We start from the raw sequence: 57,671 nt of genomic DNA on the forward strand, positions 1-57,671 counted from the left end.
GCAAAAATGGAGCAAGAGGGCTTTGCCCGTAGCTCTATCAACCCGTTCCTGTTCCCGGGTGAAGGGGAGTAGTCTCCATTTTAGCCCGGTAGGCTATTTTGCCGCCGGGCTAACTAATGCGAGAGCGCAGGGATAACATGTTGAGGATCATTAGCAATTGCACGCAGCAGTGCTTGAGCCGGTCCTGTGGGTGAGCGTCTGCCTTGTTCCCAATTGCGTAAGGTATCGACGCTGACAGAGATTAAATTTGCAAATTTACTCTGTGACAATCCGGACGCCTGACGGATTTCTTTAATTTTCATCGCATCAATTTGAAACGTCCGCGACGGATCTCGTCTGCCCTCGGCAATTTCATTCATTTGGGCCATGCTTTGGGTTAACCGCTCAAACAGCGCCTTGTCCATTTACCACCTCTCAATAATCTTTTTCAGTACGGCTTTCTCAGTTGCCGACAGATCATCTTTGATTCCTTTGCGGTAGATAAGCAGTAACCTAATTTCAAACTCACGCGTACGATGAAAATAGATGACCCGGACTCCACCACGCTTTCCCTTACCCCCAGCAAGCCAACGAATCTTTCGTAAGCCTCCTGTATTCTGGATCAGATCGCCATAATCAGGTTGCATAGCCAGGAATACCTGAAGTTTACGGTATTCATCGTCATCCAGTAACAATTTGACGTCTTCAGTGAAAATTTCCGTTTCAATGAACAGCATAAAATATACGCCATTGGCTTATAGTAACAAACTCCCAATGTACGTCAATGACGTACCCTCTCCCTTATTACGCTATTAAGATAAAGTGAAAAAATCCACGCTTACCATGAGCGACATGTAGCCTTTGCGAGCCGCTTTCCAGAATCGACTTCCCATGCAAATCCTCTGTTTTCTTCCGCCATAATCCAGGTTATAACACTGTATATCCATACAGAAAAAAGGCATTTACATGGCGCTGGAAAAGGGTATAGATAAACTGGTTCAGGATTTTATTGCCGCAGGAAGGCCCGCTTCGAGTAGCCAGAGTATTGATGACCGGAGAGCGGGATATCTCGCCAGTACGGTGCTCGCCGGGGAGACAGAAACGCGCATAACGGTTGAAAAACTTGAACGTGAAGGTATGACTTTCCAGGTCTACTCACCACGTAACGCGGCCAAATTACTGCCCACCGTTATTTATTATCACGGTGGCTGTTTTATCAGCGGCGGGTTTGAGACACATGACAATCAGCTCCGCCAGCTGGCGTATTACGGTAACTGTCGCGTGATTGCCATAAAATACAGGCTGGCGCCAGAACATACCTTTCCGGCAGCACATGATGATGCGGAAAAAGGGGCAAATCTGGTACGGAAGTATGCAGATACGTTTGGAGTGGATACAAGCCGGATCACCCTCTGCGGAGACAGTGCAGGAGGCCATCTGGCGCTGGTGACGTCACTACGGCTCAAGAAGGCAGGAGTCTGGCTACCCGCACAGTTGATTCTTATCTATCCCATGCTTGATGCGACCGCCAGGTCCGAGAGCTACACCCGCAATGGCCTCGATTATGTCATCACTCGCGATACGCTGCTGAGCGGCTTTGAAATGTATCTGGCTGATACCGAAAAGCTTCATCCTGAAGCCAGCCCGCTATGGCGAGATGATTTGAACGGTCTACCGCCTGTACACATTATTACTGCCGAATTTGATCCGCTATGCGATGAGGGAGAAATACTCTATCAGTATCTGACAGAACAAGGCGTGGAGTGTACGGCTCAGCGCTGGCTGGGCGTGATCCACGGCTTCTTTCAGCTTGGCGGTATCAGCCTGTCAGCACGGGATGTCATACGAGATATCGCACGGCGAATTCATCCAGCCCGGCAATAAACCGGGCTGGACGAGATTACTCTTCCTCGTTCCCACCCTCTTCATACGCGCCAAACGGCTTCGCAGGGAGAACGATGTAGGTACCTTCAAATACCGCGCCCGATGTGTCGTCACCAAAAAGCTCAACCTGCATCTGCACGCGGGCTTTGCGGCCACGCGCCAGGCGGTCAAGGTCGCCACCGAGCGAACCCAGATCGGCAACGGCACTTGGCTTACCGCTTATCGGTGCGCTGTAGCGAATGTGGGCATCGGCAAGAATGATGGTGCCACCAAGATGGCGCTCGCGCAGCATCAGCCAGATAAGCCCCCAGCCAGTGAGCGTGGCCAGTGAGAAAAGACTGCCTGCAAACAGCGTGTGGTGTGGGTTTTGATTGCCGATTTCCGGCATCGTGGTAATGAATTTTTGCCCCGTATACTGCTGGATACGGACACCCATTTTTTCACTCAGCGGGATGTGCTGATACCAGGCCTGTTGTAGCTGTCCGCACCAGTCTGCGCGATGCAAAATATCATCCAGCGTGGCAACGGGTTTAATCATCAGGAAATGGCGAACCGGAGTAGTTTGTGGTGTCGTGATTTCACCCTGGTTAACAAAACCCAGCTTGGCGAAAAACTCCACGGCATCTTCACGGGCGCTACAGGTCACGCGCTTTACGCCTTCCTGCCGGGCGACGGACTCCAGCGTCATCGCCATCAGCGTGCCCAGACCTTTGTCCTGTACTGAAGGATGCACTGCCATAAAACGAATGGAGGCTTCATTATCGGCGTTAATGTACAAACGCCCAACGGCGACGAGGTTACCCTCTTCATCCACCACCATCTGGTGATGCGCCATTGCATCCCAGGCGTCACGTTCAGAGCCCTGAGGCTGATGTAATGGCTTACGCAGCATTTCCCAGCGGAAATGGTAGTAAACGTCTAACTCTTCTTCTGTTTGCGGTACTCGAAGGTGATACATAGCTGTACTCTCTCTTGTTACCCGCGGCCACGCCGCCAGCTGGCTCATACCTGGAGCCAGAAAGTGACGGGGCCATCGTTCACCAGCGAAACCTGCATATCCGCAGCGAATCGTCCGGTTTGCGTATTCATTTCCTGTTGGCGACAACGCTCAACAAAATACTCATAAAGCGCTTCTGCACGGTCCGGTGCTGCTCCTCTGGAGAACCCCGGGCGCATTCCGCGCTCGGTGTCCGCAGCAAGCGTAAATTGCGACACCACCAGCACGCTGCCTCCCGCCTGCTGGACGTTGAGGTTCATCTTCCCTTCTGCATCGCTAAAGATGCGGTAGCCCAGCACACGCTCACACAAGCGGTTGGCTTTTTGTTCGTCATCTTCCTTTTCGACACCTAACAACACTAAAAGTCCTGGGCCAATTTCACCCGTCACCTCTCCCTCCACGGTGACGCTGGCACGGGTTACGCGCTGTATCAATGCAATCATGGTTGGTCTGCTTCTTGTTGTTTTTCAGCTTCTGCTGTTTTTCTGAGTTCGCGATATATTCCGAGAGTGACAGTTATTTCGGCGCCAAGCAAGACGATACACCAGGTCCAGTACACCCAGACAAACAAAATGGGGATCACCGCCAGCACACCGTAGATCAGCTGATAAGACGGGAACATGGTGATATAAAGGGCAAATCCTTTTTTCCCCAGTTCAAAAAGTACTGCCGCCACCAGCGCGCCTAACACAGCATCGCGATTGGGTACGCGTGTGGTCGGGACCACGCTGTACAGCAGCCAGAACGAGAGCCAGGACAACACTAGCGGGAAAAGGCGCAACACATTGTCGATAACGCCATTTAGCTCACTGGCCCAGCGCAACGAGAGCAGATAAGAGCTTATCGCCAGGCTCGCCCCCGCCAGCAGCGGCCCAAGTGTCAAAATCATCCAGTAAACGGCAAAAGAGTACACTCTGGGTCGAATCCGCTTACTGCGCCAGATAGTGTTCAGCGCACTATCAATGGCATACATCAGCAGTAACGCCGTCACGATCAGCCCACAGGCCCCAACGGCGGTCATCTTGTTGGAATTAGCAACAAACTGCTCGATGTAATTCTGAATCACATCCCCGGTGGCCGGAATAAAGTTAGCAAAAATGAAATGACGCAGCTGCAGGCTCACATCTGCAAACATCGGGAATGCAGAAAAAAGGGCAAAAACAACCGCCACCAGCGGCACTAACGAGAGCAACGACACATAGGCAAGATTGCCCGCCAGTGTCGTCATGTTGTCCTCATCAATGCGATGCCAGAGAAGTTTCAGCCACGACCTGAGCGGGCGGGTATGGTGAGCGGCTTTTTGATGAACGTTTTTTAGCATAACTGCTTCGCGAAATAGTTGGGTATCGTCTCTTTTCCGGTCACCAGAATTGACGTGATACCTAACTGGTTAGCTCCCTCTATATTATCGGCGTTGTCGTCAAAAAAGACCGCATCCGCCGCTGAGTACCCTTCTGCCTGCAATACAGCCTGATAAATTCGCGCCTCAGGTTTGCGCATTCCCATCTCCTGGGAAAGATAGACGTGATCCGCTGCGGCATTTACCTCAGGGTATTCATCTGGCCAGAATGTCGTGTGCAGACGGTTGGTATTTGACAGGACCACCACACGGTGCCCTTGTTTGCGAAGTTTGTTCATGATGTCGGTGACTTCCGGGCGGATCGCCACAAAAACAGCCTGCCAGCCGTGAGCAAACTGCTCGTAACTTAATGACAGGTCCATTTCGTGACAAAAGCGCTCGGCAAACTCTTCATCACTGATTTCACCGCGCTCATGCTGATGGAAAGTCTCACTCATCGCGAAGCTCTGTTTTAATGTTGCCAGCGGAACGCGGCTAAAGTCGCTCCATGCGCCCAGCACCCGATTAAAATCGATATCGACGATTACATTTCCTAAGTCAAAGATATAAAGCATGTTTATCTCCTTTTCGCCGTGGAAAAGTAACTGTAGCGGGAAAGATAAGCTTTGGCTATGAACTGCGACATAACGCAGAAAAAGAAAAACCCCGCCACAAAGGACGGGGTTTTGCAGACTAAAAGAAGCGTAAATTAGTCTTCTTTAGGACCGCGCATCGCACGTTTACGATCGTTCTCGGTCAGGTGACGTTTACGGATACGAATTGACTGTGGAGTCACTTCTACCAGTTCGTCATCATCGATGAATTCCAGAGCTTGCTCCAGGGTCATCTTGACTGGTGGAACCAGAACCGTTGCTTCGTCAGTACCGGACGCACGCATGTTGGTCAGTTTCTTACCGGTCAGGCAGTTTACAGTCAGGTCGTTAGAACGACTGTGAATACCGATGATCTGGCCTTCGTAAACTTCAGCACCGTGACCCAGGAACAGCTTACCGCGGTCCTGAAGGCTGAACAGTGCGAACGCAACCGCTTTACCCTGACCGTTGGAGATCAGAACGCCGTTGTTACGCTGGCCCACGTCGCCTGGACGAACGTCGTCGTAGTGGCTGAAGGTGGAGTACAGCAGACCAGTACCAGAAGTCATAGTCATGAACTCTGAACGGAAGCCGATCAGACCACGGCTTGGGATCACGTAGTCGAGACGTACGCGGCCTTTGCCATCTGGATTCATGTTTTTCAGGTCGCCTTTACGCTCACCCAGAGCCTGCATGACAGAACCCTGGTGCTGCTCTTCAACGTCCAGCGTTACGTTTTCGAACGGCTCTTGTTTACGGCCGTCGATTTCGCGGAAGATAACTTTCGGACGGGAAACCGCCATTTCGAAACCTTCACGACGCATGTTTTCGATCAGAACAGACAGGTGCAGCTCACCACGACCGGAAACGCGGAATGCGTCTGCATCCGGAGTTTCTTCAACGCGCAGCGCAACGTTGTGCACCAGCTCTTTGTTCAGGCGGTCAAGGATCTGACGAGAGGTAACGAACTTACCTTCTTTACCACAGAACGGAGAGGTGTTGACGTTGAAGAACATGGAAACGGTTGGTTCATCAACAGACAGGGCTGGCAGCGCTTCAACCGCCTGCGGATCGCAGATGGTGTCAGAGATGTTCAGTTCACCCAGACCGGTGATGGCGATGATGTCGCCCGCTTCAGCGATGTCGCTCTCGATACGCTCAAGACCCAGGTGAGTCAGTACTTTACCGACTTTACCGTTACGGGTTTTGCCTTCGCTATCGATGATAGTAACCTGCTGGTTAGGCTTAACTTTACCGCGCTTGATACGACCAATACCGATTACGCCAACATAGTTGTTGTAGTCGAGCTGAGAGATCTGCATCTGCAGGGTGCCGTCGAGATCAACGCTTGGTGCAGGAACACGGTCAACAATCGCCTGGTACAGCGGGGTCATGTCTTCAGCCATGTCTTCGTGGTCCAGACCGGCGATACCGTTCAGCGCAGAAGCGTAAACGATAGGGAAGTCCAGCTGCTCGTCGGTCGCGTCGAGGTTTACGAACAGGTCGAATACCTGGTCAACAACCCAGTCAGGACGCGCGCCAGGACGGTCAACTTTGTTAATTACAACGATTGGCTTCAGACCGTGGGCAAATGCCTTTTTGGTCACGAAGCGCGTCTGCGGCATTGGGCCATCCATTGCGTCAACGACCAGCAGAACGGAGTCTACCATGGACATTACACGTTCAACTTCACCACCGAAGTCGGCGTGCCCTGGGGTATCAACGATGTTGATACGGTAGTCATTCCATTTAATCGCGGTGTTTTTCGCGAGGATGGTAATCCCACGCTCTTTCTCCAAATCGTTGGAGTCCATCACGCGTTCTTGGGTTTCGGCACGAGCATCAAACGTACCGGATTGCTGCAGCAGCTTATCAACCAGGGTAGTTTTACCATGGTCAACGTGCGCGATGATGGCGATGTTACGCAAATTTTCGATCACAACTTTGCCTCAGGCATTTAGAAATAGCGCGTTATTGTACACGGATTAATCGCACTACAAAACAGGATCACAAACATCCCCCGCAAACAAGTATTGCAGAGATGCTTTGTGATCGCTTTCACGGAGCGGTAAAAGGGCTCTTTAACGTAAATTGCACCAATATAGTGCTCAATGTTCACATTGAAGCACTATACTGGTGCAACAAATCCATTGTGGTGCAGCCCTTTTGCACTATGGTGCGCATGATAACGCCTTTTTGGGGTGTTTTAAAAGTTGGCACAGATTTCGCTTTATAAAAAATACATGGCAACAGCCAGTACAAACAGAAATTGAAGACCTCGTTACCACGACGACAATGACCAATCTGGAGAGTTAAGTATGTCCGCTGAACACGTTTTGACGATGCTGAACGAACATGAAGTGAAGTTTGTTGATCTGCGCTTCACCGATACCAAAGGTAAAGAACAGCACGTCACTATTCCTGCTCATCAGGTGAACGCCGAATTCTTTGAAGAAGGCAAAATGTTTGACGGCTCCTCCATTGGTGGCTGGAAAGGCATTAACGAATCCGACATGGTTCTGATGCCGGACGCGACTACTGCGCTCATTGACCCGTTCTTCGAAGAGCCAACTCTGATCATCCGTTGCGATATCCTCGAGCCAGGTACACTGCAAGGTTACGACCGTGACCCACGCTCCATCGCTAAGCGCGCAGAAGAGTACCTGCGTTCTACCGGCATCGCAGACACCGTTCTGTTCGGGCCAGAGCCAGAGTTCTTCCTGTTCGACGACATCCGTTTTGGTGCTTCAATTTCTGGTTCCCACGTTGCTATCGATGATATCGAAGGCGCATGGAACTCCTCCACCAAATACGAAGGTGGTAACAAAGGTCACCGTCCAGGCGTGAAAGGCGGTTACTTCCCGGTTCCTCCGGTCGATTCTTCACAGGACATCCGTTCTACCATGTGTCTGATCATGGAAGAGATGGGACTGGTTGTTGAAGCGCATCACCACGAAGTGGCGACCGCTGGCCAGAACGAAATCGCTACCCGCTTCAACACCATGACCAAAAAAGCGGATGAGATTCAGATCTACAAATACGTTGTGCACAACGTTGCGCACCGTTTCGGTAAAACTGCGACCTTCATGCCAAAACCAATGTTTGGCGACAACGGTTCCGGTATGCACTGCCACATGTCTCTGTCCAAGAACGGTACTAACCTGTTCTCTGGCGACAAATATGCGGGTCTGTCTGAGCAGGCGCTGCACTACATCGGTGGTGTTATCAAACACGCTAAAGCGATCAACGCCCTGGCGAACCCAACCACCAACTCCTACAAGCGTCTGGTCCCAGGCTATGAAGCTCCAGTAATGCTGGCTTACTCTGCCCGTAACCGTTCTGCTTCTATCCGTATCCCGGTGGTTGCTTCTCCAAAAGCGCGTCGTATCGAAGTTCGCTTCCCGGACCCGGCAGCTAACCCATACCTGTGCTTCGCAGCTCTGCTGATGGCTGGTCTTGACGGTATCAAGAACAAGATCCACCCAGGCGAAGCAATGGACAAAAACCTGTATGACCTGCCGCCAGAAGAAGCGAAAGAGATCCCACAGGTTGCCGGTTCTCTGGAAGAAGCACTGCAAGCGCTGGACGCTGACCGCGAGTTCCTGACTGCGGGTGGTGTGTTCACTGACGAAGCTATCGATGCATACATCGCGCTGCGTATCGAAGAGAACGACCGTGTGCGTATGACTCCGCACCCAGTTGAATTCGAACTGTACTACAGCGTTTAAGTTTTAACGGGTTTCGCGCGACCTTTACGCGCGATCCCGAAAGCTGTTTTTTTGTTGCCGTGGAAACTTTCAGCCCATCTTCGGATGGGCTTTTTTCTCCACCAACAACCTGATCTCACGCGCTTTTTACGCCGAAAAAGCTATACTGCACTAAATTAGTGCAAACAACTCCAGGAGACTGCTGAATGGCAACTGGCACGCTGCCCGATGCTGGGCAGATCCTCAATTCTTTAATTAACAGTATCTTGTTGGTCGACGATGAGCTGGCCGTGCATTACGCCAACCCGGCGGCGCAGCAACTGCTTGCCCAGAGCGCACGCAAACTGTTTGGTACACCGCTCCCGGAATTGTTGAGCTACTTTTCGCTGAATATTGGCCTGATGCAGGAAAGTTTGCAGGCCGGTCAGGGGTTCACCGATAACGAAGTGACTCTGGTGATAGACGGGCGTTCCCATATTCTTTCGCTGACGGCACAGCGCCTTCCTGAGGGGCTTATTCTGCTCGAGATGGCGCCGATGGATAATCAGCGTCGCCTTAGCCAGGAACAACTCCAACATGCCCAGCAGATCGCTGCCCGGGATTTGGTACGTGGCCTGGCCCATGAAATCAAAAACCCGCTGGGTGGTTTGCGCGGCGCAGCACAGCTGTTGACCAAAGCACTCCCCGACCCTGCGCTTGCCGAGTACACCAACGTCATCATTGAGCAGGCAGACCGTCTGCGCAATCTGGTCGACAGACTGCTTGGGCCGCAGCAACCGGGAATGCACGTTTCAGAAAGCATTCATAAAGTGGCCGAGCGGGTGGTGAAACTCGTGTCGATGGAGCTTCCGGAAAACGTCACGCTGGTGCGCGATTACGATCCAAGCCTGCCAGAACTGGCGCACGATCCTGACCAGATTGAACAGGTTCTTCTGAATATCGTGCGTAATGCCCTTCAGGCGCTGGGACCTGATGGCGGAGAAATTATTCTGCGTACCCGCACCGCTTTCCAGTTAACGCTGCATGGCGTGCGCTACCGACTGGCGGCGAGAATCGACGTTGAGGATAACGGGCCTGGCATCCCATCGCATCTTCAGGACACCTTGTTCTACCCGATGGTGAGCGGCCGCGAAGGCGGTACAGGGCTGGGGTTATCCATTGCCCGCAATTTGATTGATCAACACTCTGGCAAAATTGAATTTACCAGTTGGCCGGGTCATACCGAGTTTTCGGTTTACCTGCCAATTAAAAAATAAAGGTGACGTGTATGCAACGAGGGATAGTCTGGGTAGTCGATGACGATAGCTCCATCCGTTGGGTGCTTGAACGCGCACTCACGGGAGCGGGATTAAGCTGCACGACGTTTGAGAGCGGCAGCGACGTGCTTGATGCACTCACCACCAAAACCCCGGATGTTTTGCTGTCAGATATTCGGATGCCGGGTATGGACGGGCTGGCGCTCTTAAAACAGATCAAACAACGCCACCCAATGCTTCCGGTCATCATAATGACTGCCCACTCCGATCTGGATGCCGCCGTCAGTGCGTACCAGCAAGGGGCATTCGATTATCTGCCAAAACCCTTTGATATCGACGAAGCGGTCGCCCTGGTTGAGCGTGCCATCAGCCACTACCAGGAGCAGCAACAGCCCCGCAATGCGCCCGTTTTTGGCCCAACGACGGACATCATTGGCGAAGCGCCTGCCATGCAGGACGTGTTTCGCATTATCGGTCGTTTGTCCCGCTCTTCCATTAGCGTATTGATTAACGGTGAATCAGGAACCGGTAAAGAGCTGGTTGCCCATGCGTTACACCGGCATAGCCCGCGGGCGAAAGCGCCGTTTATCGCCCTGAACATGGCGGCGATCCCGAAGGATTTGATTGAGTCGGAACTGTTCGGCCATGAAAAAGGGGCCTTTACCGGCGCGAACACGATTCGCCAGGGGCGCTTTGAACAGGCCGACGGCGGGACACTTTTCCTGGATGAAATCGGCGATATGCCGCTGGATGTTCAGACCCGCCTGCTTCGCGTGCTGGCTGACGGGCAGTTCTATCGCGTGGGGGGTTATGCTCCCGTAAAAGTAGACGTGCGCATTATTGCCGCCACGCACCAGAACCTGGAGCAGCGCGTTCAGGAAGGCAAATTCCGTGAAGACTTGTTCCATCGTCTGAACGTGATCCGCGTTCACCTGCCGCCGCTGCGCGAGCGTCGCGAGGATATTCCTCGTCTGGCGCGCCACTTCCTGCAGGTTGCTGCACGTGAGCTGGGCGTGGAGGCAAAACTGCTCCACCCGGAAACCGATGCCGCCCTCACCCGCCTGGCCTGGCCTGGCAACGTGCGTCAGCTTGAAAATACCTGTCGCTGGTTGACGGTCATGGCCGCCGGCCAGGAAGTGCTGATTCAGGATTTACCGGGCGAGCTGTTCGAAGCCACCGCCCCGGAAAGCAGCACCGGACACGCACTGCCAGACAGCTGGGCGACACTTCTGGCGCAATGGGCGGACCGCGCGCTGCGTTCCGGTCATCAAAACTTGCTTTCAGAGGCTCAGCCAGAGATGGAGCGCACGCTGTTAACCACTGCGCTTCGTCATACTCAGGGCCATAAACAGGAAGCGGCTCGATTACTGGGATGGGGACGCAATACCCTGACACGTAAGCTGAAAGAGCTGGGAATGGAGTGATTTTTACCGCTGTGTAAAGATGACGAATTGAGCGCAAATTGCCGTTATTTTGCGCTTTACTGTTCCGATGAGTTTTGTATGATCGTGCCCGGAAATTGGGGGGACCATCATGCTGGAATCATTAGTGAATTTGCTCTCGAGCGGAGCAGCCGAAAGCCACACGCCGCAAACCGCCGTTGCTGCGGTATTGTGTGCGGCGCTGGTTGGGCTGTTTAGCTAGCGGGTTTGAACGTAAAAGCCGGGTGGCGGCTTCGCCTTACCCGGCCTATACAACCCTGCCGTTTAAATCACCCGGGAGAACTGCTGCAGACGCGCTTTCTGGCGCAAGTACGCATCGAAGCACATGCAGATATTACGAATCAGCAAACGTCCTTTCGGCGTAACCTCAATCGCACTCTCCGAAATATCCACCAGCCCATCTTTCGCCAGCGGAGCAAGCAGCTTCAGGTCTTCCGCAAAGTAATCTCTGAACTGCAGATCCCATTGCGCTTCCACCTCGCTGAAATCGAGGCGGAAATTACAGATAAGCGCCTTAATCACATCGCGGCGAATACAGTCATCACGGGTTAACGCGATACCGCGCCACAGGGCATTTCCGGTTTCATCGACTTGCTGATAGTACTGTTTTAACTCTTTCTGGTTCTGCGCGTAGCAGTCGCCAATCATGCTGATGGCTGAAACGCCCATCCCCAGTAAATCGGTATCGCCCTGAGTGGTGTAGCCCTGGAAGTTGCGGTGCAACACGCCTTCACGCTGGGCAATCGCCAGCTCATCGTCCGGGCGAGCAAAGTGATCCATACCAATAAACTGATAACCGGTATCGGTCAGCGAAGTGATGGTTTCCTGCAAAATATCCAGCTTCTGTTGGGCGGAAGGCAGATCCGCATCCTTGATTTTGCGCTGCGCGGCGAACAACGTCGGCAGGTGCGCATAGTTAAAGACACTGAGGCGGTCGGGATTGAGCTCGGCCACACGCTTCAGCGTAAAGGCGAAGCTCTCTGGCGTTTGTTTTGGCAGGCCGTAAATCAGGTCAATATTAGTCGACGTAAAGCCGATATCACGCGCATGGTTCAGCAAGGCAAAGATGAAGTCTTCATCCTGCTCACGGTTCACCAGACGCTGTACTTCTTTGTTGAAATCCTGCACGCCCATACTCAGGCGGTTGAAACCTTCAGCGCGTAAGTGATCCAGTACATCCAGCTCAATTTCACGCGGATCGACTTCGATCGAGATTTCAGCGTCATCATTAAAATTGAAGTTGCCGCGCAGCAACTTCATCAGTCGGCTAATTTGCGCTTTGTTGAGATAGGTTGGCGTACCGCCGCCCCAGTGCAGCTGGCTGACGTGGCGTCCGGCAAAGAGAGGCGCACGATGCAGGATTTCTTGTTCGAGCGCATCCAGATATTGATCGGCCTTGTGCTGCTGGCGGGTAACTATTTTATTGCAGCCACAGAAGTAGCAGAGCTTATGGCAGAACGGAATATGGACGTAGAGCGAAAGCGGGCGCTCAGGATAGCGCGCAACAGCCTGAAGAAATTCAGGTTCGCCGAAGGTATCGGTAAACTCCAGCGCGGTTGGGTATGACGTATAACGTGGCCCGGAATAGTTATATTTCTGGATTAGGGCCAAATCCCAGTCGATAGATGGTACAGACATGCTCACTCCTTCCGTTGGTGTCGCGTTCGTATACGGCGGCCCGTTCTGGCCCCGTTGCGGGCCATCATTCGGGTGCGCAGCCACTTCTGTCGCCGCGACAACCGCCGTAGTTTAACGAATAACCACACCAGATAACATATAACCGGAAGGGTTATAAGCAGGACTATCGTACCTGCCGGGTGCAAATGTTAGTTTCCACCCTTCAGAAGACGCATCATATCTTCCTGCTTCTCTTCTTCTTCTTCGTCATCTTCATCGTCGTAAGACAGACCAAGTTTCTGCATCAGCTCATCGATACGATCCAGTTTGGCATCAACCCACGATTGCTCTTCAGCGGTTAAGGCTTCTCCCTCTTCAAGACGTTCCAGCAGCGCGTCCAGGCGCTCATCGTTCTCCAGCAAATCCAGCTCAGCCTGCGGTGAAAGCATAGGTTTCTCGCTCTTTGGTTTGTGCTGCTTAGTGACCGGGGTGTCTGTCACGCCCAGTTGAATGGGAGTTTTACTGCCGATACGCGGATCTTTCTGCTGCGTGTTTTTCGCAGAAGAAGACGATGCACCGCTACCGCTCGCACGGCTGCCCGCAGCGTGACCACGATGCTTTTTATCGCGTTTGCGATCGCGCGCTTCCTGGTTCAGTTCTTCGCGCGTTTTACGGCGTGCTTTTGCAGGACGTTTAGCGCCTGCTGCGGAGGTCGGTTTTTTCATGGTGTATTGTCTTTAAGCCGTTTTCATCAGTATAGAATTGCGGCGAAATCTAGCAGAAAGCAAGCAAAGAAAAAAGGCGACAGAGCAATCTGTCGCCTTTTTTCCTGACTCACAACCCTTAACGGGTCAGACATTCCATGTTTGCCAACAACAAACCCTGTTTTATCCTTTGGCTGATACCGTCCGTGTACGGTTCCCTTTCCTGTTTTAAACGCCTCCAGGCGCTCGTCATCCTGACAATCCTGAGTCTTCGCCTCCTGGCGCTCCTGACCCTTATCCTTAAGTCGTTATCCTGTTGGCATCCTCGCCTTGCCGCACACTTTACCTTGTTCTATTAAACTAACAAGCAACAGAAAGGTACAAAAGTGGATTTTAAGAAAATTACCCATATTTAACTTTATGATTTTAAATAGTTTGTGTTTTTTAACACCTGCGATTTCTCTGAGATCTCCCATAGCATCTATGGCGGATTTCCTACACCTGCTGCGGTTATGGCCTACAGGGTTATCACGATGAGAAAAGCCTTTTGCCCGCATTCAGGTATAATCCCCCACAGATTACGATTTTTGGAGACGACCACGTGACTACCTGGAACTACCAACAGACGCATTTTGTCACCAGTGCGCCTGATATTCGCCACTTGCCTTCTGATACAGGGATTGAAGTGGCATTTGCTGGCCGCTCCAATGCGGGGAAATCCAGCGCCCTGAATGCGCTGACCAATCAGAAAAGCCTGGCGCGTACGTCAAAAACGCCTGGCCGTACTCAGTTGATTAACCTGTTTGAAGTGGCAGACGGCAAACGTCTGGTCGACTTGCCAGGCTATGGTTACGCGCAAGTGCCGGAAGAGATGAAGATCAAATGGCAACGCGCGCTGGGTGAATACCTCGAAAAACGCCAGTGCCTGAAAGGTCTTGTGGTTCTGATGGATATTCGCCATCCACTGAAAGACCTCGATCAGCAAATGATCGACTGGGCAGTGGCGAGTGATATTGCGGTACTCGTCCTGTTGACGAAAGCCGACAAACTGGCGAGCGGGGCACGTAAAGCGCAGGTGAACATGGTTCGCGAAGCGGTGCTGGCGTTTAATGGCGATGTGCAGGTTGAGCCATTCTCCTCGCTGAAAAAGCAGGGTGTCGACAAACTGCGTCAGAAGCTTGATAGCTGGTTCAACGAGCTGGAGCCCGCGACAGAAGCGGAAGAAGAGTAATAAAGCGCGCGGCAATGTCCGCGCTTTTTTTTGCCCATAATTTTCTTTGGCGCAATAAAAAACGCCCCAGTCATTACTGACTGGGGCGGCTAAAATATTCAGCCAAATCCGATTACGTGAAGTAAAAGGTCTGAAAGATAGAACATCTTACCTCTGTACCCTACGTCGTTAACTCTACTCTTTTTTTATCGATCGAAAAAGCACTTTTCGTAGTTTTTTTTCATTCTTTACATAGGGAATTCTAATGATCATCACAAAACGCACCTGGTTATGTTGCTAAGTTACATAAAAGGCACGTTATTCGCCTGACCCTTAGTGAGCTTGATCCCAGTTTTCCCCACTCCCCACTTCCACCAGCAATGGCACATCCAGTTTCATGCTGCTTTCCATCAGTTCGTGGATCTTTTTCGAGACTGCGGCAAGGTCATCTTTATGCACTTCGAACACCAGTTCATCGTGCACCTGCATGATCATACGCACACGCGGTTTCTCATGTTCCAGCCAGGCATCAACAGCAATCATTGCCCGTTTAATGATGTCAGCCGCTGTACCTTGCATCGGGGCGTTGATCGCTGCACGCTCTGCGCCGGCACGGCGGGCTGCATTGCTGGATTTTATATCAGGCAGATAAAGACGACGGCCTTCCAGCGTTTCAACGTAGCCTTTCTCTTTCGCCTGGGCGCGGGTACGCTCCATATAGTCCAGCACACCCGGGTAACGCTCGAAGTAGAGATCCATATACTTCTGCGACTCTTTACGCGGAATGTTGAGCTGACGTGAAAGCCCGAATGCGCTCATGCCATAAATCAGACCGAAGTTGATCGCTTTTGCACTACGGCGCTGCTCGTTGGTCACGCTTTCCAGCGGCAGGCCAAACACCTCTGCGGCGGTAGCGCGGTGAATATCCTTCCCTTCGGCAAACGCGGTCAGCAAACCTTTGTCACGCGACAGATGCGCCATAATACGCAGTTCAATTTGCGAGTAGTCCGCAGAGACAATCAGGTAATCATCCGGGGCGATAAACGCCTGGCGAATACGACGCCCCTCTTCATTACGAACTGGGATGTTTTGCAGGTTTGGATCGGTCGATGACAGTCGCCCGGTTGCAGCAACCGCCTGATGATAAGAGGTATGCACACGCCCCGTTTTCGGGTTAATCATCAACGGCAGCTTATCGGTGTAGGTCGATTTAAGCTTCGCCAGACCGCGATACTCGAGGATAACTTTTGGCAGTGGATAATCCAGCGCCAGCTCTTCCAGCACCTCTTCAGAGGTCGATGGTGCGCCGCCTGGGGTTTTCTTCAATGGCTTGATGCCCTGTTTTTCAAACAGGATCGTTTGCAGCTGTTTAGGCGATGACAGGTTAAACGCCTCACCGGCCAGCTCATGCGCTTTTTGCTCAAGCTCGGTCAGACGTTGCGCCAGCTCACCCGAGTGGTTATGCAGCACCGTTGGGTCAATTTTCACGCCGTTGCGTTCAATACGGGACAACACCGGCACCAGCGGCATTTCGATATGCTGGAATACGTTCAGCGGGCCTTCGTTCTTCTGGAGCTTTGGCCACATCTTCAGATGCAGTTGCAGCGTTACGTCGGCATCTTCTGCCGCATAGCGACCCGCCTCTTCCAGCGCAATCTGGTTGAAGGTCAGCTGGTTTTTACCCTTCCCGGCAATCTCTTCAAAGGTAATGGTTTTGTGCTTCAGCCAGCGATCGGACAAGGAGTCCATATCATGACGGCCTGCAACGCTATCCAGAATGTAGGATTCCAGCATGGTGTCGAAGGCGATACCGCGCAACTCGATACCGTAGTTTTGCAGGATGCCACGGTCATATTTGAGGTTTTGTCCCACCTTAAGGACTTTGTCGTCTTCAAGGAGAGGTTTGAGCAATTCCAGCACACGCTCGCGAGGAATTTGATCCGGCGCGTCCAGGTAGTCATGCGCCACAGGGACATATGCCGCCAGACCCGGCTCCGTTGCAAACGAGAGACCAACCATATTGGCCGAGATGTTGTCGAGGCTGTCCGTCTCAGTATCGAACGCGAAGACCGGTGCCTTCTTCAGCTTTTCAATCCACGCAATTAACTGTGCTTCTTCAAGCAGGGTTTCATAGTGTTCAGAAGACAGGGCGCTCACCTGCTCTTCTTCCACTTCAACCTCAACCTCGATGGTTTCTTTTGGTTTAGCCGCAGGTTTAGCACCCTTCGCCTGCATCCATTTACCTGCTTCTACATCTGTCGTCCAGCGTTTGAATTCGTATTTTTTAAACAGACTGAGCAGATCGTCCGCTGACGGTTGCTGCACTTCAAGTTGCTCGCAACCCAGCTCCAGCTCAACGTCCGTTTTGATGGTTGCCAGTTTATAAGAGAGGTAAGCCAGATCTTTATTTTGCTCAAGCTTAGCTGCCATCGTCTTCGCGCCGCGGAATGTCAGGCTCGCGATTTTATCTGATTCGCCGTAAAGCGTGTCCAGCCCGCCAAGCCCTTGTAACAACGCCTGAGCCGTCTTTTCACCCACACCCGGTACGCCCGGAATGTTATCGGAGGAGTCGCCCATTAAGGCGAGGAAATCGATGATCAACTCTGGCGGCACACCGTATTTGGAGACAACTTCTTCTGGCCCCAGAATGGTGTTCGTCATGGTGTTAATCAGGGTGATGCCTGGAGTCACCAGCTGCGCCATATCTTTATCGCCGGTACTGATAAGCACAGGACGGCCCAGTTTTTCGGCTTCACGCGCCAGCGTGCCGATAACGTCATCAGCCTCTACCCCGGACACCGCCAGCAGCGGCAGACCCATCGCTTTCACCATTGTGTGCAGCGGCTCTATCTGTGCGCGCAGATCGTCAGGCATTGGCGGACGATGAGACTTGTAGTTTTCGAATAATTCATCACGGAAGGTTTTGCCCTTCGCATCAAAAACAACGGCCGCATGGGTCGGTTGATACTGAAGGATCAGGCTGCGCAGCATGTTTAACACGCCATACATCGCGCCGGTAGGCTCTCCTGCGCTATTGGTCAGAGGAGGAAACGCATGATACGCCCGATACAGGTAAGAAGAGCCGTCGACGAGAATAAGAGGGTTTTCTGGGATCTGAACCATAATGTCCGTGCCTTTAATCAATTTATGGGTAAAGGATGCCACAGAAGGATGAAAACATCAGTTTTTAGCGCCGATTACAGAAAAAGATTTTGCGATCGTGAGGATCGCTCGCAAATTTCAATCTGTGGATAAGTTTGTGTATATTTTTGCTTCATATGAATAACAGCCATAAAAATTATATACAGCATTCTATTTTTATATTTAATATCAGTTAGTTGATTATTGATCCGGGATCTCTTTCGTCAACTGATGACAATTTACTCCATGTGGATATAAGCCTTGCTATTCCCACCATCATAGTGGAATCGTCTGCTGTTGAGTAAAAGCCTCAGGCTCGCGGTATGAAAGCGCCATTATTCTGTCTGTTTTCTGGTAAAATCAGCGCCCAGCGCCGGAAACCGGCCGCACCTTACAGCTAACTATCTGAAAAAGCTCATTATGTTGAGATTACTCGCTGCGATAACATTACTGTTAAGCATCATTTTAACTATTCTGGTTACCATCGCCTGTTCTGTGCCGATTATTGTCGCCGGAATAATTAAACTGCTGTTGCCTGTTCCCGCAGTCTGGCGAGCGGTTTCTGCATTTTGTAATGTCATGATGTACTGCTGGTGCGAAGGTTTGGCCATACTGCTCTACCTGAACCCGCGTCTGAAGTGGGATGTCGAAGGCCTGGACAGACTGAACAAAAAGAACTGGTATTTGCTGATCTGCAATCACCATAGCTGGGCAGATATCGTGGTTTTATGCGTGTTGTTCCGCAAACATATCCCGATGAACAAATACTTCCTGAAACAGCAGCTAGCCTGGGTGCCTTTTATTGGTCTGGCCTGCTGGGCGCTGGATATGCCGTTTATGAAGCGCTATTCGCGCAGCTATCTGATCCGTCATCCTGAACGCCGCGGTAAAGATGTCGAAACCACGCGTCGCTCATGCGAAAAGTTTCGGGCACATCCGACGACCATCGTTAACTTTGTTGAAGGCTCGCGTTTTACAGAAGATAAACGCCAGCAAACGCGATCACCTTATCAGAACTTATTACCACCGAAGGCCGCAGGTATTGCGATGGCGCTTAACGTATTAGGGGAACAGTTCGATAAGCTGCTTAACGTCACCTTATGCTACCCGGAAAACGATAAGACGCCATTCTACGATATGCTCAGCGGCAAGCTGACGCGAATCGTTGTGCGAGTCGATCTGGTGCCTGTGGATGCAGAGCTGCATGGTGATTACGTTAACGATAAGAATTTCAAACGTCGTTTCCAGCTTTGGCTCAATACACTCTGGAAAGATAAAGACGAGCAGATAAACAACATAAAATCTTCATACAAAAACGCCGGTCAGTGACCGGCGTTTTTTTTCTTACTTCTTCTCAACCAGGTATTTCACGGTATCTGCATACTGTTGTACGAAGATATCCATGCTGCTGGTATCCATGCCCTGCATGTTCAGCTGGTATTTGCCGTTAACATACATCGCCGGAACACCCTGCAATTGCAGGTCGGCTGCGGCTTTCTCTTGCTGAGCAACCAGTGATTTCACCACGAAGCTGTTCCAGGCTGCGTCATAATCTTCGCCCTTCACACCCGCATCAACGAATACCTTACGGATATCGGCAGTGGTTTGCACAGTCTGGGTTTTCTGTACGGCTTCAAACATTGGGGAGGAGATCTTGTCTTCCACACCCAGAGCAATGGCAACTGCCCACGCCTGAGTCAGGTCTTTGCCCAGTGGGCCCAGGAACTCAACGTGGTACTTGGTCATTTTGGTGCCTTCTGGCAGCTTTTTCTTCACGTTGTCGGAAACATGCAGCACCTGCTCGAACTCGTAGCAGTGTGGGCAATAGAACGAGAAGAACTCCAGAACCTGTGGCTCACCCGCTACTGGCTTCTCGAGTGTGATGAACTGCTTGCCGTCGGTAAACTGAGCAGCAGAAGCGCTAAATGCCAGAATCATACCTGCCAGCGCCAGCCAAATTTTTTTCATGATCAACTTTCTCCTGGGTGTGTCCAATTAATACATCGGCGTTAATTGCAGAGGGGGTTCCTGAAGAACCTTAACCTGCTCGGTAAATGTGGATATCTGGTTGCGCCAGTAATCCTCCCCGGTAAGCCACGGGAAATTTCGGGGAAATGCGGGGTCATCCCAACGCCTGATTAACCATGCGAGATAATAAACAAAACGCATCGCACGTAAAGGTTCAATCAGGGCAATTTCGTCTGAATTAAAGGGGCTAAACTCTTCATAAGCTTCAATGATGGTTTCAAGCTGCATACGCTGCTCGGCTTTGTCTCCATTGAGCAGCATCCACAGATCCTGAACGGCAGGCCCCATTCGGGCATCGTCCAGGTCAACAAACAGTGGGCCATCACGCCAGAGAATATTACCGGCATGGCAATCCCCATGCAGACGAAGCACTGGAATATCGTCGCGCCAGCATGACGTCACCGCATCGATAAGTTTATCCGTCGCAACGAGAAAATTATCTTTCAGCATTACCGGAATAAGCGCTGACGATTCGAATACCTGACGTGGCTCCAGAAGATATTCCTGAATGCTCATTGTCGGGCGCGCAATAAACGGTTTTTTACGGCCAGTCTGATGGATTCGCCCAAGATAACGCGCCACCCATTCCATTTGATCGATATTATCGGCTTCGAACTGGCGGCCGCCCAGGCTGGGAAATACAGCAAAGTAGAAGCCCTGGTGGGTGAGCAATGTCTGGTTATTGAATTTCAGCGGTGCGGCAACAGGGACATCGTCCTCCAGCAGATCGTGGGCAAACTGATGTTCTTCCTGAATTTGTTCCGCGGACCAGCGCTCAGGACGATAGAATTTAACGACAAAACGCTGCCGATCCTCATCCTGAAATTGATAGACGCGGTTTTCGTAGCTATTTAAGGGAGTTAACCCGGAATCCACCCGAATACCCTGCTCAAAGAGGGCATCCATAATGGTGTCCGGGTGCAATGTCTGGAAAGTAAAAGCCTGGTCGTTCATCCGATCATCCGGAAATTATACGAATGATTCAGGATATCATCTTGTGGCGATTTCGGAGTCGCCGCTTACAAGCTTTTACTCTTTAATTACGCCACGTGCGCGCAGTAATGCGGTTTTAAAATCTTCCTCATAATCTTTCTGAATACCCGGAATAACAGCATCTTTTGCGGAGTCGCGCATTTTAAGGTGATAGATCAGGATGTCATCAGAAAGGTCCGTCAATTCACCGTCATAACCTGACTCTTTCGCCAGTTTCTGCAAAAATTGCATCAGATTCAGCTCTGGCTCTTTTTGCCAGGCCGGCTGGAGGAGTTCAATAACTTCATTCAGACGTTTACATTTCATGGTGGTGCTCCTTTCATTTAGAAAGACACGTTAGCAGGGTCAATCCCACAATAAAAGAGGCGATATTCGTGAATCGACATCAGGAAATTACCGGAGTCGTTCTGGCAGGTGGAAGAGCAACGCGCATGGAGGGGAAAGATAAGGGGCTTGAGGCGCTAAATGGAAAGCCCTTATGGAAACATGTCGCCGATACCCTGTCAGACCAGGTGGCATCAATCGCCATTAGCGCTAACCGCAATATTGATATTTATCAGCGCAGTGGGTTTACCGTCTATCAGGATAACCTTGCGGATTACCCGGGCCCTTTGGCGGGAATGCTCTCGGTGATGCAGCAATCCCAGGGGGAGTGGTTTCTCTTTTGCTCGTGCGATACGCCTTTTATTCCGTCTTGCCTGGTTGAGCGTCTGGCGCGACAACGAGGTGAATCCCCCGTTGTCTGGGTGCATGATGGTGAACGGGATCACCCGACAATTGCATTAATTAACAAAAAGTTAGTCCCTGATTTGCAAACATATCTTGCTGCAGGAGAACGGCGGGTGATGGTATTTATGCGCCAGTCTGGCGGGCATTCCGTTGATTTTAGCGATCTAAAGTCGGCGTTTATTAATGTGAACACAACGGAAGATCTTCAGATGATGCAGGTGAAAGAATGACACCGGTTTTAGCCATTTCAGCCTGGAGTGGAACAGGTAAAACCACGCTCCTGAAAAAACTGATACCCGCTCTTTGCGGCAAAGGGATCCGCCCGGGGTTAATCAAACATACTCATCACAATATGGACGTCGATAAACCCGGCAAAGACAGCTACGAACTTCGCAAAGCAGGTGCTGCGCAGACGATGGTGGCCAGTAGCCAGCGCTGGGCACTAATGACAGAAACGCCTGATGAAGCACCGCTGGATCTCGCTTATCTGGTCGGTCGGATGGATCATTCGTTGCTGGATTTGGTCCTGGTAGAAGGATTTAAGCGTGAAGCCGTGCCGAAAATACTGCTTTTCAGACGCGATGCTGGGCACGATATCGCTGAATTAACGCTGGATGAACATGTTATTGCAGTGGCCAGCGATATCGGGTTAGAGCTGCCTGTACCGGTGCTGGATTTGAATGATGTGGATGGAATTGCAGAGTTTATTGTGACGTGGAGTGCGGTCTGACTTGCCGGGTGGCGGCTTTGCCTTACCCGGCCTGCAAAAAACGGTGGTTCGTAAACGCAAAAAGGCCATCCTTTCGGATGGCCTCTCTACTTATTTGATGCCTGGCAGTTCCCTACTCTCACATGGGGAGACCCCACACTACCATCGGCGCTACGGCGTTTCACTTCTGAGTTCGGCATGGGGTCAGGTGGGACCACCGCGCTAAAGCCGCCAGGCAAATTCTGTTAAATCTGTATCAAAGCTGAAAATCTTCTGTCTCTCGTCCGCCGAAACAGCTTCGGCGTTGTAAGGTTAAGCCTCACGGTTCATTAGTATCGGTTAGCTCAACGTATCGCTACGCTTACACACCCGACCTATCAACGTCGTCGTCTTCAACGTTCCTTCAGGACCCTTAAAGGGTCAGGGAGAACTCATCTCGGGGCAAGTTTCGTGCTTAGATGCTTTCAGCACTTATCTTTTCCGCATTTAGCTACCGGGCAATGCCATTGGCATGACAACCCGAACACCAGTGATGCGTCCACTCCGGTCCTCTCGTACTAGGAGCAGCCCCCCTCAATTCTCCAGCGCCCACGGCAGATAGGGACCGAACTGTCTCACGACGTTCTAAACCCAGCTCGCGTACCACTTTAAACGGCGAACAGCCGTACCCTTGGGACCTACTTCAGCCCCAGGATGTGATGAGCCGACATCGAGGTGCCAAACACCGCCGTCGATATGAACTCTTGGGCGGTATCAGCCTGTTATCCCCGGAGTACCTTTTATCCGTTGAGCGATGGCCCTTCCATTCAGAACCACCGGATCACTATGACCTGCTTTCGCACCTGCTCGAGCCGTCACTCTCGCAGTCAAGCTAGCTTATGCCATTGCACTAACCTCCTGATGTCCGACCAGGATTAGCTAACCTTCGTGCTCCTCCGTTACTCTTTGGGAGGAGACCGCCCCAGTCAAACTACCCACCAGACACTGTCCGCAACCCGGATTACGGGTCTACGTTAGAACACCAGCCATTAAAGGGTGGTATTTCAAGGATGGCTCCATGCAGACTGGCGTCCACACTTCAAAGCCTCCCACCTATCCTACACATCAAGGACCAGTGTTCAGTGTCAAGCTATAGTAAAGGTTCACGGGGTCTTTCCGTCTTGCCGCGGGTACACTGCATCTTCACAGCGAGTTCAATTTCACTGAGTCTCGGGTGGAGACAGCCTGGCCATCATTACGCCATTCGTGCAGGTCGGAACTTACCCGACAAGGAATTTCGCTACCTTAGGACCGTTATAGTTACGGCCGCCGTTTACCGGGGCTTCGATCAAGAGCTTCGCGTTGCCGCTAACCCCATCAATTAACCTTCCGGCACCGGGCAGGCGTCACACCGTATACGTCCACTTTCGTGTTTGCACAGTGCTGTGTTTTTAATAAACAGTTGCAGCCAGCTGGTATCTTCGACTGATTTCAGCTCCACCCGCAGGGGCTTCACCTACATATCAGCGTGCCTTCTCCCGAAGTTACGGCACCATTTTGCCTAGTTCCTTCACCCGAGTTCTCTCAAGCGCCTTGGTATTCTCTACCTGACCACCTGTGTCGGTTTGGGGTACGATTTGATGTTACCTGATGCTTAGAGGCTTTTCCTGGAAGCAGGGCATTTGTTACTTCAGCACCGTAGTGCCTCGTCATCACACCTCAGCGTTAAAAAGAGTCCGGATTTACCTAAACTCTCCGCCTACATGCTTAAACCGGGACAACCGTCGCCCGGCTAACATAGCCTTCTCCGTCCCCCCTTCGCAGTAACACCAAGTACAGGAATATTAACCTGTTTCCCATCGACTACGCCTTTCGGCCTCGCCTTAGGGGTCGACTCACCCTGCCCCGATTAACGTTGGACAGGAACCCTTGGTCTTCCGGCGTGCGGGCTTTTCACCCGCATTATCGTTACTTATGTCAGCATTCGCACTTCTGATACCTCCAGCAACCCTCACAGGCCACCTTCAACGGCTTACAGAACGCTCCCCTACCCAACAACACATAGTGTCGCTGCCGCAGCTTCGGTGCATGGTTTAGCCCCGTTACATCTTCCGCGCAGGCCGACTCGACCAGTGAGCTATTACGCTTTCTTTAAATGATGGCTGCTTCTAAGCCAACATCCTGGCTGTCTGTGCCTTCCCACATCGTTTCCCACTTAACCATGACTTTGGGACCTTAGCTGGCGGTCTGGGTTGTTTCCCTCTTCACGACGGACGTTAGCACCCGCCGTGTGTCTCCCGTGATAACATTCTTCGGTATTCGTAGTTTGCATCGGGTTGGTAAGCCGGGATGGCCCCCTAGCCGAAACAGTGCTCTACCCCCGAAGATGAGTTCACGAGGCGCTACCTAAATAGCTTTCGGGGAGAACCAGCTATCTCCCGGTTTGATTGGCCTTTCACCCCCAGCCACAAGTCATCCGCTAATTTTTCAACATTAGTCGGTTCGGTCCTCCAGTTAGTGTTACCCAACCTTCAACCTGCCCATGGCTAGATCACCGGGTTTCGGGTCTATACCCTGCAACTTAACGCCCAGTTAAGACTCGGTTTCCCTTCGGCTCCCCTATACGGTTAACCTTGCTACAGAATATAAGTCGCTGACCCATTATACAAAAGGTACGCAGTCACACCACGAAGGTGCTCCCACTGCTTGTACGTACACGGTTTCAGGTTCTTTTTCACTCCCCTCGCCGGGGTTCTTTTCGCCTTTCCCTCACGGTACTGGTTCACTATCGGTCAGTCAGGAGTATTTAGCCTTGGAGGATGGTCCCCCCATATTCAGACAGGATACCACGTGTCCCGCCCTACTCTTCGAGTTCACAGCAAGTGTGCTTTCGTGTACGGGGCTATCACCCTGTATCGCCGGACTTTCCAGACCGTTCCACTAACACACAAGCTGATTCAGACTCTGGGCTGCTCCCCGTTCGCTCGCCGCTACTGGGGGAATCTCGGTTGATTTCTTTTCCTCGGGGTACTTAGATGTTTCAGTTCCCCCGGTTCGCCTCGTTAACCTATGTATTCAGTTAACGATAGTGTGTCGGAACACACTGGGTTTCCCCATTCGGACATCGCCGGGTCAAAGGTTCATATCACCTCGCCGGCGCTTTTCGCAGATTAGCACGTCCTTCATCGCCTCTGACTGCCAGGGCATCCACCGTGTACGCTTAGTCGCTTAACCTCACAACCCGAAGATGTTTCTTTCGATTCATCATCAAATTGCGAAAATTTGAGAGACTCGAACACACCATTTAAGATGTGTCGTTTCAATTTTCAGCTTGATCCAGATTTTTAAAGAGCAAATATCTCAAACGTGACTCACTGAGTCAGTTTTGAGATATATCGGCAGGTGACTTTCACTCACAAACCAGCAAGTGGCGTCCCCTAGGGGATTCGAACCCCTGTTACCGCCGTGAAAGGGCGGTGTCCTGGGCCTCTAGACGAAGGGGACACTGAAGTCTGCTTCGGCAAGACGCCTTGCTATTTACTTTTCATCAGACAATCTGTGTGAGCACTACAAAGGCAGGTTCTTTAAGGTAAGGAGGTGATCCAACCGCAGGTTCCCCTACGGTTACCTTGTTACGACTTCACCCCAGTCATGAATCACAAAGTGGTAAGCGCCCTCCCGAAGGTTAAGCTACCTACTTCTTTTGCAACCCACTCCCATGGTGTGACGGGCGGTGTGTACAAGGCCCGGGAACGTATTCACCGTAGCATTCTGATCTACGATTACTAGCGATTCCGACTTCATGGAGTCGAGTTGCAGACTCCAATCCGGACTACGACATACTTTATGAGGTCCGCTTGCTCTCGCGAGGTCGCTTCTCTTTGTATATGCCATTGTAGCACGTGTGTAGCCCTACTCGTAAGGGCCATGATGACTTGACGTCATCCCCACCTTCCTCCAGTTTATCACTGGCAGTCTCCTTTGAGTTCCCGGCCGGACCGCTGGCAACAAAGGATAAGGGTTGCGCTCGTTGCGGGACTTAACCCAACATTTCACAACACGAGCTGACGACAGCCATGCAGCACCTGTCTCAGAGTTCCCGAAGGCACCAATCCATCTCTGGAAAGTTCTCTGGATGTCAAGAGTAGGTAAGGTTCTTCGCGTTGCATCGAATTAAACCACATGCTCCACCGCTTGTGCGGGCCCCCGTCAATTCATTTGAGTTTTAACCTTGCGGCCGTACTCCCCAGGCGGTCGATTTAACGCGTTAGCTCCGGAAGCCACTCCTCAAGGGAACAACCTCCAAATCGACATCGTTTACGGCGTGGACTACCAGGGTATCTAATCCTGTTTGCTCCCCACGCTTTCGCACCTGAGCGTCAGTCTTTGTCCAGGGGGCCGCCTTCGCCACCGGTATTCCTCCAGATCTCTACGCATTTCACCGCTACACCTGGAATTCTACCCCCCTCTACAAGACTCTAGCCTGCCAGTTTCGAATGCAGTTCCCAGGTTGAGCCCGGGGATTTCACATCCGACTTGACAGACCGCCTGCGTGCGCTTTACGCCCAGTAATTCCGATTAACGCTTGCACCCTCCGTATTACCGCGGCTGCTGGCACGGAGTTAGCCGGTGCTTCTTCTGCGAGTAACGTCAATTGCTGAGGTTATTAACCTCAACACCTTCCTCCTCGCTGAAAGTACTTTACAACCCGAAGGCCTTCTTCATACACGCGGCATGGCTGCATCAGGCTTGCGCCCATTGTGCAATATTCCCCACTGCTGCCTCCCGTAGGAGTCTGGACCGTGTCTCAGTTCCAGTGTGGCTGGTCATCCTCTCAGACCAGCTAGGGATCGTCGCCTAGGTGAGCCGTTACCCCACCTACTAGCTAATCCCATCTGGGCACATCTGATGGCAAGAGGCCCGAAGGTCCCCCTCTTTGGTCTTGCGACATTATGCGGTATTAGCTACCGTTTCCAGTAGTTATCCCCCTCCATCAGGCAGTTTCCCAGACATTACTCACCCGTCCGCCGCTCGTCACCCAGAGAGCAAGCTCTCCTGTGCTACCGCTCGACTTGCATGTGTTAGGCCTGCCGCCAGCGTTCAATCTGAGCCATGATCAAACTCTTCAATTTAAAAGTTTGATGCTCAATGAATTAAACTTCGTAATGAATTACGTGTTCACTCGTTGAGACTTGGTATTCATTTATCGTCCGAGGACGTTAAGAATCCATGTCACTTTGAGTGCCCACACAGATTGTCTGATAAATTGTTAAAGAGCAGTTGCAACGTGGCTTTCAGCTCACCGTTGCGAGGTGGCGTATATTACGCTTTCCTCTTTCAGAGTCAAGCGTTTATTTTCGCTTTTCTCTGCTGGCGTTCATCTCTGAACCCCGCTAACCCGGCGGCTTGTAAGCCGTTGTTCCGTGTCAGTGGAGGCGCATTATAGGGAGTTATTCTGAAGTGACAAGAGGAAATTTAAAAAAAGTTTCTGACCGTATTTTTTTTCACCAAAACCTACGTTATCAAGCTACAAATTGTTCTATTTGATGTATTTGCAACCACAATCACACTCCAGATGGCATACTTACCAGCATGAACAAATAAGGAATAAGAGCGATGCCCTTAAGCGCACAACAGCTGGCAGCACAAAAAAACTTATCGTATGTGCTGGCAGAAAAGCTGGCTCAGCTGATCTTAGCGGGTAAATATGCCCCTGGTTGTATCCTGCCAGGCGAAATGGAACTGGGTGAGCAATTTGGGGTAAGCCGTACAGCCGTTCGCGAAGCGGTGAAAACATTAACGGCAAAAGGGATGGTGCTGCCGCGCCCACGCATAGGGACTCGCGTTATGCCGCAGAGCAACTGGAATTTCCTCGACCAGGAGCTGCTCTCCTGGTGGATGACGGAAGATAACTTCCATCAGGTTGTCGATCATTTCCTGGTGATGCGCAGCAGTCTTGAACCACAGGCCTGCCTGCTTGCCGCCACGCTCGGTAGTGCAGAACAAAAAGCGGAGCTGAATACCTTAATGGAAGAGATGGTCTTCCTGAAGAAGCACTTCAATCGCGAACGCTGGGTTGAAGTGGACATGGCCTGGCACGAGCACATCTATTATATGAGCGGCAATCCGTTCCTGACCTCGTTTGCTTCTCTGTTCCATTCGGTATATCACACCTACTTTACCTCTATTACCCAGGATGAAGTGGTGAAGCTGGATCTGCATCAGGCCATTGTTGATGCGATTCAGGACAGTGACGGGCAACGCGCCCTGAGTGCGTGTCAGGCATTGCTGGCAGCACCAAACCACCAGCAGGAAAATAAATGACCGAGAAAAAAGCACGCAGCATGGCCGGATTGCCGTGGATTGCAGCCATGGCGTTCTTTATGCAGGCACTGGATGCCACCATCCTTAATACCGCTCTCCCGGCGATTGCCCACAGTCTTAACCGCTCCCCGCTGGCGATGCAGTCTGCCATTATCAGTTATACCCTGACGGTGGCGATGCTTATCCCGGTGAGCGGCTGGCTGGCAGATCGCTTCGGCACCCGCAAAGTCTTTATGCTGGCCGTGACCCTGTTTACCCTCGGCTCCCTGGCTTGTGCGCTTTCTACATCCTTAACGCAGCTGGTTATCTTTCGCGTACTTCAGGGGGTTGGCGGGGCGATGATGATGCCCGTGGCGCGTCTGGCGTTATTACGAGCCTATCCGCGCAGCGAACTGCTTCCCGTGCTTAACTTCGTTACCATGCCTGGGCTGGTTGGCCCGATCCTGGGCCCTGTGCTGGGCGGCGTGCTTGTGACCTGGGCAAGCTGGCACTGGATTTTCCTGATTAACATTCCGATTGGTATCGCAGGGCTTCTCTATGCCCGCAAATATATGCCGAACTTCACCACCCCCAAACGCAGCTTTGATATGGGGGGCTTTTTCCTGTTTGGCCTGAGCCTGGTGCTGTTCTCCAGCGGGATGGAGTTATTTGGCGAGAAGATTGTGGCAACGTGGATAGCGGTATCCATTATTCTCAGCGGCATTCTGCTTTTGCTTCTTTATATACGTCATGCACGCCGTCACCCGACGCCGCTTATCTCGTTGTCTCTCTTTAATACACGAACGTTTTCAGTGGGTGTTGCCGGAAACATTGCCTCACGGCTGGGTACAGGTTGCGTTCCCTTTCTGATGCCGCTGATGTTGCAGGTCGGTTTTGGTTACCCGGCGTTGATTGCCGGCTGCATGATGGCCCCCACGGCGATGGGGTCGATTCTGGCGAAATCGACCGTAACGCAGGTGCTGCGCTGGTGCGGTTATCGTAAGACGCTGGTTGGTGTGACCGTGTTTATCGGCCTGATGATTGCACAGTTCTCGCTGCAATCCGCAGCATTACCGGTCTGGATGCTGATCCTGCCACTGTTTGTTCTGGGCATGGCAATGTCTACGCAGTTCACCTCGATGAATACCATCACACTGGCAGACCTGACGGATGAGAACGCCAGCAGCGGGAATAGCGTGCTGGCGGTCACTCAACAGTTGTCGATTAGCCTGGGGGTCGCCGTGAGTGCGGCGGTACTGCGGTTCTATGAAGGATTCGACAGCGCAAACACCGTCGAGCAATTCCATTACACCTTTATCACGATGGGTGCGCTTACCGTTGTCTCTGCACTGGTCTTTATGTTGCTAAAACCGAAAGATGGCCGAAACCTGATTAAAGAGCGCCACAAACCAAAGGCTAAACCGAACCCCGTTCCATCAGAACAGGAGTAAGCTGCAAACGTTGCTGTTGCAGCGCGGGCTGTGCCATACGATGGATCAGCACATCAATGGCCAGCTCGCCCAGTTCATCTTTGGGTTGGTGGATAGTGGTGAGCGGCGGCGTCATGTAGCGCGCCAGTTCGATATCATCGTAGCCAATCACGGCCATATCGCCTGGAATACTCAGCCCTGCCTGATACAACGCCTGATAAGCGCCAAATGCCATAGCATCGTTACCAATAAATACCGCCTGCGGACGTTGCGCTTGTGCCAGCAGCTTTTGCATGGCCTCTAAACCGCCGTTAAACTCAAAATCACCGGTAATGCAATATCCCTCAGGAATGGAAAGCCCTGCCCGCGCCATCGCGGAAAGATATCCTTCAAGACGGAGTCGGGCCGGCGTTTTATCCAGTGGCCCCGTGATGCAGGCGATACTGGTGTAGCCTTTATCGATCAGGTATTGCGTTGCCATGTCGCCACCCAGCAACGAGTTATCCTGAATCAGGTCGCTGGTGCCATCGAACGGTGCCCAGTCCATCATCACCGTAGGAATAGAAGGATAGCGCTGAATAATCTCTTTCGAGGGCTGATGCGTTTCGGTACACAGCAGCAGTAACCCGTCGACGCGTTTTTGCATCAGCGTTTCAAGGTTACGGTTCATGCGTTGCTCGTCGCCTTCGGTATTACACAACACCAGGCTGTAGCCACGCTCAAAGCAGCTGCGTTCGACGCCACGCACAAGTTCAGAATAGAAAGGGTTGGTACTGGCGGTAATAAGCATCCCGATGGTGCGGGTCTGGTTGAGCTTCAGACTACGAGCCAGCGCCGACGGTGCATAGTTGAGGTCTTTTACTGCGGCTTCGACTTTTTCCCGAATCGCCTCACTGACAAAGCGATCGTTATTGATAACGTGGGAGACAGTAGAAGTAGAAACGCCCGCCATGCGGGCGACATCTTTCATTGTGGCCAAGCGTTACCCCTGCTGACTTAAGAATTCATCGATCTCTTTACGCCACGGAACGGAAGGCTGTGCACCTTTACGGGTGACCGCGATAGCCGCAGCAGCATGAGCAAAACGAATAGCCTCATCCAGCGCTTTACCTTCCAGCAAGGCCGTCACCAGCGCACCGTTAAAGGTGTCTCCGGCCGCAATGGTATCAATCGCCTTCACCTTAAAGCCCGGCACGCGACGGCCTTCGCCATTGACACTGGCCCACACACCGCGGCTACCGAGAGTAATGATAACGTTGGCAATACCTTTGTCGTGCAGCGCTTTCGCCGCACGCGCCGCATCGTCGTCATTTTCCACACGAATACCGGTCAGCTTTTCGGCTTCGGTTTCGTTAGGGGTGATGATGTCCACCAGCGCCAGGAGCTCATCAGATAATACACGGGCAGGCGCCGGATTAAGTACGACAGTGGTATGATTTTCATGCGCAATTTTGGCCGCAGCCAGTACGCTTTCCACCGGAGACTCCAGCTGCATTAATAATGCTTCTGCACTGGCAATAATGTCGCGCTGCGCTTCAACGCGTTCGGTTGTCAGCGCCGCGTTAGCCCCTGCATGAATACCGATGACATTCTCACCTTCCGCATTAACGAAAATCAGCGCTACGCCGGTCGATTCCCCGGCCACCACGCTTACTGGCGCAATGTCGATGTTATCGCTTGCCAGCTGTTTACGTACGCGTTCACCCGTGTCGTCATCACCCGTACAGGCAATAAACGCAATCTGTGCGCCGCTGCGCCCGGCAGCAACCGCCTGGTTTGCGCCTTTGCCGCCAAATGCCACCTGGTACTGGTTACCGGTGACGGTTTCGCCAGGTGTCGGGAAAGTTTCAAGGTTAAGAATGTGATCGGCATTGATACTGCCAAGAACAACGAGGTTGCCAGCGGTTTTCATGTATGAGGTGTCCATCTGAGAGCGCCACCGGGATTAACCGGTGGCGTATGCCACACTTTTCTTTGTATTTTGTCCATCAGGCCGCCAGTGACGGCCTGAATCGCATATTACTGCTTGATGACCAGTTTCAGGTCAACTGGATATTTTGCCTGAACCTTTTCGCCCTTCAGCACTTTATCAGCAGTCTGAACACCTGTTGCGCCAATCTGCTCAGGCAGCTGAGCGATGGTCGCAGCCAGTTTGCCATCATTTACGGCTTTTTCACCATCCGGAGTACCGTCAAACCCGACAACCATCACATCAGACTTACCGGCAGTTTGCAGAGCACGCAGTGCACCCAGTGCCATTTCGTCGTTCTGTGCGAATACGGCCTGTACATCAGGATGTGCGGTCAGCAGGTTCTGCATGACGTTCAGACCTTTAGTACGGTCGAAGTCGGCAGGCTGGCTGGCCAGAACGTTAAATTTGTGTGCTGCAACAGCCTGCTGGAAGCCTTCGCCACGTTCACGGGCTGCGGAGGTACCGGCGATACCCTGCAATTCGATAACTTTCGCGCCTTCACCGGCTTTCTTCGCGATGTAATCACCGGCGATTTTGCCGCCCAGAACGTTGTCAGACGCAATGTGGCTGACGACATCACCTTTAGATGCCTGACGGTCCAGGGTAATCACCGGGATTTTCGCCTGGTTTGCCATTTTCACGGCGTTACCCACAGCATCGGAATCGGTTGGGTTGATCAGCAGGATTTTGGTGCCGCGAACGGTTAAGTCCTGAACGTTAGCCAGTTCTTTCGCCGGGTTGTTCTGGGAATCCAGTACCACCAGGTTGTAGCCCAGCTTGTCTGCTTCTTTCTGCGCGCCATCCTTCAGAGAGACGAAGAACGGGTTGTTCAGCGTGGAGATAACCAGCGCGATGGTGTCTTTCGCCATTGCGTTAGCACTTACGGTTGCGCTCAGCGCCACAGCAGAAACCAGGGTAGCCAGTTTTTTCATGTTCATATCTAAGATGTCCTGTAGTGTCGTCAGTTACTGTTTTTTGTTGTCTACCAGTACCGCCAGCAAAATCACCACTGCTTTAACGATCATCTGGTAATAGGAGGAAACACCTAATAAATTCAAACCATTATTCAGGAAACCGAGGATCAGTGCGCCGATCAATGTCCCAACAATGCGACCTTTACCGCCCGCGAGACTCGTACCGCCCAGAACCACTGCCGCAATCGCATCCAGCTCATAACCTGTACCCGCCGTAGGTTGCGCAGAAGAGAGACGCGCCACTTCGATGATACCTGCCAGGGACGCCAGCAAGCCGCACAGGGAATAGACGATAATTTTGACTTTATTAACGCTGATACCAGAAAGGCGTGTCGCAGCTTCGTTACCACCCAGCGCATAGATATAGCGACCCAGACGGGTGTGGTGCAGCATGTACCACGCCGCCAGGAAGACGATACCCATGATCCAGACCGGCGTCGGGATACCCAACGGGCGACCGATACCGAACCAGCCAAACAGATCGGCGTTATCCGTAAATCCGGTGTTCACCGGGCTGCCGTTGGTGTAAACCATGGTCACACCGCGCAGCAGCAACATCATCACCAGCGTGGCGATGAACGCCTGGACGCGGCCTTTCGCCACAATCACACCTGTCACGGCGCCAATCGCCGCGCCAGCTGCCAGGGCCGCTGCAACGGCCACCAGCGCGTTGACCTCAATCCCTACAATTGAAGCCGCAATCGCACCGGTGAGCGCCAGCAAGGAACCGACGGACAGGTCGATCCCCGACGTCAAAATCACCAGCGTCATGCCGACCGCCATAATGGCGTTCACGGAAGTCTGCTGAAGAATGTTGAACAGGTTATTAACGGTGAAAAAGTTCGGGCTCATGGTCGACACAATCGCAATCAGCACCAGCAGGGCAATCAGCGATTTTTGTTCCATCAGCCAAGCCTTTGTGAAATAACGGCGACCAGAAACAGCCTGGGTAGTCATCTTCTTACTCCTGATTCACGCGATTAAGCTTGCCCACAGCGGCAGCCATCAGAACTTCCTGGGTGGCCTGCTCGCGAGTGAATTCACCGCCGAGATGCCCTTCATGCATGACGATAATGCGATCGCTCATGCCTAATACTTCTGGCATCTCAGAAGAGACCAGAATGATGCTCAGACCGTCGGCCTTAAACTGGTTAATCAGCTGATAGATCTCTTTTTTCGCGCCCACGTCCACGCCACGGGTTGGCTCATCAAGGATCAGCACTTTCGGGCGCGTCATCAGACCACGCGCAATCGCCACCTTCTGCTGATTACCGCCGGACAACAGGCCGATTGCCTGCTCCATCGACGGGGTTTTGACGTTAAAGAGACGGATAAAATCGCTGACCGCCTGCTGCTCGTCTTTGTGCTTCAGGGTGCCGCCGCTATGGCTGAAATAGCGCAGTGCGGTAAGAGACATGTTCTCTTTCACCGACATACCCAGCACTAAACCGTCGCGCTTACGGTCTTCAGAAATATAGACGATGCCATTCGCCAGACCATCTTGCGGGGAGCGAGTGACAACTTCATGTCCATCAAGAGTTACGTAACCGCTGGTGCGCGGCAGTGCGCCGTAGAGCACTTTCATCAGCTCGGTACGCCCCGCGCCCATCAGGCCCGCCACGCCGAGGATTTCACCCTGACGCAGGGTAAAGGTCACATCGTTTACACCTGGGCCGCAGAGGTTGTCCACCTTCAGGCGGACTTCACCCGGCGCTTTATCCAGATGCGGGTACTGATCTTCGAGCTTACGTCCCACCATCATTTCGATCAGAGTATCTTCGGTCAGCGAAGCCACTTCGCGCTCGGCAATAAACTGCCCGTCACGGAATACGGTGACGTCGTCGCAGATTTCGAAGATCTCTTTCATGCGGTGAGAGATATAGACAATCCCGCGCCCCTGCGATTTCAGCTCGCGGATAACACGGAACAAGGATTCGGTTTCGGTATCGGTCAGGGCGTCGGTCGGTTCATCCATAATGATGACCTTCGACTCAAAGCTCAGCACCTTAGCGATTTCCACCATCTGCTGATCGCCGATGGAGAGGTCGCCCACCAGGCGGTCGCTTTTAAAGCGCAGGTTCAGCTTCGCCAGTAGTTTGTCCGCTTCGGCGTACATCGTTTTCCAGTCGATTTTGCCAAACCGGTTTACGAATTCACGCCCAAGGAAGATGTTTTCCGCAATGGTGAGTTGCGGGATCAGGTTCAGCTCCTGGTGGATAATGCCGATACCGGCTTCCTGGGATGATTTCGGGCCGTTGAAGGTGGTTTCTTTACCCAGCCAGGTGAGTGAGCCGGCATCGCGTTGATAGATACCAGTCAGCACTTTCATCATGGTGGATTTGCCAGCGCCGTTTTCGCCCACCAGCGCCATCACGCGCCCGGCGTATACGTTCAGCGCGGCACCGGAGAGGGCTTTTACGCCAGGGAACGATTTATCGATCCCTTTGAGTTGCAATAATGCGTCCATGATGGCCTCAGAAGGTGACGCCAGCACAGAGAATAATATTCGCATACGGGGAACACTCCCCGCTGCGAATCACCGCCTGACTGTCTGCGGTTTGTTGTTTGAACTGCTCGTGCGTTGTGTAACGAATTTCTATGGTGTTTCCCTGGTGTTGTTGCAGTTGCTCAATGTGGCTGAGCAACGTTTCGTGGAGTTGCGGATTATGTTGTTTGATCTCCGTCGCGAGAATGGCTGCCTCAACCTGCATCTCCGCGGTCACCACGTCCAGTACCTGCATAAACGAAGGAACACCCTGCGTTAACGCCATATCAATACGGGTTGTGCTGTGCGGAACCGGTAAGCCTGCATCGCAAACCACCAGCGTATCGGTATGCCCAAGACGGGAAATAACCGATGAGATTTCTGAGTTGAGTACAGTGCCTTTCTTCATTTTCTTGCTCCACTAGCGAAACGTTTCGCTGAAAACAGTGTAGACCCACTGGTGTTCAGAAAACCATCATGACGTAACAGAATTGTGATCAGCGTCGAAACGTTTCGCTAAGTGAAATGTGGAGAGAGGAAATTGCCCGCCGGCGCTTCGCTTGCGCGGGCCTACGGGTAGAGTAGGCCGGGTAAGCGCAGCGCCACCCGGCATTTCAAAGAGGACTTAAATCTCGACCTGTGTCCCAAGCTCAATCACGCGGTTAGGCGGGATCTCAAACTGGTCAGGCGCACGCAGGGCGTTACGTTGCAGGATAAGGTACAGCTTGCCACGCAGACGCAGATACCACGGCCGTTTACCGATGATCAGCGACTCGTGCGACATAAAGAACGAAGTTTCCATCATACGGCAGCTCAGCCCTTCCAGACCGCAGCGGTGGAACACCTCTTCCACATTCGGCGTTTCGCGCCAGCCGTAACTTGCCACCACGCGCCAGAAGGTTGGCGACAGCTGCTCAATCTGCACGCGACGCACGTTATGAACATACGGCGCATCTTCGGTACGCAGCGTCAGCAGGATCACACGTTCATGCAGCACTTTGTTGTGCTTGAGGTTATGCATCAGCGCGAACGGGATAACGTTCAATGCGCGCGACATATACACCGCAGTACCCGGAACGCGCACCGGCGGGGATTTTTCCAGGGAAACAATCATCGCTTCCAGAGAGTTGCCGTGCTCATGCATACGACGCAGCAGACGGAAACGTTCGCTCTTCCACGTTGTCATCACAATAAACATCACCAGACCCAGCGTCAGCGGCAGCCAGCCACCGGAGACAATCTTGTCGAGGTTCGCGGAGAACAGTGGCACGTCGATACACAGGAAGCCCACCAGAATCATCCCCACCAGGAATTTATTCCAGTGCCAGTTCCGGTACGCCACGGTCGTGGAGAGGATCGACGTCAACACCATGGTACCGGTCACGGCAATACCGTATGCCGCAGCCAGGTTACTGGAGTGCTCGAAACTCACGATGACAATCACCACCGCAAAGTAGAGCAGCCAGTTAATGAAAGGAATGTAGATCTGGCCCGACTCCATTTCTGAAGTGTGGATAATGCGCATTGGCGAGAGATAACCCAGACGCACGGCCTGACGCGTAAGAGAGAACACGCCGGAAATCACCGCCTGAGAGGCGATGACTGTCGCCAGGGTAGCGAGGATCAGCATCGGCACCAGCGCCCAGTCAGGAGCCAGCAGGAAGAACGGGTTCTTAATGGCTTCAGGGGTCTTGAGCAACAGGGCGCCCTGGCCGAAGTAATTCAGCACCAGTGACGGCAGCACCACTGCAAACCATGCCACGCGGATTGGCAGCTTGCCGAAATGCCCCATGTCCGCATACAGCGCTTCAACACCGGTAATAGAAAGAACGACCGCGCCTAATGCAATAAACGAAACGGTTTTGTATTCCAGGAAGAAGTTAACAGCCCAGAGCGGATTCAGAGCGTGCAGCACTTCCGGGTTCGCAATAATGCTGCGCAAACCCAGCGCTGCCAGGATCAGGAACCAGGCCAGCATAATCGGTGCAAACAGCTTCCCGACAAGCCCGGTGCCGTGCTTCTGGATAGCAAACAGCAGCGTCAGAACAATAATGGCCAGCGGGACAACCCACGTATCAAGCTGCGGCGCAATGATTTCCAGCCCCTCTATTGCCGAGAGAACCGAAATCGCCGGGGTGATCACCACCTCACCATAGAAGAAGCTACCGCCAATCAACCCGATGATAACCAGCACCGAGGTCATTTTGGCCGACGTGTTACGCCCGGCAAGAGACATCAGCGTCAGGATACCGCCTTCACCTGCGTTATCTGCACGCATAACAAAGGAGAGATATTTAACGGAAACAACCAGGATCAGCAGCCAGAAGATGAGTGACAAAAAACCAAAAACAGCGTCACGTTCAACACCGAAACCAAACTGACCGGACAGACATTCACGAAGCGTATAAAGCGGGCTGGTGCCGATATCACCGTAGACAACCCCGATCGCCGCAAGCGTTATTGCGGGTAATGATTGCTTATTATCAGTGCTCATAGACTAGTCTTTTCGTTTGTATAACAAATGTGTGCTTAGTCCCTTGGCCCACAAAAAGCGCACAGTATGCACGATTAATTGCAAAATCGTACCCCTAAATGCAACCGCATTAATGTAGCTCAAAGAAAATAGCGCCGCACTTCAGTCTATTACCAGCCCTGACTGAAACGTCTATACTCGCTTCAATTGGCCGCCACGACGGCGAAAGGATGCAAAACTATTATGGCTCACTCACATTTATTAGCAGAAAGAATTTCCCGCCTCAGCAGCGCGCTGGAAAAAGGCCTTTTCGAGCGTAGCCACGCCATTCGCCTGTGTTTACTGGCGGCGTTGAGCGGCGAAAGTGTATTTTTGCTTGGCCCGCCGGGGATCGCGAAAAGTCTGATTGCCCGCCGGCTGAAGTATGCTTTCCAGAATGCCCGTGCCTTTGAATATCTGATGACCCGATTCTCTACCCCGGAAGAAGTTTTCGGTCCGCTTTCCATTCAGGCCTTAAAAGACGAAGGGCGCTATCAGCGTCTGACGGATGGCTATCTGCCGGAAGCCGAGATTGTGTTTCTTGATGAGATCTGGAAAGCCGGCCCGGCCATTCTGAACACCCTGCTTACGGCAATTAACGAACGTCGGTTCCGTAACGGCGCCAGTGAAGAGAAAATCCCGATGCGCCTGCTGGTGGCCGCCTCAAACGAACTCCCGGAGGCCGACAACAGCCTGGAAGCGCTTTACGACCGTATGCTTATTCGTCTGTGGCTGGACAAAGTCCAGGACAAATCGAACTTCCGCTCGATGCTGGTCAGCCAGCAGGATGAAAACGAAAACCCGGTATCCGCTTCACTTCAGGTCACCGACGAGGAATATCATCAGTGGCAGCAGGAGATCGGCAAAATCAAACTGCCGGATGCCGTCTTTGAGCTGATCTTCATGCTGCGCCAGCAGCTCGATTTACTGCCTTCAGCGCCCTATGTTTCCGATCGTCGCTGGAAAAAAGCGATCCGCCTGTTACAGGCCAGCGCCCTGTTCAGCGGGCGTGATGCCGTTGCGCCCATTGACCTGATCCTGCTGAAAGATTGTCTGTGGCATGACGCAGAAGGCATGAATCTGATGCAGCAACAGCTTGAAATATTGATGACCGGGCAGGCCTGGGGACAGCAGTCAATGCTCAACCAGCTTGGCGCTATTGCCCAGCGTCGGATGCAGCTCCAGCAGCAGCAAAGCGATAAAACAGCGCTCAAGGTTAACCGTCTTGGCGGAATGTTTGCCCGTAAACCGCATTACGAGCTGCCAGCTGAGCTCACAGCTACCTCTCTCACGCTTCTGCTCCAGCAACCGCTAAAACTCCACGATATGCAGGTGGTGCACATTACCCTTGAGCGCGAGGCGTTATCGCAGTGGCTGGATAAAGGCGGCGACATCCGCGGCAAGCTCAACGGCATTGGTTTTGCGCAGCTGCTGAATATGGAAGTTGATACCAGCCAGCATCTGGTGCTTCGCGATGTTAGCCTGCAAGGTTCCCGCCTTGCGTTGCCCGGCACGGCGTCAGACAGCGTGCCGGAAGAGATCAAACAGCAACTGGAAGCGCTGGATACCGAATGGCATCAGCAACATACCCGCTTCAGCGAGCAGCAGAAGTGTCTCTTTATCCATAGCGACTGGCTGGGACGCATTGAAGCCAGCCTTCAGGACGTGGGCGCGCAGATCAAACAGGCGCGTCAATGCTAACGCTGGATACGCTTAACGTCATGCTGGCGGTCAGTGAGGAAGGATTGATCGAAGAGGTCGTCATTACTCTGCTGGCCTCCCCACAGCTGGCGGCCTTCTTTGAAAAATTCCCTAAGCTCAAAAAAGCCATGACCGACGATCTCCCGCGCTGGCGGGATAATCTGCGTAAGCGCTTAAAAGAGACGGAAGTCCCGCCTGAACTCACCGAAGAAGTGGCGTGCTATCAGCAGTGCCAGCGGCTATCCACGCCGCAGTTCATTGTTCAGCTACCGCAAACCCTGACCCTGCTGGATAAAGTCCACTCGCCGTTTGCCAGCCAGGCCAGAACGCTGGTCACCGATAACGCCACCTTTACTCCGGCACTGCATACCCTGTTTTTACAGCGCTGGCGGCTCAGCCTGGTGGTGCAGGCGACAACCCTTAACCAGCAGCTGCTTGATGAAGAGCGTGAACAGCTTCTGAGCGAAGTACAGGAGCGTATGACGCTCAGCGGCCAGCTGGAACAGGTACTGGTGGAAAACGAAAACGCGGCCGGACGTCTGTGGGATATGAGCGCCGGGCAGTTACGACGTGGTGATTACCAGCTGATCGTGAAATACGGCGACTTTCTGACGCAGCAACCTGAGCTCATGAAGCTCGCAGAGCAGCTGGGCCGTTCGCGGGAGGCGAAATCCGTCCCGAAGAAAGATGCGCCAATGGAAACGTTCCGCACGCTGGTGCGCGAACCGGCGACGGTGCCTGAACAGGTTGATGGCTTACAGCAGAGCGATGATATTTTGCGTCTGTTGCCTACGGAGCTGAGCACGCTGGGTATTACCGAGCTGGAGTACGAGTTTTATCGTCGGCTGGTGGAAAAACAGTTGCTCACGTACCGACTGCATGGCGAATCCTGGCACGAAAAAATCAGCCAGCGTCCGGTGGTACATCAGGACTTTGATGAGCAGCCGCGCGGGCCTTTTATTGTTTGCGTGGATACTTCCGGTTCAATGGGCGGCTTTAATGAGCAATGCGCGAAGGCCTTTTGCCTGGCACTGATGCGCGTGGCCCTGGCCGACCGGCGTCGCTGCTTTATTATGCTGTTTTCCAGCGAAGTGGTTGGTTACGAACTGACGGGGCAACAAGGCATTGAGCAGGCCATCCGTTTCTTAAGCCAGCGTTTTCGCGGCGGTACCGATATGGCGAGCTGCTTTCGTGCCATTATCGAACGTATGCAGGGTGGCGACTGGTACGATGCCGATGCGGTGGTGATCTCTGACTTCATTGCCCAGCGGCTGCCGGATGACGTGGTGAATAAAGTGAAGGTGTTACAGCGCGAACATCAGCATCGTTTTCATGCTGTGGCGATGTCCGTAAATGGAAAACCCGGCATCATGCGCATCTTCGATCATATCTGGCGCTTTGATACCGGGTTGCGTAGTCGCCTGCTAAGACGCTGGCGACGCTAATTAAAGAAGGGAACCGACGCTTTCACGAATCTGCTGCGGCCAAACCCCACATTGTACCTGGCCAATATGCGACAGTTGCAGCAGGAGCATAGTCAAACGGGATTGCCCGATGCCGCCGCCAATGGTCTGTGGCATTTCACCGCGTAACAGCGCCTGGTGCCACTCCAGCTGGAGACGATCTTCATCACCCGTAATGGCCAGCTGGCGTTTCAGTGCCGCAGCATCAACACGGATCCCCATTGAGGAAAGCTCGAATGCATCTTCAAGAACCGGGTTCCAGACCAGAATGTCACCGTTCAGACCCGCAAATTCGCTCTCACCCGCCGTGCTCCAGTCATCATAATCAGGGGCACGAACGTCATGGCGCTTACCATCAGACAGCTTGCCGCCGATCCCCATCAGGAATACCGCACCCAGCTCTTTCGCAATTGCGCGTTCACGGCCTTTAGCATCCAGATCCGGGAAGCGGCTCAGCAGCTCCTGGCTGTGAACAAAGTGGATCGTTTCCGGCAGGAACGGTGCCAGACCAAACTCTTTGCTCACGGCGGCTTCAGTCGCTTTGATCCCGGCGTAGATCGCCTCAACGGTGGATTTCAGCGTACCAACATGGCGCTCTCCATCACCCATTACGCGCTCCCAGTCCCACTGGTCAACGTAGACAGAGTGAATAGCAGAAAGACGGTCTTCATCGGGGCGAAGGGCTTTCATGTGCGTGTAGAGCCCTTCGCCTGCGCTGAAGTCATGTTGTCCCAGCGTTTGACGCTTCCATTTCGCCAGTGAATGAACCACTTCGAACTGGGCATCTGGCAGTGTTTTCACTTTCACCTGAACCGCTTTTTCGCAACCAGACAAGTTATCCTGCGTCCCGTCTCCTACGCGGCTTAGGATTGGAGCCTGAACTTCAACCAGGCCGAGCTTATCTTCCAGCTGGCGGGAAAAGTGGGATTTAACGAAGCTGATCTGGCGTTGTTTTGCGATGTAAGCGGTTTTCATTATTTATACTCCTGCGTCCTGTTGGTATTGATTAAGCAACAGAAATGGCACTCAATTCAATAATCCAACAACAAAAAGCCACCTTCACTTTTGATTCGTTAAAATATGACGCTAGAATAGAGTGATTCACTAATCCTCATAAGAAAAACCTATGGAAAATTATCAGATCGACAATCTGGACCGCGGCATCCTGGAAGCGTTAATGGCCAATGCACGCACCGCCTACGCAGAACTGGCAAAACAGTTTGGCGTCAGCCCCGGAACCATTCACGTGCGGGTTGAGAAGATGAAGCAGGCGGGGATCATTACCGGCGCACGTATCGACGTCAGTCCAAAACAGCTGGGTTACGACGTCTGCTGCTTTATTGGCATTATTCTTAAAAGCGCCAAAGATTATCCCTCTGCGCTGGAAAAGCTGAACGCACTCGATGAAGTCACCGAGGCGTACTACACCACCGGGCACTACAGCATCTTTATTAAAGTGATGTGCCGATCCATCGATGCGCTCCAGCAGGTACTTATCAACAAGATCCAAACAATCGATGAAATTCAGTCCACCGAAACCCTTATCTCCCTGCAAAACCCGATCATGCGGACTATCCGCCCGTGATCGGGCAAATTCATTCCCACATTTTCCACAGGTAGATCCCAGCTCGTTCACAGCGTACAATGGCCGCCTCTTAATATGAGCGAGCGATCAATGGCGGACATTACTCTTATCAGTGGCAGCACCCTGGGCGGCGCGGAATACGTTGCAGAACATCTGGCCGAAAAGCTGGAAGATGCCGGTTTTTCCACAGAAACCCTGCACGGGCCGTTACTGGAAGATCTTCCGACTGCCGGGATCTGGCTACTGATCACCTCTACACACGGTGCGGGCGATATCCCTGACAACCTGCAACCTTTGTATGACGAACTGCTGGAGCAACAACCAGACCTGTCAGCCGTACGTTTCGGTGCAGTCGGTATCGGCAGCCGTGAATATGACACCTTCTGTGGTGCAGTAGAGAAAGTAGAAGCCGCAGTGAAGTCATGCGGAGCCAAACAGCTCGGTGAAACACTGAAGATCAACATCCTCGAGCACGATATTCCAGAGGATCCAGCAGAGGTTTGGCTGGAAGAATGGAAAAATTTACTCAAAAACGATTAAAGATCGCGCGAACAGATGTGGATAACTCTGGTTAAAAGCTCGTATTAAGCCGTAGTTATCCCAATAACAACTCGCGCCCCGTTTTTGGCCTGTGTATAAAGTCGCGATCTGATCCCAGCTTATACGGTCCAGGATCACCGATCATTCACAGCAAACGATCCTTTCTAACTGCATGATCTTCTTTGTGAGATCGGACTTACCCACAGGGAGAGCCGATCCTAATAAGAGATCACAATAGAACAGATCTCTAAATAAAAAGATCTTCTTTTTAATAGCCCAGGATCCCAATGCTTTCTCGAAAGACTAAAGTTGAGTAGAATCCACGGCCCGGGCTTCAATCCATTTTCATACCGCTTTACGCGAGGCAGACCACCATGTTTTATCAGGATCCTTTTGACGTCATTATCATTGGCGGGGGTCATGCAGGCACTGAGGCCGCAATGGCCGCAGCGCGAATGGGTCAGCAGACCCTGCTTTTGACACACAATATCGACACGCTTGGACAGATGTCCTGTAATCCGGCGATTGGCGGCATTGGGAAAGGACACCTGGTAAAAGAAGTGGATGCACTTGGCGGCCTGATGGCGAAGGCGATCGATCAGGCTGGCATTCAGTTTAGGATACTAAACGCGAGCAAAGGCCCTGCCGTCCGTGCGACACGAGCCCAGGCAGACCGCGTGCTTTACCGCCAGGCAGTGCGTACCGCACTGGAGAACCAACCGAATCTGATGATCTTCCAGCAAGCGGTGGAAGATCTTATCGTTGAGAACGATCGCGTTGTCGGCGCGGTGACCCAGATGGGCCTCAAATTCCGCGCTAAAGCGGTGGTGCTGACCGTCGGGACATTCCTTGATGGCAAGATCCATATTGGTCTGGATAACTACAGCGGTGGCCGTGCTGGCGATCCGCCATCCATTCCGCTGTCTCGTCGTTTGCGTGAGCTGCCGCTGCGCGTCAGCCGCCTGAAAACCGGTACGCCGCCGCGTATCGATGCCCGAACCATTGATTTCAGCGTGCTGGCACAACAGCATGGTGACAACCCAATGCCGGTGTTCTCGTTCATGGGCAATGCGGCTCAGCATCCGCAGCAGGTGCCGTGCTACATCACGCACACCAACGAAAAAACCCATGACGTGATCCGTAATAACCTCGATCGCAGCCCAATGTATGCCGGCGTGATCGAAGGGATCGGCCCACGTTACTGTCCGTCGATCGAAGACAAAGTGATGCGCTTTGCCGATCGTAACCAGCACCAGATCTTCCTGGAGCCGGAAGGGCTGACCTCTAACGAAATTTATCCGAACGGTATTTCCACCAGCCTGCCATTTGATGTGCAGATGCAAATTGTTCGCTCAATGCAAGGCATGGAGAACGCTAAAATTGTTCGTCCAGGCTACGCTATTGAATACGATTTCTTCGATCCGCGTGACCTGAAGCCAACCCTGGAGAGCAAGTTCATCCACGGGCTGTTCTTCGCAGGCCAGATCAACGGCACGACAGGTTACGAAGAAGCTGCCGCGCAGGGTCTTCTTGCAGGTCTGAACGCCGCACGCTTCTCCGCCGAGAAAGAGGGCTGGGCTCCGGGGCGTTCTCAGGCGTATCTGGGCGTGCTGGTTGACGATCTTTGCACCCTGGGTACCAAAGAGCCGTACCGTATGTTTACGTCCCGTGCGGAATATCGCCTGATGCTGCGCGAAGACAACGCCGATCTGCGTCTGACTGAAATGGGTCGTGAGCTGGGTCTGGTGGATGACGAACGCTGGGCGCGCTTCAACGAGAAGCTGGAACGCATCGAACAGGAACGTCAGCGCCTGAAAACAACGTGGGTGAATCCACAGGCAGAAACTGCTGCCGAAGTGAACGCTCACTTGACTGCACCGCTCTCACGCGAAGCCAGCGGTGAAGATTTGCTGCGTCGCCCGGAAGTGACCTATGAGAACCTGGTCAAACTGACCGCGTTCGCGCCGGGTCTTGAAGACGCTGAAGCGGCAGAGCAGGTCGAAATCCAGGTTAAGTACGAAGGCTACATTGCGCGTCAGCAGGATGAGATCGAAAAACAGCAGCGCAACGAAAACACGTTGCTGCCGGAAATGCTGGACTATCGCCAGGTTACAGGCCTTTCCAACGAAGTGATCGCCAAGCTTAACGATCACAAGCCTGTGTCGATCGGCCAGGCATCTCGTATCTCCGGCGTCACACCTGCCGCGATTTCGATTCTGCTGGTGTGGTTGAAAAAACAAGGCATGTTGCGCCGCAGCGCGTAGTTCCTTGAACGTTTCTTTTTGGCGGGTGGCGCTTCGCTGACCCGCCCTACTTATTCGTAGGCCCGGTAAGCGTCAGCGCCACCGGGCGAAAAATCTAAACAGGTATTCACCGTGCTCAATAAACTCTCTCGTCTGCTGGATGAAGCAGGTATTTCGCTCACCGATCACCAGAAAAATCAGCTGGTGGCCTATGTCGATATGCTGAACAAATGGAACAAAGCGTACAACCTGACTTCCGTACGCGATCCCAACGAGATGCTCGTTCGCCATATCCTCGATAGCATCGTGGTTGCCCCGTATCTGCAAGGTGAGCGCTTTATCGATGTCGGGACGGGTCCGGGCCTGCCTGGCGTGCCGTTGTCGATTGTTCGTCCTGAGAGCCATTTCACGCTGCTGGACAGCCTTGGGAAACGCGTACGTTTCCTGCGTCAGGTGCAGCATGAATTGCAGCTTGATAACATCACACCTGTGCAGAGCAGGGTAGAGGAGTTCCCGGCTGAGCCTCCGTTTGACGGTGTTATCAGCCGCGCATTTGCATCACTCAATGATATGGTGAGCTGGTGTAAGCATTTGCCTGCGCAAAATGGACGTTTTTATGCGCTGAAAGGGCAGCTGCCTGCTGAGGAAATTGAACAGCTTCCTGCTGGTTTTTCAGTCGAAACTATTGAGAAATTAAACATTCCTCAGCTCGATGGCGAACGCCATCTGGTGATAATTAAGCCAAACAATTTTTAAAAAATTAATAAAAAATGTGGAATTTGTGCTGTTCTTAGAGTGTTAAAAAACAGCACAACTCACGAGATTTTACTGAAGTTAATTTAACCTTGTTGTTACCGTGGATTTTCTTAGGGTTAACGTTATTGGCATGGTTGCTCTGGAAAATAATCAACCATGAAAATATCAGCCTGCTAAAAGTGAAAAGTGGCAATAAGGTGTGGATGTTAAATATTTATTAAGAATGTCAATAAAAGGTTTTTGTTGTATACAGGGCTGTTTTGAAAATAGTTGCGACAATTTATCTTTAATATCATAAAGATGAAATAAACCGATTTACGTCTTTGATAAATACAACCTTATCGTAAATGTGTATTTTGTGATCTCGTGCACGCTTTATCGTCAACGTTTTCGCGCTGTTTGCAGTTTGGTTGGAAGGCCTGCGGTTTCACGAAAAGTTAAAAAATAGCGGTGGGGAAAAATATTTAAACATTTATTCACCTTTTCGCTACTTAATGTTTGAAATCACGGGGGCGCACCGTATAATTTGTCCGCTTTTTGATGCTTGACTCTGAGCCTTAAAGGACGTTTTATACGACACGCGACATACCTCAAAGGGAGCAGGAGTAAAAACGTGATGTCTGTGTCGCTCTTGAGTAGAAACGTTGCTCGTAAGCTTCTGTTCATTCAGTTTCTGGCTGTGATAGCAAGTGGACTGCTGTTTAGCCTCAAAGACCCCTTCTGGGGCGTCTCCGCCGTGTGCGGGGGTTTGGCGGTGGTTTTGCCAAACGTGTTGTTTATGATTTTTGCCTGGCGTCATCAGGCACATACACCTGCCAAAGGCCGTGTGGCCTGGTCCTTCGCTCTCGGCGAAGTGTGTAAGGTGTTGCTGACCTTTGCTCTACTGGTGATGGCGCTGGCGGTTTTGAAAGTGGTATTCATGCCGCTGATAGCAACGTGGGTTTTGGTGCTGGTGGTACAAGTTCTGGCTCCAGCTGTAATCAACAACAAAGGGTAAAAGGCATCATGGCTTCAGAAAATATGACGCCGCAGGATTACATAGGTCACCATCTGAATAACCTTCAGCTGGACCTGCGTACATTCTCGCTGGTCGATCCGCATAACCCCCCGGCCACCTTCTGGACGATCAACATCGACTCCATGTTCTTCTCGGTGGTTTTGGGTCTTCTGTTCCTGGCCATGTTCCGCGGTGTTGCTAAAAGAGCGACCAGCGGTGTTCCAGGGAAATTCCAGACCTTCATCGAAATGATCATCGGCTTTGTCCATGGCAGCGTGAAAGACATGTACCATGGCAAGAGCAAGCTGATTGCTCCGCTGGCCCTGACCGTGTTCGTTTGGGTATTCCTGATGAACCTGATGGACCTTCTGCCTATCGATTTCATTCCGTGGATTGGCGAACACGTCCTCGGTCTGCCTGCACTGCGCGTGGTTCCGTCTGCTGACGTGAACATCACTCTGTCGATGGCGCTCGGTGTATTCATCCTGATTCTTTTCTACAGCATCAAAATGAAAGGCGTAAGCGGCTTTGTGAAAGAGCTTACCTTGCAGCCGTTCAACCACTGGGCGTTTATTCCGGTCAACCTGATCCTGGAAGGCGTTAGCCTGCTGTCCAAACCTGTTTCACTGGGTCTGCGACTGTTCGGCAACATGTATGCGGGTGAGCTGATTTTCATTCTGATCGCGGGTCTTCTGCCGTGGTGGTCACAGTGGATTCTTAATGTGCCGTGGGCCATTTTCCACATCCTGATCATTACGCTGCAAGCCTTTATCTTCATGGTTCTGACGATTGTCTATCTGTCGATGGCGTCTGAAGAGCACTGATTCTTTACCAACACTACTACGTTTTAATTGAAACAAACTGGAGACTGTCATGGAAAACCTGAATATGGATCTGCTGTACATGGCTGCCGCTGTGATGATGGGTCTGGCGGCTATCGGTGCTGCGATCGGTATCGGCATCCTCGGGGGTAAATTCCTGGAAGGCGCAGCGCGTCAACCGGATCTGATTCCTCTGCTGCGTACTCAGTTCTTTATCGTTATGGGTCTGGTGGATGCTATCCCAATGATCGCTGTAGGTCTGGGTCTGTACGTGATGTTTGCTGTCGCGTAGTAGTAGTTTTAAAACCCTAAGCCACAGAAATTAAAGAGGTATTGTGCTGTGAACATGAACGCAACAATCCTCGGCCAGGCCATCGCGTTTATTCTCTTTGTCTGGTTCTGCATGAAGTATGTATGGCCGCCATTAATGGCTGCCATCGAAAAACGTCAGAAAGAAATTGCTGACGGTCTGGCTTCCGCAGAACGCGCTAAGAAAGATTTGGACCTTGCACAGGCCAACGCGACAGACCAGCTGAAAAAAGCGAAAGCTGAAGCTCAGGTAATCATTGAACAGGCTAACAAACGCCGTTCTCAGATCCTGGACGAAGCCAAAGCTGAAGCAGAACAGGAACGTACTAAGATCGTGACACAAGCTCAGGCTGAAATTGATGCTGAGCGTAAACGTGCTCGTGAAGAACTGCGTAAGCAGGTTGCGATTCTGGCTGTTGCTGGCGCCGAGAAGATCATCGAACGTTCCGTGGATGAAGCTGCTAACAGCGACATCGTGGACAAACTTGTCGCTGAACTGTAAGGAGGGAGGGGCTGATGTCTGAATTTGTTACGGTAGCTCGCCCCTACGCCAAAGCAGCTTTTGACTTTGCTGTCGAACACCAAAATGTCGATCGCTGGCAGAACATGCTGGCGTTTGCCGCTGAGGTGACGAAAAACGAACAAATGGCTGAGTTGCTTTCCGGTGCGTTAGCGCCAGAAACCCTCGCCGCGTCGTTTATCGCCGTGTGCGGAGAGCAGCTGGATGCCAACGGCCAGAACCTGATTAAGGTAATGGCTGAGAATGGTCGTCTGCGTGTGCTCCCGGATGTTCTTGAGCAGTTCGAGCACTTACGTGCCCTTAGTGAAGCTACCGCTGAAGTTGAAGTGACTTCTGCAACTGAACTGAGTACCGAACAGCTTTCGAAGATCACTGCCGCGATGGAAAAACGTCTGTCACGCAAAGTTAAGCTGAATTGCAAAATCGATAAGTCTGTAATGGCAGGCGTAATCATCCGTTCGGGTGATATGGTCATTGATGGCAGCGTACGCGGCCGTCTTGAGCGCCTTGCAGACGTCTTGCAGTCTTAAGGGGACTGGAGCATGCAACTGAATTCCACCGAAATCAGCGAACTGATCAAGCAGCGCATTGCTCAGTTCAGTGTTGTGAGCGAAGCTCACAACGAAGGTACTATTGTTTCTGTAAGTGACGGTGTTATCCGCATTCACGGCCTGGCCGATTGTATGCAGGGTGAAATGATTTCCCTGCCGGGTAACCGTTACGCTATCGCACTGAACCTGGAGCGCGACTCCGTAGGTGCAGTTGTGATGGGTCCATACGCTGACCTCGCCGAAGGCATGAAGGTTAAGTGTACGGGTCGTATTCTGGAAGTTCCGGTTGGCCGTGGCCTGCTGGGTCGTGTTGTTAACACCCTGGGTGCGCCAATCGACGGTAAAGGTCCGGTTGAGCACGATGGCTTCTCTCCAATCGAAGTTATCGCACCGGGCGTTATCGACCGTCAGTCCGTTGATCAGCCAGTACAGACTGGTTATAAGTCCGTTGATGCCATGATCCCAATCGGTCGTGGTCAGCGTGAACTGATCATCGGTGACCGTCAGACCGGTAAAACCGCAATGGCTATCGATGCCATCATCAACCAGCGCGACTCTGGCATCAAATGTGTGTACGTGGCTATCGGCCAGAAAGCGTCCACCATTTCCAACGTTGTTCGCAAACTGGAAGAACACGGTGCGCTGTCTAACACCATCGTTGTGGTTGCAACTGCTTCTGAATCTGCTGCACTGCAATACCTGGCACCATATGCCGGTTGCGCAATGGGCGAATACTTCCGTGACCGCGGTGAAGATGCACTGATCGTATACGATGACCTGTCTAAACAGGCTGTTGCTTATCGTCAGGTTTCTCTGCTGCTCCGTCGTCCACCTGGACGTGAAGCATTCCCAGGCGACGTATTCTACCTCCACTCTCGTCTGCTGGAGCGTGCTTCCCGCGTTAACGCGGAATACGTCGAGAACTTCACCAAAGGTGAAGTGAAGGGTAAAACCGGTTCACTGACCGCTCTGCCGATCATCGAAACCCAGGCGGGTGACGTTTCTGCGTTCGTTCCGACCAACGTAATCTCCATTACCGATGGTCAGATCTTCCTGGAAACCAACCTGTTTAACTCCGGTATTCGTCCGGCAGTTAACCCAGGTATCTCGGTATCCCGTGTTGGTGGTGCTGCTCAGACCAAGATCATCAAGAAACTGTCCGGTGGTATCCGTACCGCACTGGCACAGTATCGTGAACTGGCTGCGTTCTCTCAGTTCGCATCCGATCTGGATGAAGCAACTCGTAAACAGCTGAGCCACGGTCAGAAAGTGACCGAGCTGCTGAAGCAGAAACAGTACGCTCCAATGTCTGTTGCTCAGCAGGGCCTGGTGCTGTTCGCGGCTGAACGCGGTTACCTCGAAGATGTGGAACTGGCGAAAATCGGTAGCTTCGAAGCCGCTCTGCTGGCTTACGTTGACCGTGATCACGCTCCGCTGATGCAAGAGATCAACCAGACCGGTGGCTACAACGACGAAATCGAAGGCAAGCTGAAAGCTATCCTCGATTCCTTCAAAGCAACCCAGTCCTGGTAATCGTCCGGCGGCTTGTCTTAGGACAAGCCGTCTGGCATTGAGGAGAAGCTCATGGCCGGCGCAAAAGAGATACGTAGTAAGATCGCAAGCGTCCAGAACACGCAGAAGATCACTAAAGCGATGGAGATGGTCGCCGCTTCCAAAATGCGTAAATCGCAGGATCGCATGGCGTCCAGCCGTCCTTATGCAGAAACCATGCGCAAAGTGATTGGTCACCTTGCAAACGGTAATCTGGAATATAAGCACCCTTACCTGGAAGAACGCGACGTTAAGCGCGTGGGCTACCTGGTGGTGTCGACCGACCGTGGTCTGTGTGGCGGCTTGAACATTAACCTGTTCAAAAAACTGCTGGCGGATATGAAAGCATGGTCCGAAAAAGGCGTTCAGTGCGATATCGCAATGATCGGCTCTAAGGGCGTTTCTTTCTTTAACTCCGTTGGTGGCAACATTGTCGCTCAGGTGACCGGTATGGGTGATAACCCGTCCCTGTCCGAACTGATCGGCCCGGTTAAAGTGATGTTGCAGGCCTATGATGAAGGCCGTCTGGACAGACTGTACGTTGTCAGCAACAAATTTATTAACACCATGTCTCAGGTTCCGACGCTCACTCAGATGTTGCCTTTACCGGCATCAGAAGATGGTGAGATGAAGCAGAAAACCTGGGATTACCTGTATGAACCTGATCCGAAACCGCTGCTGGATACCCTGCTGCGTCGTTACGTTGAATCACAGGTTTATCAGGGCGTGGTAGAAAACCTGGCCAGCGAGCAGGCCGCACGTATGGTGGCGATGAAAGCCGCGACCGACAATGGCGGCAGCCTGATTAAAGAGCTGCAGTTGGTATACAACAAAGCTCGTCAGGCCAGCATTACTCAGGAACTCACCGAGATCGTCGGTGGTGCATCCGCGGTATAACCAGGTTAATTCGTAGAGGATTCAAGATGGCTACTGGAAAAATTGTCCAGGTAATCGGCGCCGTGGTTGACGTCGAGTTCCCTCAGGATGCCGTACCGCGCGTGTACGATGCTCTTGAGGTACAGAATGGTAACGAGAGCCTGGTGCTGGAAGTTCAGCAGCAGCTCGGTGGTGGTATCGTGCGTACCATCGCAATGGGTTCTTCCGACGGTCTGCGTCGTGGTCTGGAAGTTAAAGACCTCGAACACCCGATCGAAGTCCCGGTAGGTAAAGCAACACTGGGTCGTATCATGAACGTATTGGGTCACCCAATCGACATGAAAGGCGACATCGGTGAAGAAGAGCGTTGGGCTATCCACCGCGCAGCACCTTCCTACGAAGAGCTGTCAAGCTCTCAGGAACTGCTGGAAACCGGCATCAAAGTTATCGACCTGATGTGTCCGTTTGCGAAGGGCGGTAAAGTTGGTCTGTTCGGTGGTGCGGGTGTTGGTAAAACCGTAAACATGATGGAGCTGATCCGTAACATCGCGATCGAGCACTCCGGTTACTCTGTGTTTGCTGGTGTTGGTGAGCGTACTCGTGAGGGTAACGACTTCTACCACGAAATGACTGACTCCAACGTTCTGGACAAAGTATCCCTGGTTTACGGTCAGATGAACGAGCCACCAGGAAACCGTCTGCGCGTTGCGCTGACTGGCCTGACTATGGCGGAGAAATTCCGTGACGAAGGCCGTGACGTTCTGCTGTTCGTTGATAACATCTACCGTTATACCCTGGCCGGTACTGAAGTATCAGCACTGCTGGGTCGTATGCCTTCAGCGGTAGGTTATCAGCCAACTCTGGCAGAAGAGATGGGTGTTCTTCAGGAACGTATCACCTCTACCAAAACCGGTTCTATCACCTCCGTTCAGGCGGTATACGTACCTGCGGATGACTTGACTGACCCATCACCAGCAACCACCTTTGCTCACTTAGATGCAACCGTGGTACTGAGCCGTCAGATCGCGTCTCTGGGTATCTACCCAGCCGTTGACCCGCTGGACTCCACCAGCCGTCAGCTGGATCCACTGGTTGTTGGCCAGGAACACTACGACACCGCGCGTGGCGTACAGTCCCTGCTGCAACGTTACCAGGAACTGAAAGACATCATCGCCATCCTGGGTATGGATGAACTGTCTGAAGAAGACAAACTGGTGGTAGCACGCGCTCGTAAGATCCAGCGCTTCCTGTCCCAGCCGTTCTTCGTTGCGGAAGTATTTACCGGTTCTCCAGGTAAATACGTTTCCCTGAAAGACACCATCCGTGGCTTTAAAGGCATCATGGAAGGCGAATACGATCACCTGCCAGAGCAGGCGTTCTACATGGTTGGTTCCATCGACGAAGCCGTGGAAAAAGCCAAAAAACTTTAACGCCTTAATCGGAGGGTGATATGGCAATGACTTACCACCTGGACGTCGTCAGCGCAGAGCAACAAATGTTCTCTGGTCTGGTCGAGAAAATCCAGGTAACGGGTAGTGAAGGTGAACTGGGTATCTTCCCAGGTCACGCACCGCTGCTCACCGCCATTAAGCCTGGTATGATCCGCATCGTTAAACAGTTCGGTCATGAAGAGTTTATCTATCTGTCCGGCGGCATTCTCGAAGTGCAGCCTGGCAGTGTGACCGTTCTGGCCGATACCGCTATCCGTGGCCAGGATCTCGACGAAGCGCGAGCCCTGGAATCGAAGCGTAAGGCTGAAGAGCACATTAGCAGCTCTCATGGTGACGTGGATTACGCTCAGGCGTCTGCGGAGCTGGCCAAAGCGATCGCGAAACTGCGCGTTATCGAGTTGACCAAAAAAGCGATGTAACACCGGCTTGAAAAGCACAAAAGCCAGTCTGGTTTCAGACTGGCTTTTTTTATGGTTTCGTTTCAGGAAAAGTGAAACTGAAAAGCTGTTTTATTATTTTGTGATTTACATCACAAAAATGTTGATCGGTTAAAAAATGAGGCGTAGACTCCTTTTTTGTGAAGTGTGTCACAAAATAAACCTCAATAATTCAGGATGCCATCATGAAACTGGTCAACAAAATCATCGCTCTTTTCAGCAACATGAACGTCTCTTTCGGTACGTTCAACCACTAATCCGCTGAATGCCGAGTGGCGCCACGCTTACCGTTGTGAGATAAGCGAAGCGCCATCTGGCAGGATTTCTCCCTTGCCGTTCACGCTCTTCCCTTTCACGATAAAATAGTTCGACTTATCAATATTCCCCACCACCGCATCGTCGTATAAGCCTTGTTGCGTCCGCACCGATTTATTGCCGCTAAACACTCCCTGGGTTGATGCATCACCGTATGGGCTGGGCCGGAAGATGAAATTAAAGCGCAGATTGTCCACCGCGACGTTATTGGCCACCACCAGCGCACCCGGATTGAAGTTGTCAGTAAAACCATCCAGATGATTGCCAATGGCCTTACTGTTGCGAACCTCATGGGCAACCGGCTGTCCTTCGCCGCCAAGTTTGAAACCGTTGCTGGTGTTATTGCGGGCAATTGAATTCTCGATCACCACAACACCGTTGGCACCGTCCTCAATCTTGTTGAAAAGGTCAAAGCCGTCATCGACGTTGTCATGGGAATAGCAGTTTTCCAGGCGGTTTCCCTCCCCTACACGCATTTTGACGGCAAAACCATCAGCGTTGATTTTCCCCGGGTCCTCATTGGCATACGACTCTGAATCAATTATCCGGTTATAGCTGGCCCACAGTGGGCGACCAATATTTTCCGGGGAGGATATCTGGATCCCGGTATCGTCGTTGCGGTAAGCCGTGACGTTTTCGATAAGGTTATGGCTACCCTGTACACGCAGGCTTTTATCCGTTATCTCAATACCATTGATATGCCAGTAGCTCGCATCCACCAGCAAACCCTTTATCACTGCTTTGCCGTCCGCCTGAAGTGTTTTTACCTTATCAGGGCTACCGCTGGCTGAAAGCGGGATAGCGCTGCGCGGATACTCGCCTGCCTGCAAAACGATCTTCCCACCCAACGGGAGCAGATTTATGGCGGTAGTTAGATCCATCGGTGCGCTTTTACTGCCTTCTGCACCGGCTTTCCCCTCAGGCGATACATAAAGCGTTGTGGTCACATTGCCTGCGAGTTTTTCCACGCTGAATTGGGTTGCTACCGGGGATGCACTCTCCGTGCTGGTGGGGGTGAAGGTAAGACGAAAATCATTCTTTTCCCCAAGCGTGGCGGGCAGCGTGTACATCTCCCCCGCTTTCACCGGCTTATCGCTACCGATCACCACTTCATTTTGCCAGACGCTGAAAACGCCATCGTAGTTTGCGCGTGCCTGTATCAGATACTGCGCGGAGGTGCTCTGGCTGCCGGAAGCAAGTTGCACCACCACAGGCAGCGCTTTGGCCTGCCAGGGGGCAGATTCAAGGGTATGCGCCGGGGATGTGGTAAGCGATGCATCCGTGACGGTGATTTTGGCATTGCGGGAGGCGAAGAACCCGACGTAATAGTGAGCGTTGTCCTGGACCGAGATCAGATCTGCGCGAGGCACACTTTTGCTCACCCATTCATTGCTGCCTGCGGGGGCCCAGGAGGTAATAAACCCGCTATCGTTCCGCTCAAGCCTGAGGCGGAATTCCGGCATTTGCTGTAAATCCACCTCCTCTTTATAACTTTGCTTCTTAATTTCGGCTCCGGCATTTCCCCACGGATGGGAGATCCCTTCACGCGTAATGGCTTGCAGTTTTATCCGGTGATGATCTTTTTTATCCTGCGTCATGATGGCATTCATCACCTGGTTAGATGCCGCAGGGAACTCTTCATAGCCCGCTTTCAGCGGCTGTTGGCGTGGTACGCCGATGATGTCGCGCACCAGCAACCCGGCACCTTCCTGGGCGGCCGGTTTGGCTCCGTTTTCCGGGCCAAACTGATCCACTTTGACGGTGGCCTGTAAGACAAAGTTTTCCCCTGAAGGAAGCGTGGTATAGAAAAAGGTCAGCCCGTCGTGGGAATTCGCTATTTTCCCGCCCCGGCTTTCAATCGTGACGGGTTTTGACAGATCAACGGCATCCTGCGGCGTAAGTTTTTTCCCGTCGAGGGTGACATCGTTTACGCCGATTTTGTCGGGCAGTACGTTTGAGGAAAAATTCATGTCCGTTGACTGCCCGAATGCTATCGCTTTCCAGACATGCCCAGACTCTGCGGCCGAAGCGGTGAAGGTGCTACACATCATTAGAGCCAGAGGTATTTTATAGTTCATCTTATTCTCCTGAGTAATAATTGAGCGTCATTATCATAAAGATGAAACGGCGTTTCTTTTTTCTCTGTCACATTATTCAATTATTAAAACTATGTTTTAATTTTGGCTTGTCTTTATTCATGAGGCGAAAGAACAGCTAAGCTGTTGTGACAGCTTGCGACTTACCGCGAGAATGCTATTTTCAAGAGAAAAAGTGATTTACTCTGCCCTAAAAAGTATCCTCAAATAGCCCGTAAAGCCCTGGGTTGAGCGTTTTAGCGGCATTCCATTTTATGGCGCAAAATATGTAGAATTTTCAACGTCAAAGGGTTTTACTTCTCACTCAAATTACAGTCAGGACGCGTATGTTGAACAATACGATGAGCGTGGTCATCCTTGCCGCTGGCAAAGGCACCCGCATGTATTCCGATCTTCCGAAGGTGCTGCACACCCTGGCAGGAAAGCCTATGGTGCAGCATGTCATTGATGCCGCTAATGAACTCGGTGCCAGCCAGGTACACCTGGTATACGGCCACGGCGGCGATCTGTTAAAGCAAACGCTGCGTGATGACAAACTCAACTGGGTACTTCAGGCTGAACAACTGGGTACTGGCCATGCGATGCAGCAGGCTGCCCCGTTCTTCGCGGATGACGAAGACATTCTGATGCTTTACGGTGATGTGCCGCTGATTTCCGTCGATACCCTGACTCGCCTGCGTGAAGCGAAACCGCAGGGCGGTATTGGTTTGTTAACCGTGGTACTGGACGATCCGAGCGGCTATGGCCGTATCACCCGTGAAAATGGCAACGTAACGGGTATCGTTGAGCACAAAGATGCCAGCGACGCCCAGCGCCAGATCCAGGAAATCAATACCGGCATCCTGATTGCCAACGGCGCAGATATGAAGCGCTGGCTGTCGAAACTGACCAACAATAACGCGCAGGGCGAATATTACATCACCGATATTATTGCCCTGGCGTATCACGAAGGCCGTGAAATTGCGGCAGTACACCCGGCTCGCATCAGCGAAACCGATGGTGTAAACAACCGCCTGCAACTTTCCCGCCTGGAGCGTATTTACCAGTCCGAACAGGCGGAAAAACTGCTGCTGGCAGGCGTTATGCTGAACGATCCGGCGCGTTTTGATCTGCGCGGTACCTTATCTCACGGGCGCGATGTTGAGATTGATACTAACGTTATCCTTGAAGGCCACGTGACCCTTGGCCATCGCGTCAAAATTGGCACGGGTTGCGTGATTAAAAACAGCGTCATTGGTGACAACTGCGAAATCAGCCCCTACAGCGTAGTGGAAGATGCCCATCTGGAAGCGGCGTGCACCATTGGTCCGTTTACGCGCCTGCGCCCTGGCGCTGAGCTGATGGAAGGCGCCCACGTGGGTAACTTCGTCGAAATGAAAAAAGCGCGTCTGGGTAAAGGCTCTAAAGCCGGTCATTTGACCTATCTGGGCGATGCAGAGATTGGCGATAACGTGAATATTGGTGCAGGTACAATCA

At 52.2% G+C, this 57,671-nt stretch carries 50 protein-coding genes, 1 tRNA gene and 3 rRNA genes (2 of these 54 cut by a window edge); 28 read left to right on the forward strand and 26 right to left on the reverse strand.

Annotated elements, in window-relative coordinates; all coding sequences use genetic code 11:
- A protein-coding gene (gene fdhE, locus N1249_RS22220) for a formate dehydrogenase accessory protein FdhE (protein ID WP_014072388.1) crosses the window boundary here: on the forward strand, window positions 1-72 show its 3' end. Its footprint begins 858 nt before the window's first position; the window shows 72 of its 930 coding nt (coding positions 859-930); its start codon lies beyond the left edge, outside the window; the stop codon is at window positions 70-72.
- Between the two features lie 41 nt (window positions 73-113).
- Here fdhE and nadS read toward each other — a convergent pair whose 3' ends face one another.
- Both nadS and N1249_RS22230 read right to left on the reverse strand, forming a co-directional pair.
- Window positions 114-404: a NadS family protein gene (nadS, locus tag N1249_RS22225; protein WP_259833479.1), complete on the reverse strand. Its 291-nt coding sequence runs from the start codon at window positions 402-404 to the stop codon at window positions 114-116.
- Entirely contained in the window at window positions 405-716 is a 312-nt protein-coding gene (locus N1249_RS22230; RefSeq protein WP_259833481.1) for a type II toxin-antitoxin system RelE/ParE family toxin, read from the reverse strand.
- A 229-nt stretch (window positions 717-945) separates the two neighbouring features.
- On the opposite strand from N1249_RS22230, the gene N1249_RS22235 reads away from it, so the two are divergent.
- A complete protein-coding gene (locus N1249_RS22235; RefSeq protein ID WP_259833483.1) occupies window positions 946-1,863 on the forward strand; it encodes an alpha/beta hydrolase in 918 nt (305 codons plus the stop codon).
- Between the two features lie 16 nt (window positions 1,864-1,879).
- On the opposite strand, the gene fabY is transcribed toward N1249_RS22235, so the two are convergent.
- The 5 genes from fabY to typA all read right to left on the reverse strand — a co-directional run bounded on the left by fabY (window position 1,880) and on the right by typA (window position 6,732).
- Window positions 1,880-2,821: a fatty acid biosynthesis protein FabY gene (fabY, locus tag N1249_RS22240; protein WP_259833486.1), complete on the reverse strand. Its 942-nt coding sequence runs from the start codon at window positions 2,819-2,821 to the stop codon at window positions 1,880-1,882.
- A gap of 44 nt (window positions 2,822-2,865) precedes the next feature.
- Window positions 2,866-3,303, reverse strand: a complete 438-nt coding sequence (dtd, locus tag N1249_RS22245) for a D-aminoacyl-tRNA deacylase (protein ID WP_014072393.1) — start codon at window positions 3,301-3,303, stop codon at window positions 2,866-2,868.
- Window positions 3,300-4,181, reverse strand: a complete 882-nt coding sequence (locus tag N1249_RS22250; RefSeq protein ID WP_259833488.1) for a virulence factor BrkB family protein — start codon at window positions 4,179-4,181, stop codon at window positions 3,300-3,302. Before N1249_RS22250 ends, dtd begins: the two co-directional genes overlap by 4 nt.
- Window positions 4,175-4,774: a glucose-1-phosphatase gene (gene yihX, locus N1249_RS22255; protein ID WP_014072395.1), complete on the reverse strand. Its 600-nt coding sequence runs from the start codon at window positions 4,772-4,774 to the stop codon at window positions 4,175-4,177. The genes N1249_RS22250 and yihX overlap by 7 nt, the downstream gene beginning before the upstream one ends.
- A 134-nt stretch (window positions 4,775-4,908) precedes the next feature.
- Entirely contained in the window at window positions 4,909-6,732 is a 1,824-nt protein-coding gene (gene typA, locus N1249_RS22260; protein ID WP_259833491.1) for a ribosome-dependent GTPase TypA, read from the reverse strand.
- Between the two features lie 378 nt (window positions 6,733-7,110).
- On the opposite strand from typA, the gene glnA reads away from it, so the two are divergent.
- From glnA to N1249_RS22280, 4 genes are all read left to right on the forward strand, one after another.
- Window positions 7,111-8,520, forward strand: coding sequence for a glutamate--ammonia ligase (glnA, locus tag N1249_RS22265; RefSeq protein WP_014072406.1), 1,410 nt, complete (start codon window positions 7,111-7,113; stop codon window positions 8,518-8,520).
- 185 nt (window positions 8,521-8,705) lie between these two features.
- Window positions 8,706-9,755: a nitrogen regulation protein NR(II) gene (glnL, locus tag N1249_RS22270; protein ID WP_014072407.1), complete on the forward strand. Its 1,050-nt coding sequence runs from the start codon at window positions 8,706-8,708 to the stop codon at window positions 9,753-9,755.
- Window positions 9,756-9,766: 11 nt separating this feature from the next.
- Window positions 9,767-11,179 carry a nitrogen regulation protein NR(I) gene (glnG, locus tag N1249_RS22275; protein ID WP_182063041.1) on the forward strand — a complete coding sequence of 471 codons (1,413 nt, stop codon included), beginning with the start codon at window positions 9,767-9,769 and terminating at the stop codon, window positions 11,177-11,179.
- Between the two features lie 109 nt (window positions 11,180-11,288).
- Window positions 11,289-11,399, forward strand: coding sequence for a YshB family small membrane protein (locus N1249_RS22280; RefSeq protein ID WP_125358805.1), 111 nt, complete (start codon window positions 11,289-11,291; stop codon window positions 11,397-11,399).
- Between the two features lie 62 nt (window positions 11,400-11,461).
- Here the strand turns inward: N1249_RS22280 and hemN are convergent, their stop codons facing one another.
- Window positions 11,462-12,835 (reverse strand): oxygen-independent coproporphyrinogen III oxidase, encoded by a 1,374-nt coding sequence (hemN, locus tag N1249_RS22285; protein WP_259833497.1) that lies wholly within the window; start codon window positions 12,833-12,835, stop codon window positions 11,462-11,464.
- Between the two features lie 188 nt (window positions 12,836-13,023).
- Window positions 13,024-13,539: a Der GTPase-activating protein YihI gene (yihI, locus tag N1249_RS22290; protein ID WP_259833499.1), complete on the reverse strand. Its 516-nt coding sequence runs from the start codon at window positions 13,537-13,539 to the stop codon at window positions 13,024-13,026.
- A gap of 580 nt (window positions 13,540-14,119) precedes the next feature.
- On the opposite strand from yihI, the gene yihA reads away from it, so the two are divergent.
- Entirely contained in the window at window positions 14,120-14,749 is a 630-nt protein-coding gene (yihA, locus tag N1249_RS22295; RefSeq protein WP_259833503.1) for a ribosome biogenesis GTP-binding protein YihA/YsxC, read from the forward strand.
- A 312-nt stretch (window positions 14,750-15,061) separates the two neighbouring features.
- Here the strand turns inward: yihA and polA are convergent, their stop codons facing one another.
- A complete protein-coding gene (gene polA, locus N1249_RS22300; protein WP_259833505.1) occupies window positions 15,062-17,851 on the reverse strand; it encodes a DNA polymerase I in 2,790 nt (929 codons plus the stop codon).
- 438 nt (window positions 17,852-18,289) lie between these two features.
- On the opposite strand from polA, the gene N1249_RS22305 reads away from it, so the two are divergent.
- Window positions 18,290-19,198, forward strand: a complete 909-nt coding sequence (locus N1249_RS22305) for an acyltransferase (protein ID WP_259833507.1) — start codon at window positions 18,290-18,292, stop codon at window positions 19,196-19,198.
- Between the two features lie 15 nt (window positions 19,199-19,213).
- On the opposite strand, the gene dsbA is transcribed toward N1249_RS22305, so the two are convergent.
- The 3 genes from dsbA to N1249_RS22320 form a co-directional block, all read right to left on the reverse strand.
- Entirely contained in the window at window positions 19,214-19,837 is a 624-nt protein-coding gene (dsbA, locus tag N1249_RS22310; RefSeq protein WP_014072416.1) for a thiol:disulfide interchange protein DsbA, read from the reverse strand.
- Window positions 19,838-19,864: 27 nt separating this feature from the next.
- A complete protein-coding gene (locus N1249_RS22315; protein WP_259833512.1) occupies window positions 19,865-20,851 on the reverse strand; it encodes a serine/threonine protein kinase in 987 nt (328 codons plus the stop codon).
- 75 nt (window positions 20,852-20,926) lie between these two features.
- The gene (locus N1249_RS22320; protein WP_014072418.1) at window positions 20,927-21,196 is read right to left on the reverse strand and encodes a YihD family protein; all 270 of its coding nucleotides are present in this window, start codon (window positions 21,194-21,196) and stop codon (window positions 20,927-20,929) included.
- A gap of 68 nt (window positions 21,197-21,264) precedes the next feature.
- Here N1249_RS22320 and mobA point away from each other — a divergent pair, with 68 nt between their 5' ends.
- Window positions 21,265-21,849 carry a molybdenum cofactor guanylyltransferase MobA gene (mobA, locus tag N1249_RS22325; protein ID WP_259833515.1) on the forward strand — a complete coding sequence of 195 codons (585 nt, stop codon included), beginning with the start codon at window positions 21,265-21,267 and terminating at the stop codon, window positions 21,847-21,849.
- Window positions 21,846-22,349 (forward strand): molybdopterin-guanine dinucleotide biosynthesis protein MobB, encoded by a 504-nt coding sequence (gene mobB, locus N1249_RS22330; RefSeq protein ID WP_259833518.1) that lies wholly within the window; start codon window positions 21,846-21,848, stop codon window positions 22,347-22,349. Before mobA ends, mobB begins: the two co-directional genes overlap by 4 nt.
- A gap of 99 nt (window positions 22,350-22,448) precedes the next feature.
- Here mobB and rrf read toward each other — a convergent pair.
- The 4 genes from rrf to N1249_RS22350 form a co-directional block, all read right to left on the reverse strand.
- Window positions 22,449-22,564, reverse strand: a 5S ribosomal RNA gene (gene rrf, locus N1249_RS22335).
- 72 nt (window positions 22,565-22,636) lie between these two features.
- Window positions 22,637-25,541: ribosomal RNA gene (locus N1249_RS22340) — 23S ribosomal RNA — on the reverse strand.
- A gap of 194 nt (window positions 25,542-25,735) precedes the next feature.
- A tRNA-Glu gene (locus tag N1249_RS22345) sits at window positions 25,736-25,811 on the reverse strand.
- Between the two features lie 86 nt (window positions 25,812-25,897).
- Window positions 25,898-27,439, reverse strand: a 16S ribosomal RNA gene (locus N1249_RS22350).
- The 16S, 23S and 5S rRNA genes sit together here with 1 tRNA gene alongside, the layout of an rRNA operon.
- A gap of 484 nt (window positions 27,440-27,923) precedes the next feature.
- Here N1249_RS22350 and N1249_RS22355 point away from each other — a divergent pair.
- A complete protein-coding gene (locus N1249_RS22355) occupies window positions 27,924-28,631 on the forward strand; it encodes a FadR/GntR family transcriptional regulator (RefSeq protein ID WP_259833521.1) in 708 nt (235 codons plus the stop codon).
- Window positions 28,628-30,061: a multidrug transporter subunit MdtD gene (gene mdtD / locus N1249_RS22360; RefSeq protein WP_014072422.1), complete on the forward strand. Its 1,434-nt coding sequence runs from the start codon at window positions 28,628-28,630 to the stop codon at window positions 30,059-30,061. Before N1249_RS22355 ends, mdtD begins: the two co-directional genes overlap by 4 nt.
- Here mdtD and rbsR read toward each other — a convergent pair.
- The 7 genes from rbsR to kup form a co-directional block, all read right to left on the reverse strand.
- Window positions 30,027-31,019, reverse strand: a complete 993-nt coding sequence (gene rbsR, locus N1249_RS22365) for a ribose operon transcriptional repressor RbsR (RefSeq protein ID WP_259833524.1) — start codon at window positions 31,017-31,019, stop codon at window positions 30,027-30,029. The two genes, mdtD and rbsR, sit on opposite strands and share 35 nt — an antisense overlap.
- A 3-nt stretch (window positions 31,020-31,022) precedes the next feature.
- Complete coding sequence (gene rbsK / locus N1249_RS22370; protein ID WP_259838249.1) at window positions 31,023-31,952, reverse strand: ribokinase; 930 nt, start codon at window positions 31,950-31,952, stop codon at window positions 31,023-31,025.
- A gap of 107 nt (window positions 31,953-32,059) precedes the next feature.
- The gene (gene rbsB, locus N1249_RS22375) at window positions 32,060-32,950 is read right to left on the reverse strand and encodes a ribose ABC transporter substrate-binding protein RbsB (RefSeq protein WP_182273219.1); all 891 of its coding nucleotides are present in this window, start codon (window positions 32,948-32,950) and stop codon (window positions 32,060-32,062) included.
- 27 nt (window positions 32,951-32,977) lie between these two features.
- Window positions 32,978-33,943 carry a ribose ABC transporter permease gene (gene rbsC, locus N1249_RS22380; RefSeq protein ID WP_259833528.1) on the reverse strand — a complete coding sequence of 322 codons (966 nt, stop codon included), beginning with the start codon at window positions 33,941-33,943 and terminating at the stop codon, window positions 32,978-32,980.
- 4 nt (window positions 33,944-33,947) lie between these two features.
- A complete protein-coding gene (rbsA, locus tag N1249_RS22385; protein WP_259838252.1) occupies window positions 33,948-35,453 on the reverse strand; it encodes a ribose ABC transporter ATP-binding protein RbsA in 1,506 nt (501 codons plus the stop codon).
- 7 nt (window positions 35,454-35,460) lie between these two features.
- Window positions 35,461-35,880 carry a D-ribose pyranase gene (rbsD, locus tag N1249_RS22390; RefSeq protein ID WP_014072427.1) on the reverse strand — a complete coding sequence of 140 codons (420 nt, stop codon included), beginning with the start codon at window positions 35,878-35,880 and terminating at the stop codon, window positions 35,461-35,463.
- 216 nt (window positions 35,881-36,096) lie between these two features.
- Window positions 36,097-37,965: a low affinity potassium transporter Kup gene (kup, locus tag N1249_RS22395; RefSeq protein WP_014072428.1), complete on the reverse strand. Its 1,869-nt coding sequence runs from the start codon at window positions 37,963-37,965 to the stop codon at window positions 36,097-36,099.
- 222 nt (window positions 37,966-38,187) lie between these two features.
- On the opposite strand from kup, the gene ravA reads away from it, so the two are divergent.
- Both ravA and viaA read left to right on the forward strand, forming a co-directional pair.
- Window positions 38,188-39,684 carry an ATPase RavA gene (ravA, locus tag N1249_RS22400; protein WP_259833529.1) on the forward strand — a complete coding sequence of 499 codons (1,497 nt, stop codon included), beginning with the start codon at window positions 38,188-38,190 and terminating at the stop codon, window positions 39,682-39,684.
- On the forward strand, window positions 39,678-41,129 hold the full coding sequence (gene viaA, locus N1249_RS22405; protein WP_259833531.1) for an ATPase RavA stimulator ViaA: 1,452 nt from the start codon (window positions 39,678-39,680) through the stop codon (window positions 41,127-41,129). Before ravA ends, viaA begins: the two co-directional genes overlap by 7 nt.
- Here viaA and asnA read toward each other — a convergent pair whose 3' ends face one another.
- Entirely contained in the window at window positions 41,130-42,122 is a 993-nt protein-coding gene (asnA, locus tag N1249_RS22410) for an aspartate--ammonia ligase (protein ID WP_259833533.1), read from the reverse strand.
- 151 nt (window positions 42,123-42,273) lie between these two features.
- On the opposite strand from asnA, the gene asnC reads away from it, so the two are divergent.
- The 13 genes from asnC (at window position 42,274) to N1249_RS22475 (ending at window position 53,766) form a co-directional block, all read left to right on the forward strand.
- The gene (gene asnC, locus N1249_RS22415) at window positions 42,274-42,732 is read left to right on the forward strand and encodes a transcriptional regulator AsnC (RefSeq protein WP_003862383.1); all 459 of its coding nucleotides are present in this window, start codon (window positions 42,274-42,276) and stop codon (window positions 42,730-42,732) included.
- 90 nt (window positions 42,733-42,822) lie between these two features.
- A complete protein-coding gene (mioC, locus tag N1249_RS22420) occupies window positions 42,823-43,272 on the forward strand; it encodes an FMN-binding protein MioC (protein WP_166718226.1) in 450 nt (149 codons plus the stop codon).
- Window positions 43,273-43,646: 374 nt separating this feature from the next.
- A complete protein-coding gene (mnmG, locus tag N1249_RS22425; protein WP_023333918.1) occupies window positions 43,647-45,536 on the forward strand; it encodes a tRNA uridine-5-carboxymethylaminomethyl(34) synthesis enzyme MnmG in 1,890 nt (629 codons plus the stop codon).
- Window positions 45,537-45,647: 111 nt separating this feature from the next.
- A complete protein-coding gene (gene rsmG / locus N1249_RS22430) occupies window positions 45,648-46,271 on the forward strand; it encodes a 16S rRNA (guanine(527)-N(7))-methyltransferase RsmG (RefSeq protein ID WP_259833537.1) in 624 nt (207 codons plus the stop codon).
- 616 nt (window positions 46,272-46,887) lie between these two features.
- Complete coding sequence (atpI, locus tag N1249_RS22435; RefSeq protein WP_259833540.1) at window positions 46,888-47,268, forward strand: F0F1 ATP synthase subunit I; 381 nt, start codon at window positions 46,888-46,890, stop codon at window positions 47,266-47,268.
- A gap of 8 nt (window positions 47,269-47,276) precedes the next feature.
- On the forward strand, window positions 47,277-48,092 hold the full coding sequence (atpB, locus tag N1249_RS22440) for a F0F1 ATP synthase subunit A (protein ID WP_129994687.1): 816 nt from the start codon (window positions 47,277-47,279) through the stop codon (window positions 48,090-48,092).
- 49 nt (window positions 48,093-48,141) lie between these two features.
- Entirely contained in the window at window positions 48,142-48,381 is a 240-nt protein-coding gene (atpE, locus tag N1249_RS22445; RefSeq protein ID WP_000429386.1) for a F0F1 ATP synthase subunit C, read from the forward strand.
- A gap of 48 nt (window positions 48,382-48,429) precedes the next feature.
- Window positions 48,430-48,900, forward strand: coding sequence for a F0F1 ATP synthase subunit B (gene atpF, locus N1249_RS22450; protein ID WP_014072436.1), 471 nt, complete (start codon window positions 48,430-48,432; stop codon window positions 48,898-48,900).
- Window positions 48,901-48,914: 14 nt separating this feature from the next.
- The gene (gene atpH / locus N1249_RS22455) at window positions 48,915-49,448 is read left to right on the forward strand and encodes a F0F1 ATP synthase subunit delta (RefSeq protein WP_182063064.1); all 534 of its coding nucleotides are present in this window, start codon (window positions 48,915-48,917) and stop codon (window positions 49,446-49,448) included.
- 12 nt (window positions 49,449-49,460) lie between these two features.
- Complete coding sequence (gene atpA, locus N1249_RS22460; RefSeq protein ID WP_006808751.1) at window positions 49,461-51,002, forward strand: F0F1 ATP synthase subunit alpha; 1,542 nt, start codon at window positions 49,461-49,463, stop codon at window positions 51,000-51,002.
- A 51-nt stretch (window positions 51,003-51,053) separates the two neighbouring features.
- On the forward strand, window positions 51,054-51,917 hold the full coding sequence (gene atpG / locus N1249_RS22465) for a F0F1 ATP synthase subunit gamma (RefSeq protein ID WP_014072437.1): 864 nt from the start codon (window positions 51,054-51,056) through the stop codon (window positions 51,915-51,917).
- Between the two features lie 26 nt (window positions 51,918-51,943).
- The gene (gene atpD, locus N1249_RS22470; protein WP_014072438.1) at window positions 51,944-53,326 is read left to right on the forward strand and encodes a F0F1 ATP synthase subunit beta; all 1,383 of its coding nucleotides are present in this window, start codon (window positions 51,944-51,946) and stop codon (window positions 53,324-53,326) included.
- Between the two features lie 20 nt (window positions 53,327-53,346).
- Window positions 53,347-53,766: a F0F1 ATP synthase subunit epsilon gene (locus tag N1249_RS22475; protein WP_006177560.1), complete on the forward strand. Its 420-nt coding sequence runs from the start codon at window positions 53,347-53,349 to the stop codon at window positions 53,764-53,766.
- 302 nt (window positions 53,767-54,068) lie between these two features.
- On the opposite strand, the gene N1249_RS22480 is transcribed toward N1249_RS22475, so the two are convergent.
- The gene (locus N1249_RS22480; protein ID WP_259833550.1) at window positions 54,069-56,177 is read right to left on the reverse strand and encodes a right-handed parallel beta-helix repeat-containing protein; all 2,109 of its coding nucleotides are present in this window, start codon (window positions 56,175-56,177) and stop codon (window positions 54,069-54,071) included.
- Window positions 56,178-56,521: 344 nt separating this feature from the next.
- Between N1249_RS22480 and glmU the strand changes: the two genes are divergently transcribed.
- Window positions 56,522-57,671, forward strand: the 5' portion of a protein-coding gene (glmU, locus tag N1249_RS22485; RefSeq protein ID WP_259833551.1) for a bifunctional UDP-N-acetylglucosamine diphosphorylase/glucosamine-1-phosphate N-acetyltransferase GlmU. It continues 221 nt past the right edge of the window; the window shows 1,150 of its 1,371 coding nt (coding positions 1-1,150); the start codon lies at window positions 56,522-56,524; its stop codon lies beyond the right edge, outside the window.

This window comes from Enterobacter sp. CP102, from assembly GCF_025152625.1.
Taxonomy (GTDB): Bacteria; Pseudomonadota; Gammaproteobacteria; order Enterobacterales; family Enterobacteriaceae; genus Enterobacter; species Enterobacter soli.

Coding starts and splice junctions, on each gene's coding strand:
- nadS (WP_259833479.1), bottom strand. CDS start 404: ATGGACAAGGCGCTGTTTGAGCGGTTAACCCAAAGCATGGCCCAAATG.
- N1249_RS22230 (WP_259833481.1), bottom strand. CDS start 716: ATGCTGTTCATTGAAACGGAAATTTTCACTGAAGACGTCAAATTGTTA.
- N1249_RS22235 (WP_259833483.1), top strand. CDS start 946: ATGGCGCTGGAAAAGGGTATAGATAAACTGGTTCAGGATTTTATTGCC.
- fabY (WP_259833486.1), bottom strand. CDS start 2,821: ATGTATCACCTTCGAGTACCGCAAACAGAAGAAGAGTTAGACGTTTAC.
- dtd (WP_014072393.1), bottom strand. CDS start 3,303: ATGATTGCATTGATACAGCGCGTAACCCGTGCCAGCGTCACCGTGGAG.
- N1249_RS22250 (WP_259833488.1), bottom strand. CDS start 4,181: ATGCTAAAAAACGTTCATCAAAAAGCCGCTCACCATACCCGCCCGCTC.
- yihX (WP_014072395.1), bottom strand. CDS start 4,774: ATGCTTTATATCTTTGACTTAGGAAATGTAATCGTCGATATCGATTTT.
- glnA (WP_014072406.1), top strand. CDS start 7,111: ATGTCCGCTGAACACGTTTTGACGATGCTGAACGAACATGAAGTGAAG.
- glnL (WP_014072407.1), top strand. CDS start 8,706: ATGGCAACTGGCACGCTGCCCGATGCTGGGCAGATCCTCAATTCTTTA.
- glnG (WP_182063041.1), top strand. CDS start 9,767: ATGCAACGAGGGATAGTCTGGGTAGTCGATGACGATAGCTCCATCCGT.
- N1249_RS22280 (WP_125358805.1), top strand. CDS start 11,289: ATGCTGGAATCATTAGTGAATTTGCTCTCGAGCGGAGCAGCCGAAAGC.
- hemN (WP_259833497.1), bottom strand. CDS start 12,835: ATGTCTGTACCATCTATCGACTGGGATTTGGCCCTAATCCAGAAATAT.
- yihI (WP_259833499.1), bottom strand. CDS start 13,539: ATGAAAAAACCGACCTCCGCAGCAGGCGCTAAACGTCCTGCAAAAGCA.
- polA (WP_259833505.1), bottom strand. CDS start 17,851: ATGGTTCAGATCCCAGAAAACCCTCTTATTCTCGTCGACGGCTCTTCT.
- N1249_RS22305 (WP_259833507.1), top strand. CDS start 18,290: ATGTTGAGATTACTCGCTGCGATAACATTACTGTTAAGCATCATTTTA.
- dsbA (WP_014072416.1), bottom strand. CDS start 19,837: ATGAAAAAAATTTGGCTGGCGCTGGCAGGTATGATTCTGGCATTTAGC.
- N1249_RS22315 (WP_259833512.1), bottom strand. CDS start 20,851: ATGAACGACCAGGCTTTTACTTTCCAGACATTGCACCCGGACACCATT.
- N1249_RS22320 (WP_014072418.1), bottom strand. CDS start 21,196: ATGAAATGTAAACGTCTGAATGAAGTTATTGAACTCCTCCAGCCGGCC.
- mobB (WP_259833518.1), top strand. CDS start 21,846: ATGACACCGGTTTTAGCCATTTCAGCCTGGAGTGGAACAGGTAAAACC.
- N1249_RS22355 (WP_259833521.1), top strand. CDS start 27,924: ATGCCCTTAAGCGCACAACAGCTGGCAGCACAAAAAAACTTATCGTAT.
- mdtD (WP_014072422.1), top strand. CDS start 28,628: ATGACCGAGAAAAAAGCACGCAGCATGGCCGGATTGCCGTGGATTGCA.
- rbsK (WP_259838249.1), bottom strand. CDS start 31,952: ATGAAAACCGCTGGCAACCTCGTTGTTCTTGGCAGTATCAATGCCGAT.
- rbsB (WP_182273219.1), bottom strand. CDS start 32,950: ATGAACATGAAAAAACTGGCTACCCTGGTTTCTGCTGTGGCGCTGAGC.
- rbsC (WP_259833528.1), bottom strand. CDS start 33,943: ATGACTACCCAGGCTGTTTCTGGTCGCCGTTATTTCACAAAGGCTTGG.
- rbsA (WP_259838252.1), bottom strand. CDS start 35,453: ATGGACGCATTATTGCAACTCAAAGGGATCGATAAATCGTTCCCTGGC.
- rbsD (WP_014072427.1), bottom strand. CDS start 35,880: ATGAAGAAAGGCACTGTACTCAACTCAGAAATCTCATCGGTTATTTCC.
- kup (WP_014072428.1), bottom strand. CDS start 37,965: ATGAGCACTGATAATAAGCAATCATTACCCGCAATAACGCTTGCGGCG.
- ravA (WP_259833529.1), top strand. CDS start 38,188: ATGGCTCACTCACATTTATTAGCAGAAAGAATTTCCCGCCTCAGCAGC.
- viaA (WP_259833531.1), top strand. CDS start 39,678: ATGCTAACGCTGGATACGCTTAACGTCATGCTGGCGGTCAGTGAGGAA.
- asnA (WP_259833533.1), bottom strand. CDS start 42,122: ATGAAAACCGCTTACATCGCAAAACAACGCCAGATCAGCTTCGTTAAA.
- asnC (WP_003862383.1), top strand. CDS start 42,274: ATGGAAAATTATCAGATCGACAATCTGGACCGCGGCATCCTGGAAGCG.
- mioC (WP_166718226.1), top strand. CDS start 42,823: ATGGCGGACATTACTCTTATCAGTGGCAGCACCCTGGGCGGCGCGGAA.
- mnmG (WP_023333918.1), top strand. CDS start 43,647: ATGTTTTATCAGGATCCTTTTGACGTCATTATCATTGGCGGGGGTCAT.
- atpI (WP_259833540.1), top strand. CDS start 46,888: ATGTCTGTGTCGCTCTTGAGTAGAAACGTTGCTCGTAAGCTTCTGTTC.
- atpB (WP_129994687.1), top strand. CDS start 47,277: ATGGCTTCAGAAAATATGACGCCGCAGGATTACATAGGTCACCATCTG.
- atpE (WP_000429386.1), top strand. CDS start 48,142: ATGGAAAACCTGAATATGGATCTGCTGTACATGGCTGCCGCTGTGATG.
- atpH (WP_182063064.1), top strand. CDS start 48,915: ATGTCTGAATTTGTTACGGTAGCTCGCCCCTACGCCAAAGCAGCTTTT.
- atpA (WP_006808751.1), top strand. CDS start 49,461: ATGCAACTGAATTCCACCGAAATCAGCGAACTGATCAAGCAGCGCATT.
- atpG (WP_014072437.1), top strand. CDS start 51,054: ATGGCCGGCGCAAAAGAGATACGTAGTAAGATCGCAAGCGTCCAGAAC.
- atpD (WP_014072438.1), top strand. CDS start 51,944: ATGGCTACTGGAAAAATTGTCCAGGTAATCGGCGCCGTGGTTGACGTC.
- N1249_RS22475 (WP_006177560.1), top strand. CDS start 53,347: ATGGCAATGACTTACCACCTGGACGTCGTCAGCGCAGAGCAACAAATG.
- N1249_RS22480 (WP_259833550.1), bottom strand. CDS start 56,177: ATGAACTATAAAATACCTCTGGCTCTAATGATGTGTAGCACCTTCACC.